At 31.6% G+C, this 57671-nt stretch carries 54 protein-coding genes (1 of these 54 running past the window's edge); 25 read left to right on the top strand and 29 right to left on the bottom strand.

Annotated elements, in window-relative coordinates:
* Positions 1-256 precede the first annotated feature (256 nt).
* The 3 genes from ACKGJY_RS00005 to rpsO form a co-directional block, all read right to left on the bottom strand.
* Positions 257-1375, bottom strand: a complete 1119-nt coding sequence (locus ACKGJY_RS00005) for a tyrosine-type recombinase/integrase (protein WP_413971789.1) — start codon at positions 1373-1375, stop codon at positions 257-259.
* 97 nt (positions 1376-1472) lie between these two features.
* Positions 1473-3734 (bottom strand): polyribonucleotide nucleotidyltransferase, encoded by a 2262-nt coding sequence (locus ACKGJY_RS00010; RefSeq protein WP_413971790.1) that lies wholly within the window; start codon positions 3732-3734, stop codon positions 1473-1475.
* Between the two features lie 394 nt (positions 3735-4128).
* The gene (gene rpsO, locus ACKGJY_RS00015) at positions 4129-4398 is read right to left on the bottom strand and encodes a 30S ribosomal protein S15 (RefSeq protein WP_413971791.1); all 270 of its coding nucleotides are present in this window, start codon (positions 4396-4398) and stop codon (positions 4129-4131) included.
* A gap of 126 nt (positions 4399-4524) precedes the next feature.
* Here rpsO and ACKGJY_RS00020 point away from each other — a divergent pair, with 126 nt between their 5' ends.
* Positions 4525-4857: an ATP-binding protein gene (locus ACKGJY_RS00020; RefSeq protein WP_413971792.1), complete on the top strand. Its 333-nt coding sequence runs from the start codon at positions 4525-4527 to the stop codon at positions 4855-4857.
* 44 nt (positions 4858-4901) lie between these two features.
* Here ACKGJY_RS00020 and accD read toward each other — a convergent pair whose 3' ends face one another.
* From accD to ACKGJY_RS00035, 3 genes are all read right to left on the bottom strand, one after another.
* Positions 4902-5759, bottom strand: coding sequence for an acetyl-CoA carboxylase, carboxyltransferase subunit beta (gene accD / locus ACKGJY_RS00025; protein WP_413971793.1), 858 nt, complete (start codon positions 5757-5759; stop codon positions 4902-4904).
* A 289-nt stretch (positions 5760-6048) separates the two neighbouring features.
* On the bottom strand, positions 6049-7116 hold the full coding sequence (fbaA, locus tag ACKGJY_RS00030) for a class II fructose-bisphosphate aldolase (RefSeq protein WP_413971794.1): 1068 nt from the start codon (positions 7114-7116) through the stop codon (positions 6049-6051).
* Between the two features lie 123 nt (positions 7117-7239).
* Entirely contained in the window at positions 7240-9759 is a 2520-nt protein-coding gene (locus ACKGJY_RS00035) for a BamA/TamA family outer membrane protein (RefSeq protein ID WP_413971795.1), read from the bottom strand.
* Between the two features lie 169 nt (positions 9760-9928).
* Here ACKGJY_RS00035 and ACKGJY_RS00040 point away from each other — a divergent pair, with 169 nt between their 5' ends.
* Positions 9929-10645, top strand: coding sequence for a TrmH family RNA methyltransferase (locus tag ACKGJY_RS00040; RefSeq protein ID WP_413971796.1), 717 nt, complete (start codon positions 9929-9931; stop codon positions 10643-10645).
* A 304-nt stretch (positions 10646-10949) separates the two neighbouring features.
* A complete protein-coding gene (locus tag ACKGJY_RS00045) occupies positions 10950-11486 on the top strand; it encodes a hypothetical protein (protein ID WP_413971797.1) in 537 nt (178 codons plus the stop codon).
* 14 nt (positions 11487-11500) lie between these two features.
* On the opposite strand, the gene ACKGJY_RS00050 is transcribed toward ACKGJY_RS00045, so the two are convergent.
* Together ACKGJY_RS00050 and ubiE are read right to left on the bottom strand one after the other, a co-directional pair.
* Entirely contained in the window at positions 11501-12229 is a 729-nt protein-coding gene (locus ACKGJY_RS00050; protein ID WP_413971798.1) for a porin family protein, read from the bottom strand.
* A gap of 2 nt (positions 12230-12231) precedes the next feature.
* Entirely contained in the window at positions 12232-12957 is a 726-nt protein-coding gene (gene ubiE, locus ACKGJY_RS00055) for a bifunctional demethylmenaquinone methyltransferase/2-methoxy-6-polyprenyl-1,4-benzoquinol methylase UbiE (RefSeq protein ID WP_413971799.1), read from the bottom strand.
* Between the two features lie 145 nt (positions 12958-13102).
* On the opposite strand from ubiE, the gene trkA reads away from it, so the two are divergent.
* Both trkA and ACKGJY_RS00065 read left to right on the top strand, forming a co-directional pair.
* Positions 13103-14449, top strand: a complete 1347-nt coding sequence (gene trkA / locus ACKGJY_RS00060) for a Trk system potassium transporter TrkA (protein WP_413971800.1) — start codon at positions 13103-13105, stop codon at positions 14447-14449.
* A gap of 18 nt (positions 14450-14467) precedes the next feature.
* Positions 14468-15961, top strand: coding sequence for a TrkH family potassium uptake protein (locus tag ACKGJY_RS00065; RefSeq protein ID WP_413971801.1), 1494 nt, complete (start codon positions 14468-14470; stop codon positions 15959-15961).
* 64 nt (positions 15962-16025) lie between these two features.
* Here the strand turns inward: ACKGJY_RS00065 and ACKGJY_RS00070 are convergent, their stop codons facing one another.
* Positions 16026-16667 carry a response regulator gene (locus ACKGJY_RS00070; RefSeq protein ID WP_413971802.1) on the bottom strand — a complete coding sequence of 214 codons (642 nt, stop codon included), beginning with the start codon at positions 16665-16667 and terminating at the stop codon, positions 16026-16028.
* Positions 16668-16883: 216 nt separating this feature from the next.
* On the opposite strand from ACKGJY_RS00070, the gene ACKGJY_RS00075 reads away from it, so the two are divergent.
* From ACKGJY_RS00075 to ACKGJY_RS00095, 5 genes are all read left to right on the top strand, one after another.
* On the top strand, positions 16884-17060 hold the full coding sequence (locus tag ACKGJY_RS00075; protein WP_413971803.1) for a hypothetical protein: 177 nt from the start codon (positions 16884-16886) through the stop codon (positions 17058-17060).
* A 134-nt stretch (positions 17061-17194) separates the two neighbouring features.
* The gene (locus tag ACKGJY_RS00080; protein WP_413971804.1) at positions 17195-18646 is read left to right on the top strand and encodes a DUF5687 family protein; all 1452 of its coding nucleotides are present in this window, start codon (positions 17195-17197) and stop codon (positions 18644-18646) included.
* 86 nt (positions 18647-18732) lie between these two features.
* A complete protein-coding gene (locus ACKGJY_RS00085; RefSeq protein ID WP_413971805.1) occupies positions 18733-19362 on the top strand; it encodes a hypothetical protein in 630 nt (209 codons plus the stop codon).
* 16 nt (positions 19363-19378) lie between these two features.
* Positions 19379-19894 carry a peroxiredoxin family protein gene (locus tag ACKGJY_RS00090; RefSeq protein WP_413971806.1) on the top strand — a complete coding sequence of 172 codons (516 nt, stop codon included), beginning with the start codon at positions 19379-19381 and terminating at the stop codon, positions 19892-19894.
* Between the two features lie 43 nt (positions 19895-19937).
* Positions 19938-22127: a peptidase domain-containing ABC transporter gene (locus tag ACKGJY_RS00095; protein WP_413971807.1), complete on the top strand. Its 2190-nt coding sequence runs from the start codon at positions 19938-19940 to the stop codon at positions 22125-22127.
* 566 nt (positions 22128-22693) lie between these two features.
* Here the strand turns inward: ACKGJY_RS00095 and ACKGJY_RS00100 are convergent.
* Complete coding sequence (locus ACKGJY_RS00100) at positions 22694-23878, bottom strand: pyridoxal phosphate-dependent aminotransferase (protein WP_413971808.1); 1185 nt, start codon at positions 23876-23878, stop codon at positions 22694-22696.
* 37 nt (positions 23879-23915) lie between these two features.
* A complete protein-coding gene (locus tag ACKGJY_RS00105) occupies positions 23916-25016 on the bottom strand; it encodes a fatty acid desaturase family protein (protein ID WP_413971809.1) in 1101 nt (366 codons plus the stop codon).
* A gap of 140 nt (positions 25017-25156) precedes the next feature.
* Here ACKGJY_RS00105 and rsmG point away from each other — a divergent pair, with 140 nt between their 5' ends.
* Positions 25157-25786 carry a 16S rRNA (guanine(527)-N(7))-methyltransferase RsmG gene (gene rsmG, locus ACKGJY_RS00110; RefSeq protein WP_413971810.1) on the top strand — a complete coding sequence of 210 codons (630 nt, stop codon included), beginning with the start codon at positions 25157-25159 and terminating at the stop codon, positions 25784-25786.
* Here the strand turns inward: rsmG and ACKGJY_RS00115 are convergent.
* Entirely contained in the window at positions 25781-26761 is a 981-nt protein-coding gene (locus tag ACKGJY_RS00115; protein ID WP_413971811.1) for a tetratricopeptide repeat protein, read from the bottom strand. The two genes, rsmG and ACKGJY_RS00115, sit on opposite strands and share 6 nt — an antisense overlap.
* Positions 26762-26895: 134 nt before the next feature.
* Positions 26896-27849: a tetratricopeptide repeat protein gene (locus ACKGJY_RS00120; protein ID WP_413971812.1), complete on the bottom strand. Its 954-nt coding sequence runs from the start codon at positions 27847-27849 to the stop codon at positions 26896-26898.
* A 300-nt stretch (positions 27850-28149) separates the two neighbouring features.
* On the opposite strand from ACKGJY_RS00120, the gene ACKGJY_RS00125 reads away from it, so the two are divergent.
* Positions 28150-28770, top strand: a complete 621-nt coding sequence (locus ACKGJY_RS00125) for a lysine transporter LysE (protein WP_413971813.1) — start codon at positions 28150-28152, stop codon at positions 28768-28770.
* Positions 28771-28963: 193 nt separating this feature from the next.
* Here ACKGJY_RS00125 and dnaN read toward each other — a convergent pair whose 3' ends face one another.
* The 4 genes from dnaN to ACKGJY_RS00145 all read right to left on the bottom strand — a co-directional run bounded on the left by dnaN (position 28964) and on the right by ACKGJY_RS00145 (position 33897).
* Positions 28964-30082, bottom strand: coding sequence for a DNA polymerase III subunit beta (dnaN, locus tag ACKGJY_RS00130; RefSeq protein WP_413971814.1), 1119 nt, complete (start codon positions 30080-30082; stop codon positions 28964-28966).
* A 162-nt stretch (positions 30083-30244) separates the two neighbouring features.
* Entirely contained in the window at positions 30245-32629 is a 2385-nt protein-coding gene (gene gldG, locus ACKGJY_RS00135; protein ID WP_413971815.1) for a gliding motility-associated ABC transporter substrate-binding protein GldG, read from the bottom strand.
* Between the two features lie 87 nt (positions 32630-32716).
* Positions 32717-33013, bottom strand: a complete 297-nt coding sequence (locus ACKGJY_RS00140) for a putative quinol monooxygenase (RefSeq protein ID WP_413971816.1) — start codon at positions 33011-33013, stop codon at positions 32717-32719.
* Positions 33014-33024: 11 nt separating this feature from the next.
* A complete protein-coding gene (locus ACKGJY_RS00145; RefSeq protein ID WP_413971817.1) occupies positions 33025-33897 on the bottom strand; it encodes an S-adenosyl-l-methionine hydroxide adenosyltransferase family protein in 873 nt (290 codons plus the stop codon).
* Between the two features lie 150 nt (positions 33898-34047).
* Between ACKGJY_RS00145 and ACKGJY_RS00150 the strand changes: the two genes are divergently transcribed.
* Together ACKGJY_RS00150 and ACKGJY_RS00155 are read left to right on the top strand one after the other, a co-directional pair.
* A complete protein-coding gene (locus ACKGJY_RS00150) occupies positions 34048-35001 on the top strand; it encodes a PhoH family protein (RefSeq protein WP_413971818.1) in 954 nt (317 codons plus the stop codon).
* A 169-nt stretch (positions 35002-35170) separates the two neighbouring features.
* On the top strand, positions 35171-36118 hold the full coding sequence (locus ACKGJY_RS00155; RefSeq protein WP_413971819.1) for a phosphoribosylaminoimidazolesuccinocarboxamide synthase: 948 nt from the start codon (positions 35171-35173) through the stop codon (positions 36116-36118).
* 83 nt (positions 36119-36201) lie between these two features.
* Here the strand turns inward: ACKGJY_RS00155 and ACKGJY_RS00160 are convergent, their stop codons facing one another.
* From ACKGJY_RS00160 to ACKGJY_RS00175, 4 genes are all read right to left on the bottom strand, one after another.
* The gene (locus tag ACKGJY_RS00160) at positions 36202-36603 is read right to left on the bottom strand and encodes a DUF2452 domain-containing protein (RefSeq protein ID WP_413971820.1); all 402 of its coding nucleotides are present in this window, start codon (positions 36601-36603) and stop codon (positions 36202-36204) included.
* Positions 36604-36617: 14 nt separating this feature from the next.
* Positions 36618-36782 carry a Lacal_2735 family protein gene (locus tag ACKGJY_RS00165; RefSeq protein WP_413971821.1) on the bottom strand — a complete coding sequence of 55 codons (165 nt, stop codon included), beginning with the start codon at positions 36780-36782 and terminating at the stop codon, positions 36618-36620.
* A 157-nt stretch (positions 36783-36939) separates the two neighbouring features.
* The gene (locus tag ACKGJY_RS00170; protein WP_413971822.1) at positions 36940-37587 is read right to left on the bottom strand and encodes an HAD family hydrolase; all 648 of its coding nucleotides are present in this window, start codon (positions 37585-37587) and stop codon (positions 36940-36942) included.
* Positions 37588-37602: 15 nt separating this feature from the next.
* Positions 37603-38376, bottom strand: a complete 774-nt coding sequence (locus tag ACKGJY_RS00175; RefSeq protein ID WP_413971823.1) for a carbonic anhydrase — start codon at positions 38374-38376, stop codon at positions 37603-37605.
* Between the two features lie 247 nt (positions 38377-38623).
* On the opposite strand from ACKGJY_RS00175, the gene ACKGJY_RS00180 reads away from it, so the two are divergent.
* From ACKGJY_RS00180 to ACKGJY_RS00195, 4 genes are all read left to right on the top strand, one after another.
* Positions 38624-38881, top strand: a complete 258-nt coding sequence (locus tag ACKGJY_RS00180) for a DUF4212 domain-containing protein (RefSeq protein WP_413971824.1) — start codon at positions 38624-38626, stop codon at positions 38879-38881.
* A gap of 16 nt (positions 38882-38897) precedes the next feature.
* Positions 38898-40649, top strand: a complete 1752-nt coding sequence (locus tag ACKGJY_RS00185) for a sodium:solute symporter family protein (protein WP_413972454.1) — start codon at positions 38898-38900, stop codon at positions 40647-40649.
* Positions 40650-40892: 243 nt separating this feature from the next.
* Positions 40893-42800: an acetate--CoA ligase gene (gene acs, locus ACKGJY_RS00190; protein WP_413971825.1), complete on the top strand. Its 1908-nt coding sequence runs from the start codon at positions 40893-40895 to the stop codon at positions 42798-42800.
* Between the two features lie 10 nt (positions 42801-42810).
* Positions 42811-43422, top strand: a complete 612-nt coding sequence (locus tag ACKGJY_RS00195) for a DUF2306 domain-containing protein (protein ID WP_413971826.1) — start codon at positions 42811-42813, stop codon at positions 43420-43422.
* Here ACKGJY_RS00195 and ACKGJY_RS00200 read toward each other — a convergent pair.
* The gene (locus ACKGJY_RS00200; RefSeq protein ID WP_413971827.1) at positions 43419-44033 is read right to left on the bottom strand and encodes a fumarylacetoacetate hydrolase family protein; all 615 of its coding nucleotides are present in this window, start codon (positions 44031-44033) and stop codon (positions 43419-43421) included. The two genes, ACKGJY_RS00195 and ACKGJY_RS00200, sit on opposite strands and share 4 nt — an antisense overlap.
* A 117-nt stretch (positions 44034-44150) precedes the next feature.
* On the opposite strand from ACKGJY_RS00200, the gene ACKGJY_RS00205 reads away from it, so the two are divergent.
* Together ACKGJY_RS00205 and ACKGJY_RS00210 are read left to right on the top strand one after the other, a co-directional pair.
* Positions 44151-45923, top strand: a complete 1773-nt coding sequence (locus ACKGJY_RS00205) for an ABC transporter ATP-binding protein (protein WP_413971828.1) — start codon at positions 44151-44153, stop codon at positions 45921-45923.
* 3 nt (positions 45924-45926) lie between these two features.
* A complete protein-coding gene (locus ACKGJY_RS00210) occupies positions 45927-46445 on the top strand; it encodes a DinB family protein (protein WP_413971829.1) in 519 nt (172 codons plus the stop codon).
* Between the two features lies 1 nt (position 46446).
* On the opposite strand, the gene ACKGJY_RS00215 is transcribed toward ACKGJY_RS00210, so the two are convergent.
* Entirely contained in the window at positions 46447-47652 is a 1206-nt protein-coding gene (locus ACKGJY_RS00215; RefSeq protein ID WP_413971830.1) for a multidrug effflux MFS transporter, read from the bottom strand.
* 452 nt (positions 47653-48104) lie between these two features.
* Between ACKGJY_RS00215 and ACKGJY_RS00220 the strand changes: the two genes are divergently transcribed.
* Positions 48105-49691 (top strand): helix-turn-helix transcriptional regulator, encoded by a 1587-nt coding sequence (locus ACKGJY_RS00220; protein ID WP_413971831.1) that lies wholly within the window; start codon positions 48105-48107, stop codon positions 49689-49691.
* Positions 49692-50004: 313 nt separating this feature from the next.
* Here the strand turns inward: ACKGJY_RS00220 and ACKGJY_RS00225 are convergent, their stop codons facing one another.
* Genes ACKGJY_RS00225 through ACKGJY_RS00240 form a run of 4 tightly spaced genes read right to left on the bottom strand, consistent with a single transcriptional unit; the run spans position 50005 to position 54100 of the window.
* A complete protein-coding gene (locus tag ACKGJY_RS00225) occupies positions 50005-51555 on the bottom strand; it encodes an acyl-CoA carboxylase subunit beta (protein WP_413971832.1) in 1551 nt (516 codons plus the stop codon).
* Positions 51556-51560: 5 nt separating this feature from the next.
* Positions 51561-53003: an acetyl-CoA carboxylase biotin carboxylase subunit gene (gene accC / locus ACKGJY_RS00230; RefSeq protein ID WP_413971833.1), complete on the bottom strand. Its 1443-nt coding sequence runs from the start codon at positions 53001-53003 to the stop codon at positions 51561-51563.
* Between the two features lie 2 nt (positions 53004-53005).
* Positions 53006-53491 (bottom strand): acetyl-CoA carboxylase biotin carboxyl carrier protein subunit, encoded by a 486-nt coding sequence (locus tag ACKGJY_RS00235; RefSeq protein WP_413971834.1) that lies wholly within the window; start codon positions 53489-53491, stop codon positions 53006-53008.
* Between the two features lie 45 nt (positions 53492-53536).
* Positions 53537-54100: an NUDIX hydrolase gene (locus tag ACKGJY_RS00240; RefSeq protein ID WP_413971835.1), complete on the bottom strand. Its 564-nt coding sequence runs from the start codon at positions 54098-54100 to the stop codon at positions 53537-53539.
* A 151-nt stretch (positions 54101-54251) separates the two neighbouring features.
* Here ACKGJY_RS00240 and pyrR point away from each other — a divergent pair, with 151 nt between their 5' ends.
* Genes pyrR through ACKGJY_RS00260 form a run of 4 tightly spaced genes read left to right on the top strand, consistent with a single transcriptional unit; the run spans position 54252 to position 56979 of the window.
* Entirely contained in the window at positions 54252-54791 is a 540-nt protein-coding gene (gene pyrR / locus ACKGJY_RS00245) for a bifunctional pyr operon transcriptional regulator/uracil phosphoribosyltransferase PyrR (protein WP_413971836.1), read from the top strand.
* A 6-nt stretch (positions 54792-54797) separates the two neighbouring features.
* Positions 54798-55727 carry an aspartate carbamoyltransferase catalytic subunit gene (locus tag ACKGJY_RS00250; RefSeq protein WP_413971837.1) on the top strand — a complete coding sequence of 310 codons (930 nt, stop codon included), beginning with the start codon at positions 54798-54800 and terminating at the stop codon, positions 55725-55727.
* 2 nt (positions 55728-55729) lie between these two features.
* Positions 55730-56059, top strand: coding sequence for a ribonuclease Z (locus tag ACKGJY_RS00255; protein ID WP_413971838.1), 330 nt, complete (start codon positions 55730-55732; stop codon positions 56057-56059).
* Positions 56060-56070: 11 nt separating this feature from the next.
* Entirely contained in the window at positions 56071-56979 is a 909-nt protein-coding gene (locus ACKGJY_RS00260; RefSeq protein ID WP_413971839.1) for a ribonuclease Z, read from the top strand.
* On the opposite strand, the gene ACKGJY_RS00265 is transcribed toward ACKGJY_RS00260, so the two are convergent.
* Together ACKGJY_RS00265 and ACKGJY_RS00270 are read right to left on the bottom strand one after the other, a co-directional pair.
* Positions 56966-57421, bottom strand: a complete 456-nt coding sequence (locus ACKGJY_RS00265; protein ID WP_413971840.1) for a hypothetical protein — start codon at positions 57419-57421, stop codon at positions 56966-56968. The genes ACKGJY_RS00260 and ACKGJY_RS00265 overlap by 14 nt on opposite strands.
* A 35-nt stretch (positions 57422-57456) precedes the next feature.
* On the bottom strand, positions 57457-57671 hold the 3' portion of the coding sequence (locus tag ACKGJY_RS00270; RefSeq protein WP_413971841.1) for a hypothetical protein. It continues 199 nt past the right edge of the window; the window shows 215 of its 414 coding nt (coding positions 200-414); the start codon falls outside the window, past its right edge — the gene reads right to left on this strand; its stop codon occupies positions 57457-57459.

A 57671-nucleotide genomic window follows, 5' to 3' on the forward strand; every position in this document is an offset into this window, starting at 1 on the left:
TGAGAGAAAATAGATTGAAACGATAAGATTGATAATGCAATTAGTAAATGTTTTTTCATAAATTCAAATTATTAGTTTTTAATGTTCTTTTAGTCGAGTAAGTTTTTCGCTATTACTGGCAACTTGTTTATATACTCATGTTTATTCAGTATATTATACTTGATAATCAGGATATGCTGAAGTTTTTAATATTTTCATTCAGTTTATTTATTTTAAAAATTGTAAATAAAATCATATGATTCAATATAATAGTATTTTATAAATTATCAAAAGGATTTTTTATATTTCTAATACTTGTTTGACTTACATGTGTATAAATCATGGTAGTATTTGGACTGCTGTGTCCTAATAACGTTTGTATATATCTAATATCTGTACCATTTTCTAATAAGTGTGTAGCAAAACTATGGCGCAGGGTATGCAATGTAATTGGTTTTGTAATTTTGGCCTTATATGTTGCCTTTTTTAATATATTTTGTGCGCTAGAGCTTGTATATAAACCTCCTGATTGTCCTTCAAATAAATAGGTTTTAGGTTGGTAGGTTTTGTAGTACTCGCGTAATAATTCTAAAAATTTTGGCGATAGCAGTGTATATCTATCCTTTTTGCCTTTTGCAGATTTTATGTGAATTACCATTCTATTGCTATCTATATCTTTTACTCTAAGTTTAAGCGCTTCTCCAATACGTAGGCCAGCAGAATAAATTAATGCAATTAGTGTTTTGTGTTTTAGGTTGGTTATGTGTTGCAATACATGCTTTATCTCATCCTCACTTAAAACTTCAGGTAGTTTTTTTGGTTTTTTTGGGCGCTCTAAATCAATATCCAAAACCTCCATATTTTTATAATCTAAATATTTTTTTATGCCACTAATACATTGATTTTGGTAAGAGATGGATTTATTAGGCCTAACTATAAAATCATAATTAAATTGCTCTATTAACTTAGTGCTTATAGTTTTTTGTTTAAGCTGTGCGTATCTTAAAAAGAAAGCAGTAACCTCAAAATAGGTATTAACGGTGTTAGTACTTAGCCGTTTTTGTTGCATCCATCGTTTAAATTTTTCTAATTCTTTTTGCGAGCTCTCAATTAATACAGGAAGCTTTATAATAACATCAATGTTTTTAACCTTTGGTATAGTATTAGTTTTTTTAGGAAAAGCACTATAATCTACATACCATTTTTTTAGCCTAAAGGCTTTGTAAATCTTTCGTTTATTTATAGATGAATTTACTATGTAAAAGGAGTTGTGTGTTTTACTCCAATATACACCTTCTATAGCATTAATATAGTTTTTAACTTCAGTGTTATATTTAAAATCAATTTTTATAATAGCTTGATTTCTGTGAAGTGAAGGTGCGAGAGTTATAGTCATAATCCTAACATATTGGTAATAAACAATTACAAATATAAATAAAAAAGCCTGTTTCAAAATTAGAAACAGGCTTTAGTATATTTACAAATAAAGAAAATTAATCTTCTTTCTTGTCTTCTCTAGGTCTTCTATCGTCTCTTCGATCTCTACCTCGATTGTCGCGTCCACGATTATCTCTACCTCCTCGGTTATCACGCCCACGATTATTATCTCTTGGTGGTCTTTCTACATAACCTTCTGGTTTTGGTAAAATAGCCTTACGAGATACTTTTTCTTTTCGTGTACGTTTATCAATACCAAAGTATTTTACATCAAACACATCGCCCATATTTACAACATCGCTTACGTTTTCAGTACGTTCCCAAGCCAATTCACTTACGTGTAATAATACTTCGTTTCCTGGTGCATCCATATACTCTACAACAGCACCAAAATCTAACATTTTAATCACTTTTACTTCGTAAACGCTACCAACTTCAGGCTTAAATAAAATAGAATCTATTTTTGCCATAACAGCATCAATACCTTTACTACCAACACCTAAAATTTCAACAATACCCTCTTCAGTAACAGGGTCTTCGTTTATAACAATAGTTGTTTCGGTTTCTTTTTGCATTTCCTGAATCACTTTTCCTCCAGGACCAATTAACGCACCAATAAACTCATTAGGGATACGTCTAGAAACCATTGTAGGTGCATGATCTTTAACATCAGCATTTGGCGTATCAATAGTTTCAGTAATTTTACCTAAAATATGTAAACGGCCTTCGCGTGCTTGCTTTAAAGCGTTTACAAGAATTTCGTATGATAATCCTTTTACTTTAATATCCATTTGGCAAGCCGTAATACCATCTGCAGTACCTGTAACTTTAAAGTCCATATCTCCTAAGTGATCTTCATCACCTAAAATATCAGATAATACCGCATACTTACCAGAATCTGCATCAGAAATTAAACCCATGGCAATACCAGAAACAGGTTTCTTTAATTGCACACCAGCATCCATCATTGCCATTGTTCCCGCACAAACGGTTGCCATAGAAGACGATCCGTTAGACTCTAAAATTTCAGAAACTACACGAACTGTATAAGGACAATCTTCAGGAACCATACCTTTTAATGCACGTTGTGCTAAGTTACCATGCCCAACCTCACGACGCGAGGTGCCACGAATTGGTCTAGCTTCACCCGTAGAAAAAGGAGGGAAGTTGTAGTGTAAATAAAAACGCTCTTCACCCTCATAAGATGGCATATCTATTTGGTTAGCCTCACGAGATGTTCCTAAAGTTACCGTAGCTAAAGCTTGAGTTTCCCCACGTGTAAATACAGATGAGCCGTGTGTAGATGGTAAATAATCTACCTCACACCAAATTGGTCTAATCTCATCAGTTTTACGTCCGTCTAAACGTAAACCTTCATTTAATGTTAAATCTCTAACCGCTGCTTTTTCAGCTTTAGAGTAATATTTAGAAATTAATCCGCCAAAATCTTCTTGTTCTTCTTCAGAGAAAGAAGCTTTAATGTCTTCTTTAATTTCAGCAAATGCAGCACTACGTTCGTGTTTTGCAGAACCTGCTTTTGCAATGGCGTATACTTTATCGTATGCCATATCATGAATTTTTTGTGCTAAATCAGCTTCTTCTCGCTCACCGTCATATTCACGTACTGCCTTTTTGCCAAAAGCTTCAGCTAATGCAACTTGAGCAGCACATTGTACTTTAATAGCCTCGTGTGCAAACTTAATAGCTTCAGTCATTTCTTCTTCAGAAATTTCATCCATTTCACCTTCAACCATCATTACAGAATCGGCAGAAGCACCAATCATCATATCTATATCAGACTCTAATAACTGCGCACGTGTTGGGTTAATAATAAATTCACCATTAATACGACCAACTCTCGCTTCAGAAATTGGGCATTCAAACGGGAAATCAGATAATTGAATAGCTGCAGAAGCTGCTAAACCTGCCATAGCATCTGGCATAACATCATCATCATGAGACATTAATTGTATCATAACCTGAGTTTCAGAATGGTAATCTTTTGGAAATAACGGACGTAAAACTCGGTCTACCAAACGCATAGTTAATACCTCGCCATCACTAGGTCTCGCTTCTCTTTTAAAGAAACCGCCTGGGTATCTACCCGCTGCAGCAAATTTTTCTCTGTAATCTACCGTTAATGGTAAAAAGTCTACATCTGCTTGTCTGTAGTTGGAAACAACTGTACACAAAAGCATACATTTTCCAGATTGTACAACAACAGAACCGTGTGCCTGTTTTGCTAATTTTCCGGTTTCAATAGAAATTTCTCTACCGTCACCAAGGTCTATAACCTCTTTAAAAACTTGTGGAATCATAAATTTTTTCTTGTAATTTAAGTATAAACATACCTAAATTATGTTAAACAATGGTCGTTGTGTTGTGTGTAGTTGTTGTGTGTGCGACAAATAAATGTCTATGACCAATGAAAACCTTTTGTCTCGAATCCGTTTCAAGATCTAGCTTCTTCTAATACGATGTTTAAACTCCGTCGCTCGAGTAATTTTTATTTGGGCGCTACCACAAGGGTCGGGCTTTCCGCTATATCTTTTCGCGAAGCGTCTCGAACTTTTTTCGAGATCTCATCCAGTTAAGATAAACTAGTTGCATATTTACCAATTTGTCTTAAAAAGTTCGCAAAAAGGATGCCGCTGCAATCCCTAGCGCAAAAGAAAAAAGAGGCTTGTTGTGATACAAACCTCTTTATCTTATTTATTTTCTTAATCCTAATTCTTTAACTATGGCACGATATCTCAATACATCTTTCTTAGTTAAATAGTCTAGTAAAGCACGACGCTTACCTACTAGTTTTACTAAAGAACGCTCTGTATTATAATCTTTACGATTTTGTTTTAAGTGTTCAGTTAAATGGTTAATGCGTTGCGTAAATAATGCAATTTGTCCTTCTGCAGAACCTGTGTCATTTGCATTACTACCGTGTTTTGCAAACAACTTTTGTTTTTCTTCTTTTGTTAAATACATGCTAATATTATTGTAAATGATTTTTATGTATGCGAAAGCCTTTCTTTCGTGCGGCGAATATACAATTTTTTATAAAACTTTTATATCGTTTTTTAATTACTTTATAATAGATAGCCTGTTGTTTAAATGTTTATACCTAATGATAGTATTTTATTGAATTTTTTAACAAATGCTATCAAATACAGATCTTTAAAGCGATTACCCAAAATTAGACTAACATCAGAAATACACGAAGATTACGTGGTTTTAAATATTGAGGATAATGGATTGGGTATAGATTTAAAGAAATACGGTGATAAAATGTTTCAAATGTATAAAACCTTTCATTATAATGAAGATGCTATTGGAGTAGGTTTATTTATTACAAAAAACCATATAGAATCTCTTGGTGGTAAAGTTATCGTAAAAAGTGAAGTTGGTGTAAGAAGCGAATTCTCTGTTTACTTAAAGCGCGCTTAATTATAAGTAGAATCGCTACTAGTTTCTATACATCTCCGTAATATCTAATCTCTTAAAGGTTGATTTAAAATTAAATCTATATACTGGTTTACTTTGTGTTTTAACTCTTGTCTTACAGTGATAAAATCAAGAAATCCATGTTCTAATAAAAACTCAGATGTTTGGAAACCTTCAGGAAGTTCTTTACCTGTAGTGTCTCTAACAATTCGTGGTCCCGCAAAACCTATTAAAGCACCAGGTTCGCTAATATTTATATCGCCTAACATCGCAAAAGAGGCTGTTGTACCTCCTGTAGTAGGGTCTGTACATAATGATATGTACGGAATTTTAGCATCTGCTAATTGTGCTAATTTTACAGAGGTTTTTGCTAATTGCATTAATGATAATGCAGCCTCCATCATTCTCGCGCCTCCAGATTTAGAAATTACCATTAATGGTATATTGTTTTTTAACGAATAATCTGCTGCACGTGCAATTTTTTCACCTACAACACTTCCCATAGATCCTCCTATAAACGCAAAGTCCATACATGCTATAACTAAATCTTTACCTTTAGATTTGCCCACGCCTGTACGAACGGCATCCTTAAGTTTTGTTTTTTCTTGAGCAGCTTTTAAACGGTCTGGATATTTTTTAGTGTCTTCAAATTTTAAAGGATCTTTAGATTCTAACTTTGCATCTAATTCTTTATACTTATTGTCATCAAACAATATTTCAAAATACTCGTTACTACCAATTCTAACGTGGTAACCATCTTCTGGACTCACATAAAAGTTTTGTTCTAACTCTTTTGTGTCTACAATTTTACCAGTAGGCGATTTATACCATAAGCCTTTTGGTGTATCTTTTTTTTGTTCTGTAGATGTTTGTATTCCTTTATTTGTTCTTTTAAACCAAGACATGCTATTACGTTTTTTAGTTGGTATACAGATGCACGCATCTGTATTGGCGATAACTCGTGTTAAGGGTTGAAAATTAAAGCTTTAATATTTATTAGTAAATTTATTTAAACAAAAAAACTATTAAAGACTAACGACAAAATTAAGCCTTTTTTTAATTTTGGGGCAATACCCTAATGATTTTATTAAGGGTATATATGTAATTGCCTGTTTAATAATTGTTTAAAAGTAAAAAGGCTTTGCTATAAGCAAAACCTTTTTAATCTATTATGTAGTAATTAATTTACCTTATCTATAAAGTGTTAACATTGTTTAAATCCTCAAAAGCTTTTTTAAGTCTTACTACAAAGCTTTTTTCACCTTCACGTAACCACACTCTTGGATCATAGTATTTTTTATTTGGCACATCGTCGCCATCAGGATTCCCTATTTGTGCTTTTAAATACTCAGATTTTGCACCCATATAATCTCTAATACCACTCATAAATGCATATTGCAAATCTGTGTCAATATTCATTTTAATAACACCGTAGCTAATGCCTTCACGAATTTCATCAACCGTAGAACCAGAACCACCGTGGAATACAAAATCAATATGGTTATGCTCTACACCATATTTTTTAGTAATATGTTCTTGAGAATTTTTTAAAATTTTTGGCGTTAATTTTACATTTCCTGGTTTATAAACACCATGTACATTGCCAAAAGCTGCTGCAATAGTAAATCTTGGACTTACTTTGCTTAACTCTTCATAAGCATACGCTACTTCTTCAGGTTGTGTGTATAATTTAGAGTCATCAACATCCGTATTATCTACACCGTCTTCTTCTCCACCAGTAATACCTAGTTCTATTTCTAAGGTCATGTCCATTTTAGACATGCGCTCTAAATATGTTTTACAAATTTCTATATTTTCTTCTATAGGCTCTTCCGATAGGTCAATCATATGAGAACTAAATAAAGACTTACCTGTTTCTTTATAATGAATTTCACTAGCATCTAGCATACCATCAATCCAAGGTAATAACTTTTTTGCACAATGGTCTGTATGTAAAATAACAGTAACACCGTAGGCTTCTGCTAAAGTGTGTACATGTTTTGCACCAGCAACAGCACCAGCTATGGCAGCTTTTTGTCCGTCGTTATTCAATCCTTTTCCAGCGTTAAATTGTGCACCGCCGTTAGAAAATTGAATAATAACTGGAGAGTTTAAGTCTCTTGCAGTTTCTAAAACACCGTTTATCGTGTCTGATCCTATTACATTTACAGCAGGTAGAGCGTATCCGTTTGCTTTTGCATGGTTAAATATAGCTTGTACTTCATCTCCTGTAGCTACTCCTGGTTTTATGTTGTGCGCCATCGTGTTTTATTTAATTTTAATTAATTATTAATACTCAAAAATAATGATTTTTATAGTTTCTATATCAATGATTTGTATTGAAAATAGTATTTAAATGCTAAAACGTTGTAGTAGGTTAATAACTTAGAAGGGATAGTTAATACCGATATTATATACGGCATTTTTAAAGTTATAATTATTAAACCAACGATTTTCGTCTCTAAAAGATGGATCGTACGTTTTAAAGCCTACATCGAAACGAAATAAAAAGAAACTAAAATCGTAGCGTAAACCAAAACCAGAACCTACAGCAATATCTTTTAAAGAGTTTACACCAGAGAAGGTTGCCCTAGGATCTTCCACATCGTCTAGTACGTTCCAAATATTACCTGCATCTACAAATAATGCTCCATTTAAATCGCCAAATAAATTAAAACGTTGTTCTGCACTTAATGCAATTTTAAGATTTGCTTCATTAAATTCGTCTGTGGTTTCAGAGCTTCCGGGACCAAGCGCATAAGCTGTCCATGCTCTATTATCATTTGCACCACCACCAAAAAAACTTTTTGCAAACGGTATGTTGGTAGAGTTACCGTAAGGAATGGCAATACCAAAAAAACTACGTATAGCAAATATGTTTTGTTTGCCTAAATCCCAACGTTTAATATAATCTAATTCGGTTTTGATGTATTGGGAGAATGCTACATTAAACAATTCATAACGATCTTCGCTATCTTTTTGTAAACCTAGTAAATTAGAAACATTGGCTAGTAGTGTACCAGCAGATTCTATTTTTAATCTAAAAATTGAAAAATTTTCATCTATTAAGCTTCTACGGTTATCCTTTGTAAAACTAAAACTTGTGGATAATATAAGGTTATCTTCCGTTAATCTGTCTTTACGCTCATCTATAGCAGAAACACGTCTAAAATCTTCATCATTTGGTAATAAACTAGTGTTATTACTCAATACATCTGCTATAAAAATATCTGTTTCTCCTGTGTCAATATTTAAATCATTACCATTATTATAGTTGATAGATTGCGCTATGGCATTTAACCTTCTAAAGGAAGATGTGTAAATATCAAAATAATTATCAATATTTAAATTTCTAACATATTGTACATTAAGTAAATCGAGTTTATTGTTAAACCTAGTGTTTGGTCTCCAGTTATAACTTAAAATTCCGCTTAATGCTTGTTTATCTAAGCCAATATTGGTTTGACCAGAACCCGACAACGATATTCTAGTAGATGGAAACATGTATTTAGGAATAATTTTTTCAGTATTAAAAGGTGAAAAAATTCTTGGTATGGTAAGTTTTAAATCTAATGCTAGCTCATTAATATCAAAAAACGGATCGCCATCTTGTCTATTAGCTTCTGTAGAAGACCCTATGGCAGCAGTACCCGAAATCTGTAAGGTTTCTGCGCCATTAAAAATATTTCGAATGGACAAACTTGGGTTTAAAGCAAACCCAATTCTTTGAATATTGCTGGTTGATGTTTCTGTACTAAAACCTAAACTAAACTTTTTAAGCGGTGTTAAATAAATATTTGCTGTAAGTGTGGTGTCGTTTTCTTCAACATAATCAATATCAGGATATTTAAAGGTGCGTAACTCATTTAAATGTCTATAGGTATAAGTTCTATCTATATCTTTAAATAAAGAGTTTGGTGCTATAAAAATAGCATCAGTTATAGCTTTAGGTTTGTAGCGCATTGCATCATAACTATATAGTTTGTAGTTATTAAACGTAATAGAGTCTTTAATGTTTGTGCCATCTTTAGCAAAAGAATGATCGGTATAGATATTTACATCTTTTACTTTAAAAATTTTAAAAGGTTTCCGTACAACAGAATCTTGTGTTCTTATAGCTCTATCTTGGATGCTAAAATTTACATTTACTTTACTATTAGTACCAATTGTATCTATTTCTACAGTAATATAATCTTGTTTAAAGTGAAACAAGCCATGGTTGCGTAATAAACCCGAAATACGTTCTCGTTCTAATTCAAAATTTATAGTTTTATACTGTTCTCCTTGTTTTACAAGTGCATTTTTTTTAAATCTTGGATACAACGTTTCTACCGCTGGAGATGCTATGTTTTCGTAAATTGAATCTATTATAAATGCAGGCCCTCTATTAATAGCATAGGTTATTTCGCCGCGTTTGTTCTTATTCTTTTTTATAGTATAATCACTTTTTACGTTAAACCAACCGTTATTGATGTAATAATCTTGTATACGTTTTACTGATTTTTTGGTTTTTTCTTCGTTTATAATTACAGGCGCCTCACCAGTTTTTTTAAGCCATTGGTTAAAATGCAATTTAGATTCTTGCATTTTATAAAATTGTTTTTTCGATAAAAACTGTTTTGCAGTTTGCTTGTTACTATCTGCAAGTTTAATATTAAGAATAGAATCTATATTTGTACGGGCCAAGTTGTAAATAAAAGGGCGTAATGGTATTTTACTATTGGGTTTTTGATATAGTAAACCATTGATAGTCTCAGGATTCTCCTTTTTCTCATCAATAATTATAGTGTTTTTAGTTAACAGATGTTTATCTGCAGGTACTCTTTTTACGGCGTTACAAGATGTAAAACAGCCCAAAAGCATAACTAATAATACTATTCCAATAAAAAATTGTTTTAAATACACTTGCAATTAAACCTTTAAAGATTTATGTTGAAATTTAGTAATCTTAAAATTGATGTAACCAATTGTTATTGCCTTCAAAAATACATTATTTCTAATTAAAGTTGCCATGTGCTTTACAAGTAAAATAGTTTAGTATTTTCTTTATGTTTGCATAATCATATACATGTAAATGCTTTCAAAAAACCAAATAAAATATATAAAGCGATTGGGTCAGAAAAAATTCAGACTACAAGAGCGTAGTTTTGTAGTTGAAGGTGTTAAAACTATAAACGAGCTTTTACAATCACATTTAAAACTTCACCAATTATATACCACAAAATCCATCAATAGTGATGCCAAAACCGAAAATTTAATTACAGAAAGCGATTTAAAACGTATTAGTTTTTTAAAAACACCAAATACGGCTTTAGCAGTTTTTAAAATGCCGGAGTTTAAACCAGTACATAATAATGCTTTAATTGTAGCATTAGATAATGTGAGAGACCCAGGAAATTTAGGTACCATAATACGATTATGTGATTGGTTTGGAGTAAAAGATTTGGTATGTAGTAAACAAACTGTAGATTGCTATAACCCAAAAGTGTTGCAAGCCACAATGGGGTCTATTACTAGAGTTAATGTTAGTTATTTGGATTTGGATATGTTTTTAAATGATACAGAAGCCCCTGTTTTTGGTGCGTATATGGATGGTGATATTGTTTATAAAAACGCATTACCGAAACAAGGTGTTTTGGTTATGGGCAATGAAGCTAATGGCATTTCTAAAACCATAGAACAACACATAACTAAACGTATTACTATACCTAGATTTGGGGAAATACAAGCCACCGAAAGCTTAAATGTTGCCACTGCTACAGCTATATTGTTGAGTGAATTTAGACGATAACTGTAATACACATAATAATTTTGCAATTTAATATAAAATTAAACGTTTTAGTTTGAAATGATTTAGTAAATTTTAGACACTATATTTATATAAATTAAACATCCGTTGTGCATTTTGAGTTGAAATAAACAGTGTAATGTCAGTGCGAGTGATTTTTTTGATAAAAAAATCGTTTGGAGAACCAATTCATATTAAAAATTCTTGTTCTCGATACAAATTTCACTCATTTCAATCGTTAAATTCACTAGAGTTGACAGAATTTTTTCAAAACGTATAACGGCTTAAATTAAACTTAAAAAATAATATGAAAAAGTTACTTTTATTAGCATTAGGCTTAAGCATTTTTGCATCATGTAGTAGTGATGATGATACCACAGAGCCGCAATTACAAAGTTTTGATTACAACGAGAATTTAAGTGGCGATTTGGCTAACACAAATAATACACCAACTGTACTTGCTTTTGTGACTGGACAAAATACAGTAACAGCCACACAGTCTTCTACAGATGCTGATTATTTTACATTTACAGTGGCTAATGGGTTTCAATTATCTCAAATAGTAGTAGATGGTTACGAATCCTCAGACGCTGCTGGTTTTATAGGTATTGTAAACGGTAGTGTTTTTCCAACCGATGCTGCAAGCACTAATGCTAGCGATTTATTAGGCGGTTTGGTGTATGGTATAGCAAATAGGGGTAATGATATTTTAGCTAATATGGGTACGCTAAACGGTGCTCAGGGTTTTACAGGCGCATTACCTTCTGGTAGTTATAGTATTTGGCTAAACCAAACGGGTGTAGCCTCAGAGGCAACACTAAATTTTATAATTACAGCAAATTAAAAAGTAAGTACGTTTTATTGAAACGTAAAGTTAATAAATACGCCTCTGGTTTGCATTTTAGTAATATTGCTCGTCCATGGGCTATTAGGCTCGTTATCTCTTACTAACTCATCACCAATACCAAATAACCCTCTAATAGAAGGTGTAAACTTAAAGTTGTAAAGGTAAAAATCAATACCAAACCCTAATTCATAAAATAGGGGGCTGCTTGTTGTTCTAAATTGTCCCTTACTATTGTCATCAGGATTGTTTTCGTTACTGGAAAGGTTTAAGGCTGTAGAAAATCCACCAACGATAAAAGGTTTAAAATTATTAACGCGTTTAGTAGAAATTTTTAATAATATAGGTAAATGTATGTATGTAGATTTTACTTCTCTGGTTAAATCAGATTCTCTAAAATCTACACCTTGAAAATAAGACTCACTATAAAATAAATTTCTTGTAGTGATAAATAAACCAGGCTCAAAACGTAAATCTATAAAGCTATTTACCCTCATGTTTCCAATAAGTCCAACACTAAATCCAGGATTTTTTTCTACATAAATATCTCGTAAATCTTCTTCGTAATCAAAATTAAAATCATAGCTATTAATTCCTAAAAAATAACCCCAACGTAAAAATTTATAATCGGTTGTACCTCGTCCTTGATTTGCATCATAGGTAATTTTTTCCTTCTTAAACAATTGTGCATGTGTTGTTTGAAAGCCAAATAAAAATATAAAACCAATTAAAAAATGCTTCATAATTACTTTGATGATTTATAAATTGTTGCTACCCCAAACGTTTGAGGGAAATCTTCAACATTAATAAACCCAGTTTTGCGTAAAATATTGTTTAATGCTTCGCCATAAGGAAAAATAGAGGCAGATTCGCAGAGATACTTGTAAGCAATTCTGTCTTTAGAAAATGCACGACCAATTAAGGGTAATATATTTTTAGTGTATAAACCATAACCTTGCTTATACGGTGTTTTAGTGGGTACAGAGGTTTCTAAAATAACAAAAATACCACCAGGTTTTAAAACACGTAATATATCTTTTAAACCCCGTTCTAGGTGTTCAAAATTTCTAACGCCAAAGGCAACAGTAATAGCATCAAACGTGTTATCTTCAAAAGGCATATTTTCAGAATCCCCCAAAACCATTTCAATTTTAGAAGACAAGCCCTTCTTATCTATTTTTTGCTTACCAATCTCTAGCATACCACTACTAATGTCTAGACCAATAATTTTTTCGGCATTGGTATTGGCCATAGCTATAGCTAAATCTCCTGTTCCTGTAGCAATATCTAAAACCATTTTAGGGTGTTGTGCTGTAATTAATTCTACTACTTTTTTACGCCATTTTATGTCTATTCCAAAAGATATTACACGGTTTAAGCCATCATAATCTCCAGAAATAGTGTCAAACATTTTAGTTACCTGCTCCTTTTTACTCAGGTCACTATCTTTATAAGGTTTAATTTTAGACAAATCGCTATTTTTTGACAAATTTACATATTTATATTATGTCTACCTAAGAAGAGCTTTGTAACTCTATACGTATCATATTCACAATAATTCATGTTATCATGTTGATTTTATAGTATCTTTGTATCTGTTTTTATAGATAATATAAATGAAAATAATAATTGCTGGAGCTGGTGAAGTTGGATTTCATTTAGCAAAATTATTGTCCTACGAATCTCAGGAAATTACTTTAATAGACATAGATAAAGAGGGGTTAACCTATGCCGATACTCATTTGGATATTAAAGTTATTCGTGGCGATGCCACGTCTATTGCTATTTTAAGAGATGCAAAAGTAGATACCTGCGATTTACTCATCGCTGTTACAGCATCAGAAACTACAAATATTACGGTGTGTGTTTTGGCTAAACAATTAGGCGCCAAACGTACCATAGCTAGAATATCAAATACCGAATTTATAGCCAATAAAGAAGAGGTTGGGTTTACCAGATTTGGCATAGACGAATTGATTTCTCCAGAAGCTTTAGCAGCCTCAGAGATAGAATTATCCTTAAGGCAATCCTCGTTTAGTGATACTTATGAATTTGAAGAAGGTGCACTAACTATGGCAGGATTAACGCTATCTAAAGAAGCATCATTTGTTGGTAAAAACGTAAAAGAAGCGGCTAAAATATTTCCTGAAATTCATTTTATTCCTATCGCAATACAACGTCAAGGCACACAATATACACTTATACCAAGAGGTGATACTACATTTAAAGAAGGCGATAATGTAGTTTTTATTACATCAGAAGGTGGGGCAGAAGAGTTATGCAGATTAACAGGAAAAAGCAATACCGAGATTAAAAGTGTAATGATTTTAGGTGGTTCTCAAATAGGGTTTAAAGCAGCACGGGATTTAAGTGAAAAAGGATTTAATGTTAAACTTTTAGAAGGGGATAAAGAGCGCGCTTTTGATATTGCCGATAAACTACCTAATGTACTTGTAATTAAAAGTGATGGTCGTAAAGTAGATGTTTTAGATGAGGAAAATATAAGTGATATGGATGCCTTTATTGCAGTAGGTAATAATTCTGAAACCAACATTATGTCCTGTTTAGTAGCCAAATCTAAAGGTGTAAAAAAATCTATAGCCTTGGTAGAAAATATGGATTATTTTGAATTATCACATTCCATAGGTATAGACACCTTAATAAATAAAAAACTGTTAGCAGCAAACAGCATTTTTAGATATATAAGAAAAGGTGAAGTGGTAGCCATGACCAAATTGAGCAATATGAATGCAGAGTTGTTAGAGTTTGAGGTAAAATCAACGTCGGCTATTTGTAATAAATTAATAAAAAATGTTGATTTTCCACGATCTGCAATTATTGGAGGGGTTATCCGTGAAAACATCGGGTATATTGCGCTAGGGAGTTTTAAAATTCAAGAAGGTGATAAAGTTGTAGTATGCAGTTTATTACGTTCAATTAAAGGTGTTGAGAAACTATTTTAGTATCACGAATTCCACGCTATGAAGCTCAACTACAAAATCATTTTTCATTTTTTAGGCCTGTTAATTCTATTTAACGGGGGCTTTATGTTACTTTCTGCTTTAGTTAGTCTTTTATATAAAGATGGTGTAACGCTTAATTTGTGTGTGGCTGCTTTAATAGCATTAGTTATTGGAGGGCTTTCCATGGTGTTTACACGAAAGCATAATAAGGAAATGAATAAGCGCGAAGGCTATATTGTTGTAGCATTCGGTTGGGTTATAATGGCTTTAACAGGTACTTTGCCTTATGTGGTTACGGGTAGTATTCCTAATTTTACAAATGCATTTTTTGAAACCATGTCTGGTTACACCACCACCGGCGCTTCTATTTTAAACGATATTGAAGCTATGCCAAAAGGGATACTCTTCTGGAGAAGTTTAACCCACTGGATTGGGGGTATGGGTATCATCGTTTTAGCTATTGCCATTTTACCATTATTAGGTATTGGTGGTATGCAAATGTTTGCAGCCGAAGCACCAGGACCAAGTGCCGATAAATTACACCCAAGAATTACAGATACCGCAAAGCGTTTATGGCTTATTTATTTTGGCTATACCGCAGCAGAAACCTTATTACTTAGCGTAGCGGGTATGTCGTTTTTTGATGCTATAAATCATGCTCTATGTACAGTGTCTACTGGTGGTTTTTCTACTAAAAATGCAAGCGTAGCCTATTGGAATGGGCAGCCAATAATACAATACATTATAATACTTTTTATGTTTTTAGCAGGTACAAATTTTGTACTCAGCTATTTTGCATTTAAAGGTAAAGTACAAAAGGTATTGCAAGACGAAGAGTTTAAACTCTACTTTAAATTTATAGTAATTTTCACGGCAATTGCAGCTACTTTAATTTATTTTCGGGCAGATGTCTCAATATCATCAATAGATCACCAAATGGTGTGGGGCGAAGGCGAAAGTGCTTTTAGACATGCATTGTTTCAAGTGTTAGCTATCATAACCACTACAGGTTTTGTAAGTGCAGATTATACAATGTGGACTCCATTTTTAGTCGTATTCTTTTTCGGGTTAATGTTTCTTGGTGGGTCAGCTGGTAGTACCTCAGGAGGTGTAAAAGTAGTACGCCATATGTTGTTGATAAAAAATGGTTTTTTAGAGTTTAAACGCGCATTACACCCCAGTGCAATTTTACCTGTTCGCTATAACAAAAAGGCTATCTCAGGCGATATCGTTTTCAATATATTAGGCTTCTTTATCCTTTACATGCTCTCGTTTATTATTGGCGCATTGGTGTTTTCTATGTTTCAGTTAGATTTTGACTCTGCAATAGGTTTAGCAGCATCAAGCTTAGGAAACGTGGGGCCAGCCTTAGGAGACTTTGGTCCTGTAAATAATTATGCAGCATTGCCACCTTTAGCACAATGGTGGGCATCATTTTTAATGCTTATCGGGCGTTTAGAGTTATTTACAGTTTTGGTATTATTTACGCCGTTTTTCTGGCGGAATAGGTAGATTAATTCTCGCGAAAGCGGGAATCTTGTTAGTAAAAGTTTCCAATATTTTTTGGGTAAAATATTTAAATATACCCAATCCTTTTGGCTTCTTTTATTAAATTGAAACTATTATCAATATCCAAAAGTGCTGTTAGTTTTCTTTTTCTATCCTCGATAGCACGATGGGATAAAGGGATTAGTTTACACAAATCTTTAGTTTTTTCACCCATAGAAAGATGATGTAAAATCTGCCTGTCAAGATCATCTATCATAGTATGCATGTTAGTAGAAGCAATATACTTTTTTATGGCTTTACAATAATAGATTTTATTGTTTAAAATATGGTTTATAGCGTCAATCAAATCTTTTGGGTCACTTTTAGCTTTAATGATAAAACCTTCCGGTTTTAATTCATTTATAATTGAAGTAATTCTTAAGGCATCAGAAATATTGGTAATTACAATTATTTTGGTATTGGGTTGCGTATTGCGTATTAAAAGCCCTAGATCTTCGCCACATAAGTACTTCTCATTTTTAGAAACGGGCAGTTGTATGTCTAAAATTACAATATCGTAATTACCGTTTTTAATTTGTTTTATGGCTGTATCACAGTCGTTAGCAAACGTAAGTTGAAACTTTGTTTTAAATACCTGTTCTTGTTTTAAAAGGTTTTTATAGCCTTCGCAGGCAAATGGGCAATCTTCGATAATTAGTAGGTGGTTCACTTTGTTTGTTTGTTTGTTTGTTTGTTTGTCATGGGGTAAAGTTTTGTTTTCAAGTATAAAAGTAATAATAAAAAGGTTTCTTTTTTCTACAAAAAATAAAAAATGTGGGAAAACCACATTATAGTATGTAATTTATCTATTTATTTTGTTGTCGAGCTCAGGAGTTTGTCGAAAATCCTATAAAATAGAGTAGGCGAAAATTGAAATATAATAATAATGAAAAAATTAGAATTTAATCAAATGGAAAAAGTTCAAGGAGGTCAAGAAGTAAATACTTGTGCTTTTGCAACAAGCTTAGCTGTTATCGTTTTGGTCGCAGGGGCGTTTACAGGAGGACTTGGATGGTTAATCGGTGGAGCAGGTGCCTACGCTATGGTCGAAGAAGGTTGTTAATCAAACTAAAAGCCAAATAAAAATTTAATTATTTGGCTTCTTTCAAATAAATAATTTAAATTCTAAATTTTGTATATTAAATACTCTTGATCTATTAGATGAAGTGCAAAATTGTTATAAAAAATTTAATCTTGATGGAGGTGCTGAAATTACGAAGAGCATCTCATTTTAAGGAGGGAATAATAAGTAAAATCTTTCTTGTCTTATTAGCTATATCTCTAGCTATGATTCTATTTGGCTTAAGTTTCAGATTATACCATGTGATTGAGAAGTTATCACCTCAATTATCCCCAATTAATACTGTCAATAGATTATTGATATATTGGTTTTTTTTAGATTTATTATTACGCTATTTTGTGCAAAAGTCGCCTACGGTAAATAATGTGCTAGCTTTGATGGTCTTCCCGATAAAGCGATCAGTAATTATACATTACTTTTTAGTTAAATCGTTACTTTCAATATTTAATTTTTTGCCGCTTTTAATTTTTACCCCATTTTCCTTGGTGTTATTTATAAAAGGCTATGATTTTCTTAATGTATTTTGCTGGTTTTTATCTATTATTTTCATAGTTCTCTTTATGAGTTATGTTAACTCACTAATTAAAAAGAGCAAACTTGCCCTATTGGTAGTAGTTTTTATTCTATTCATAACAATAATCTTAAAGTACTTTTCATTAATTAACATTAATGAACTATCAGTATGTATATTTAATACACTATTTATATTTCCATATTTATTTATAGTACCCATTTCGTTAACTTTATTTTTGTATTATCTAAATTTCAAATTAATTAGAAACCAATTTTATTTAGATAGGTTTGATTCAAAAATAATTAGGAGTATTAATACAACCTTTTTTTTCTTGTCTGATTTTTTTGAGAAAACTTCTCCATTCTTGAGAAATGACATTAAATTAATATGGAGAAATTCTAAACCTAAACATTATATACTGATTTCATTTGTATGTCTTTTTTATGGCTTAATAGTTTTTAAATCAGAAATGATTAAAATTAACTTTCCAGTTATGCTAGTCTTTATCTCTATATTTGTTTCTGGTGGATTTTTGCTTGCCTTTGCTCAATTAGTTCCTTCCTGGGATAGTAGTTATTATAAATTACTTATGTGTCAGAACATTTTATATAAAGACTATCTAAAATCTAAATGGTATTTAATGGTTATAGGAACAACTATTTTTTTAATCTTAAGTATTCCCTACATCTATTTTGGTTGGAATGTATTTCAAATAATTTTGACCTGTGCTTTATTTAATATAGGTGTAAATTCTTTTTTAACTCTTTTAATTGGAGCATTTAATAGAAAACACATTGAGCTTAATAAAAGTATTGGGATATTTGAAACTAATGAATTTAATTCTATTCAAATTATATTCGGGTTACTGAAATTTATAATTCCCACGTTTTTATTTTATATTCCTTATAAGTTTATAAATTTTAATACTGGTCTTGTTTTTTTGGTTGTTTTAAGTTTTTTGGGAATAATTCTAAGAGAATACATACTTGATAAAATTGTAAAAGTTTATAGAAAACAAAAATATAGGGCTTTAGCTGCTTTTTCAGAAAAATAAAAGAAGTATTATAAGATGTAAAGAGTTGATAAACTACATAGTCAAAAAAATATTTGAAAAACCAATACAATAATTAAGCTTTATAAATGAAAAATAAATATATAGTCTTCTTAGTTTTAGCAATTTTAAGCTTGGGATTAAACTTCTTATCTAAAGGGCTTTTAAATACAGATGAATTAATTATTAATTCATTAGCTGATAATTTTACAAATGAACAAATACAAGAAGCCTTAAACATAAAAAATAAATGGCAATTGGTAATTTACATATCTATACCATTAGTTTTATTGCTTAAAGTATTAATAGTTGCTACAATTATAAGTACTGGATGTTTTTTTTTCGATAAAGAAATAAAATATAAAACTATATTCCGCATTGTTGTGGAAGCGGAATTTATATTCTTATTGGTCATTGTTTGCAAAACCCTCTGGTTTTATCTGTTTCAAACAAATTATACCTTAGAGGACTTGCAATACTTCTATCCTTTATCCTCCATAAATCTTACAGGGTATGATAACTTAAAACCTTGGTTTGTATATCCGTTGCAGGTGCTTAATTTATTTGAGGTGGCCTATTGGTTTATATTGGCTTATTTATTGGGTAAGGAATTTAAAGAAGGCATTTTTAAAGGCTTAACCGTTGTAGCCAGTAGCTACGGTGTGGGCTTGGTAATCTGGGTGGTAGCGGTTATGTTTTTTACCTTAAATATGAGTTAACTAACTTTCCCTACGCATGAAAAAGTCTTTTAAGTTTCTTGTTTTTATAGCTGTGTTCGTTCTTTTCGGGTACTTAGGTTATGGTGTGATCTCCAAAATTCAGCATAAAGATAACGTTGAAAAAACATTACAATCCATTCAAGAGTTTAGCTTTAAAACATTAAACGGGCAAGATTTTACTAAATCCAATCTAAAACCTAATACGCCAACTGTATTTATCTATTTTAATACAGAGTGTGACTATTGCCAACACGAAGCCAAAAGTATTAGTAAAACAATTGCACAATTTGGCAACACGCAACTACTTTTTGTCTCAACAGAAGCAGCCGAAACTATCAAAACTTTTGCTGAACATTATAATTTATTAAACAAACCAAACATTACATTTTTAAATGATACAGCTTATACATTTTCTAATCGATTTGATGCTACATCTATTCCTTATGTATTGATATACGATGGCAACCAAAATCTAATAAAAAAGCACAAAGGACAATTAAAAGCTGAAATTATATTACAGCTTCTTAACTAGATACGTATTATTCCTGAGAAAGCAGGAATCTATTTTTAACCTTATGAAACCCTCACAAGAGCACAACCTTTCGTCAAAGTATTTAAAAAAAACATTGGTGCTACAACACGACCAAAGCGATTGTGGGGTAGCGTGTTTGTTATCCTTAATACAATACTATCAAGGTGCAAATACTTTAGAAAAATTACGGGAGTTAAGCGGTACAACTAAGCAAGGCACTACATTATTGGGCTTACACCAAGCAGCAAACGCATTAGGTTTTGACGCACAAGGAAACGAAGCCGATATACAAGCCCTAATAGACCATAATGCGCCACTAATTCTTCATGTAGTGATAGAAGAACGTTTACAGCATTATGTGGTTTGCTATGGTTTTAAAAGCAACACATTTATCATTGGAGACCCTGCAAAAGGTATCGTGCATTATACTAAAGATGAATTGGAAGTTATATGGCAGTCTAAAACTTGTTTAACACTTGCCTCAAACAATAATTTTACAACTATAACCAATATAAAAACCAGCAAGAAACAATGGTTTATTAGCTTAATAAAGGATGATTATAAACTGCTTGTATTTAGTGCATTATTAGGTTTGGGTATTGCAGCTTTGGGTATGGCAATGGCAATTTTCTCTCAAAAATTAATTGATGATATTTTACCATCAAAAGATTTTAATAAATTAATAACAGGTATTGCCTTAGTTGCTTTTTTATTATTAGTACGTGTTTTATTTACCGCATTGCGCGATTATTTTTTAATACGCCAAACTAAGGATTTTAACAATAGAATTATCGATAGTTTTTATTCTGCCTTGTTACATCTGCCAAAACCATTTTTTGATACACGTAAAATAGGCGAGTTGGTAGCGCGACTTAACGACACCCAACGTGTACAGCGGGTTATAAGTATGGTAGCGAGTAGTGCTGTTATAAATGCTTTAGTTGTTTTAGTATCTTTAGGGTTTCTGTTTTATTATTCTTGGCAAACAGGAGTAATTGCCTCTATTAGTTTGCCTTTTTATTTTGTGCTAATTTATAGTTTTAACAAACGCATCATATTTGCACAAAAGGGTGTTATGCAGGGATATGCGTTTAGCGAAAGTAACTACATTACGTCTATGCAGGGTATTTCTACTATTAAGAATAATAATAGGCAAGATGTCTTTAAAAAAATTAACCAACTTATTTATGGCAATTATCAAGACAAAACATTTAATCTTGGTAAAATTAATATAAGGCTATCCGTTTTCTCGGGAGTGTTTAGTATGTTGTTTTTAATGGGTATTTTAATTTTTACAACGCTTAGAGTGTATAACGAAACCATGCAATTAGGCGAACTTATGGCTATTTTAGGTATTGCGGGCAGTTTATTACCATCGGTAGCAGGTTTAGCTTTGGTAACCATACCTATAAACGAAGCAAAAGTGGCTTTTAATAGGATGTTTGAATTTGCTGCGATGGAAAAAGAAAAAACAGGAAACGTAGAAATTAAGACTTTTAAATCTTTAAAGATTGAAAATTTGTCTTTTCGGTTTGCAGGAAGAAGTCAGTTGCTAAAATCAATACATTTGGAAGTTCATAAAAACGAATGTATTACAATAGTTGGTGAAAGTGGTTGTGGAAAAAGCACACTAGGACAAATTATCCAAAAGTTTTATGCTTTTGAAAACGGAACTATTAAGATAAATGGTGATCTTGATTTAAAGGCTATAAAAACTAGCGGTTGGCGCAATATAATTGGAGTAATACCTCAAGAAATCACCGTATTTAATGGCAATGTAATAGATAATATTTTACTAGGGCAAGAGGATAAACCAGAACATATTTTACAGTTCTGCCAAAATTATGGTTTTGAAAAATTTATTAATGAATTGCCACAAGGCTACGCCACAATTTTAGGTGAGGAAGGGATTAACTTATCTGGCGGACAAAAACAATTATTGGCACTTATGCGGGTGTTGTATAAAAAACCAAAATTATTGTTGCTTGATGAGTTTACATCTGCAATGGACAGGAAAACGGAACAATTTGTAATACAGCTTTTAAATCAACTTAAAAATGAAATGAGTATCATTTTTATTTCCCATAGATTACATGTTTTGAAACATATTGCAGATCGGATTTATGTGATTAAAGATGGGGAAATTGCAAACTTTGGAAGTCATGCTCAGCTTTTAAAAAGTAAAAACTTTTATAGTGCATTTTGGGAGCAACTTTATACAGAGATTTATTAGAAATTTGTTTTTTAATGCTTGTTGGGCGTTTGGAATTGTTTACGGTGCTGGTATTATTTACACCTTTCTTTTGGATAAATAGATAATATTCCCTCTTTTTTTTTAAATTTTTGATGATTAGTAACCATAGATAAAATCTAAGGTTTTTTAAATTTTGCACTGGTTTTTAAGGTGTTAGCATGAATATTTTTGTAACAAACTTAAAAATTGAACGTCGATATAGTATAACCAATTAAAAATCATCAATCATGGAATTAGTATTAACACTAAAGTATTAGAAAGTTTTCCTAAACAGAACATAGCACATACAAAACCTACAGGGTTTCTAAATTCAGCGTATAAGAGAGTGGTTAAGCAAAATAGAAATAATCTATCTTCAAAATCAATTTTTGGGATAAGAAGACGTATTGAAAGCACAAGATTTCAATGTGTTTCCTCTGTAGAAGTTCTGCTTAAGATATCTACTTTTTTTGCTATGATTTTAGTGATATTTTCATAAACACATATTAAAATAAAAAAGCCACTGTTGTAGTGGCTTTCATTATAATATCTAAAGTGCAAAAGGTTTAGCTTACGGCTGTCTTAATACGCTTTACAGCCTCAATAATTTGTTCTTGAGATGCTGCGTAAGAAATTCTAATACAATTAGGGTTTCCAAAAGCGTCACCAGTCACGGTAGCAACTAAAGCTTCTTCTAATAAAAATAAAGAGAAATCGGTAGCATTGTTAATTTTATGACCTTTCAATGTTTTTCCAAAGAAGTGAGTAACATCTGGGAATACATAAAATGCACCATCAGGTGTGTTAGATTTAAACCCTTCAATACCTCCAAGTAATTCTAAAATTAAATCGCGGCGTACTTTAAACTCGTCTATCATATATTTTACACACGATGGGTCTTCATTTAAAGCGGTAATCACAGAGCGTTGCGCGATACAATTAGCACCACTTGTCATTTGGCCTTGTAATTTATTACATGCTCTAGCAATATTTTCTGGAGCACCAATAAATCCAATACGCCACCCCGTCATTGCAAAAGCTTTTGATACTCCATTTACAGTAATAGTTCTATCATACATTTCATCAAACTCTGCAATACTTGTATAATCTTTACCGTAGTTTATATGTTCGTAAATCTCATCAGAAACCACATATATATTTGGGTGTTTTGCTAAAACAGTTACAAGGGCTTGTAATTCTTCTTTGCTATATACAGAGCCACTTGGGTTACAAGGAGAGCTAAACCACATCATTTTAGTTTTTGGCGTAATAGCAGCCTCTAACTGTTCTGCAGTCATTTTAAAATCTGTATCTATAGATGTTTTTACTTCAACAGGTACACCATCATAAAGTTTTACAATATCAGAGTAGCTTACCCAATATGGGCAAGGTAAAATTACCTCATCACCTTCATTTAATATTACACCAGCAACGTTTGCTAAACACTGTTTAGCTCCTGTAGATACCACAATTTGTGAGGGTGTATATGTTAAGTTATTATCACGTTTAAATTTTTTAATTACTGCCTCTTTTAACTCAGCATAACCATCAACAGGCGTATAAGAGTTATAGCCGTCATTAATGGCTTGTATTGCAGCGTTTCTAATAAAATCAGGAACCTTAAAATCAGGTTCTCCTAGGCTTAATCCTATGATGTCTTTACCTTCACCTCTAAGTTCTCTTGCTTTTGCTGCCATTGCTAATGTAGCAGATGTAGACATATTTAAAATTCTATCTGATAATACTTGCATTTTTGGTTTAATTTAAATTTTTTAAAATCAGTAACTATTATGATGCTAAACTAGGTTTTTGACCTAATTCTTTTAGTTGATTGTAATGTTCTGCAACAGCTTGCCAAAATGTGTGATATTCATTGTAAGGCAAACTAAATTCTTGAGCAGTATCTTTAACTATTTTTGCTAATTTACTGTAATGAATATGACTAATATGAGCAAATAAATGATGTTCAACTTGCCTGTTTAAACCACCTGTGTAAAACTCAACAAACCAATTTTTTGGAGAAAAGTTTGATGTAGTGAACAGCTGATGAATAGCCCAAGTATTTTTCATGTTACCTTGTTCGTCAGGTACTGGTGTTTCAGTATTTGGCATTACATGTGCAAGTTGGAAAATAACGCTTAAAATAATTCCAGCGGTATAGTGCATAATTAAAAAGCCAAGTAAAACTTCCCACCATTTAAACCCAAGTGCTAATGGTAAAACTACCCAAATTGAATAATATACTATTTTTCCAATAATAAGTTTGGTCCATTGCGTAGCAGGGTTTGGCATTTTTCCATAAGCCAGTTTTCTTTTTAAATATCTGTAAGTTTGTGTAAAATCAGTAGTTATTGCCCAATTTGCAGTTAATAATCCGTATAAGAAAAAGGCATAAAATCTTTGGTATTTATGAAAACTATACCATTTAGCATGTTTAGAAAACCTGATAACTCTACCAGCATCTATATCTTCATCATGTCCTTGAATGTTAGTATAGGTGTGATGCAATACATTATGTTGTACCTTCCAATTATAATCATTTCCAGCTAAAATATAAATACTACTCCCCATTAATTTATTTACCCATTTTTTGCTTGAAAATGAGCCATGGTTAGCATCATGCATTACATTCATACCAACACCAGCCATACCAACGCCAACTATTACCATACCTAATATTTGTGCCCAACCAGGTAAACCATCAATAGTAAGTATTAATACAGCAGGAACTATTAATAGGGAAAACATAACGATAGCTTTGGTGTATAATTTCCAATTGCCTGTTCGCTTAATTTCGTTTTCCTTAAAATAATCGTTAACACGTTTATTTAAGGTTTTAAAAAATTTTGCAGGGTCTTTTCTTGAAAATGAAAGTGCTTGCTTACTCATAATAAAATAGTTTAATCGGTTCGTATAAAAATATATTAATATACGTTGTGCAAAGATATATATTAATCAACGCAACAAAGAACGTTTTAATGTAAAAATATATATGTGAATCCTTTATTTTTGTTGAAAATTTAACATAAATGGAGTTAATTCTTAAATATTTTCCAAACCTAACAGAGGATCAAATCTCTAAATTTCAGTTACTTGAAAGATTATATAAGGACTGGAATTTAAAGATAAATGTGGTGTCTAGAAAGGATATTGATGAGTTGTATTTAAGACACGTATTACATTCTTTAGCCATAGCTAAAATAATAGACTTTAAAAATGGTTCTGAAATCATGGATGTTGGTACAGGTGGTGGGTTTCCTGGTATTCCTTTAGCTATTATGTTTCCCAATTGTAACTTTCACTTGGTAGATAGTATAGCAAAAAAATTAAAGGTAGTAAATGAGGTTGCTGAAGGGTTAGGCTTAACTAATGTTAGAATTACACATACTAGAGTTGAGGAAATTAAAGAAACATACGATTTTATTGTAAGTAGAGCCGTTGCTGCAATGCCTACGTTTGTTCATTGGACTAAAGGCAAAATTGCTAAAAAACAAAAGAACGATTTAAAGAACGGTATACTATATTTAAAAGGTGGCGATTTAAGTGAAGAACTTAAAGACTACACAACTACAAGACTATACAACATAAGTGATTATTATGATGAAGAATTTTTTGAAACTAAAAAAATTGTGCACCTACCAAAAAAATTTAAACTATAAATTATTGAGTTTATTATAATATGCCTCAAATAGGATACCTTCATTTAAGTTCCAAGTGGTATTATCAAATAATGAAATGTCGTTTGTATTATAAGCAGTGTCATAAGATGTTAAAATATTTTTCGCTTTTTTAAAATACGACCTTGCTTTATTAAAGTTGTTGTTATGATAATTTGCAATTGCTAGTCCAACTAATGCTTCATGATCTAAAGAATTGTAGGATAATGTATGTTCAAATCTTTTAGCTGCTTTTTCAAAATTTCTCTTATATAGCAAGCTCACCCCAAGATAAAAATGGGCCGCATCATTTTTTTTATCAATACTTATAGCTTTATTAAAATCTCTTATAGCCTTATTAAAATCTTTAAGGTCTAAGTAAGCCATACCTCTATTGTAATAAGCATCACTACTATTTTTAAGTGTAATACATTTATTAAAATACATTAACGCTAGTTTATCAAAATCAAGTGCTAAAAGTGTTTCACCTATTTGTGTGTGTAAGTGTACATCATCAGGGTGGTGTTCTAGTAAAAAAAGAAAAGAGTGTAGTGCTTTGTTAAATTTTTTGAGATGTAGTTGTGTCATTCCTAAATTGTAATGCGCTTGAAAAAAACTACGATCTAGTGCTACAGCCTTACTATAATCCTCATAAGCACTTTTATAATCTTCTAAGGCATATTTAGAGTTGCCACGATTAAAATAAGAGTCTGCATCTGGTTTATTAAAAATAACAGTCGAAAAATCTAATATTGCACCCCAATGGTCTTCAAGATTAGCTCTTGCTATTCCACGATAAAAATAAGCGTCTAAATTTTTGTTGTCTATATCGATAGCCTCCGTAAAATAAGCTATCTGTTGTTCTGTATCTGCAAGTTTTTTTCCTTTTCTAACTAATTTTTTTGCCTGCCCATTTAAGATTATAGGTGTAGATAATAACACAAAAAACAAAGTAAATCTAAATAGTGACTTATTCATAGCTGTAAGTATATTAAAAATTCACAATTTAAAGACTTAATGTTAAGTCATATAAATATACTAATAAATAGGTTTTTACTTATAAAATTTAAGATATTTTTTACATTTAAAACTGTTGTTTGATAGAAAAAAATTTAAAGTGCGTTTAGTATCGCATACATTTTAGTAAATAATTGTTTTTCGTTAACCTGCCAGTAGGTGTCTTTAAAAAGTGATATATTATTATTAGTTGCAGTAACACCTAAAATGTTTTTAGCGCGTTTAAATTGTGCTTTTGCTTTTTCAAAATTTCCTTTATTATGATACGCCATAGCTAGTCCAAAATGAGCATCATAATCCATTTGATCTCTACTAATAGCATAACTCAAGCTTTTTATAGACTGATCAAAATCACCCAATAAAAAGTGCGTTACACCCAGATAAAAATATGCAGGTGTGTTATTGGGGTTTCTTTCAATAGCTTTTAAAAAATCACCTTTAGCTTCTTTGTAGTAATTTATTTCTAACAAAGCGAATCCACGATTATAATAAGATTGACTATTGGGCCTAATCAAAATACAAGCACCAAAATCAGAGAATGCTTTCTTATATTCTTTAAGTTTCATATATGCTAGTGCGCGTTGACTATATGACTTATAATCATTTGGGAAAAATCTAATCATCTTAGAATAATTAGTTACTGCACCCTTGTAGTCTTCAATATTAAACTTTGTATTTCCTAAATTAAAATAGGCTCCAATTAAATCGGGATCAAGCTCTAATGCTTTTTTATAATCTAATAATGCACCTTGATAATCCTCTAAATTGAACTTACAATTACCTCGGTTATAATAACTGTCCGCATCAGGCTCGTAAAAAATTATTTTTGTAAAATCTAAAATAGCGGCATCATAGTCCTCTAAATTGTATTTGGCAATGCCTCTGTAAAATAAGGCGTCTAAGTGTTTATTATCTATTTCTAGCGCTTGATTTAATACCTCTATTTGCGCGCTAGGATCAGTAAGTCTTAACGCTTGTCTAACATATTTGGTAGCTTGACCTGTACTGAGTAATGGTACAAGTATAAAAATAAGTAATGTCTTTTTCATGCTCTTTTGTAACGTCAATTCTTTATAAGTATTGTTTTATATATTTTAATATCAAAAACTATTCCAGTGTAATACTAGTTTATAAAACTAATAAAAATTATAGAGTAAACTTGTAAATTAGTAGCAATACCTTATCATTATATAATTTAAAATCTCTTAGTACAACATTCACTTCCCAAAATAGATACTGTATAGGTATTAAAATTTGTCTAAATAAAAACACTTTTTTTGTTTTTGAACAACTTTAAAAACCATACGCATTAATTTATATAAGTATTAAGCAGTTTATTTGTGCTAATTATGATTAATGTATTATCGTGTATTGTTTTAGGTTTTATAATTGCAGCTACAGGTAGTTTAACACCCAGTTTTTTAAATATGACTGTTGTAAAGTTTAGTTTGAAAAGCGGAAAAAAGTCTGCATTATATTTAGTAGGTGGTTTTGCCACTGTACTCTTTTTTCAAGCTAATTTGGGGGCATATTTATCTAGTGTTTTAATGGGAAATTCTAAATATATTACGTTACTTCAAAAAGTAGGAACTGGAATTTTAATTGTATTGTCTGTCTATTTTTTTAGACTATATTTTACCCAAAAAAAACAAATAAAACATAAAGAGATAAACACATCAAAGGCTTATTTTCATGGTATAGTAATGGCTTTATTAAACACCTTTGCCATCCCATTTTATTTTACAACCATTTCTATTTTAATAGGTTTAGAATATTTTACATACACGCCACTTAATAGTTTGTATTTTTCTATAGGTTCTACCTCAGGCTCATTTTTCTTATATGCAACCTATGCTATTTTGGCAAGTAAAATTGAACATAAATTAACGTTTGTTGCTACTAAAATGGATTTTATTTTAGGATGTTTAACTGGTGTTGTAGGTTTGGGTAATCTTATTTATTTACTCTAGTTTTTGGTATTACTATTATTTAATATGCACTTTTTAAATATTAGATGATTAACTTTAAAAAAGATAAAGCTATAGTATAGTTAATATCCAGGATAGAGACGTTAATTATTTATATTTTTATACTAAAAGCGCAGCAACCTAAATTTAGATTACTGCGCTTATAGTATATTTAATATGGTATTTTATATAAATATTAGCTATTTAACATTACAGGCATTACTAACATGGTAACCAACTCTCCATCGTCTAAACCATCAACTGGTGTTAAAATACCTGCTCTATTAGGCATACTCATTTCTAATTGTACATCGTTAGAGCTTAAATTGTTTAACATCTCAGTTAAAAAACGAGAGTTAAAGCCTATTTGCATATCATCACCTTGGTAATCACAAGTTAAACGCTCTTCGGCTTTATTACTATAATCTACATCTTCTGCTGAAATATTTAATTCTGCACCTGCAATTTTTAAGCGTATTTGGTGCGTTGTTTTGTTAGAGAAAATACTAACACGACGTACAGAGTTTAAAAACTGATTTCTATCAATTGATAATTTATTAGGATTTTCCTTTGGAATTACTGCTTCATAATTTGGATACTTACCATCAATTAAACGACAAATCAATTCAGAATTATCAAAAGTAAATTTCGCGTTAGACTCGTTGTACTCAATAGTAACTTCGTCTTCACTTCCTGCCAATATCCCCTTCAATAAATTTAAAGGTTTTTTAGGCATAATAAATTCTGCAACTTGACTTGCATTTACATCGGCTCTAGTATATTTTACCAACTTGTGAGCGTCTGTAGCAACAAAGGTTAAACCCTCAGTAGAAAATTGAAAAAACACACCACTCATTACAGGGCGTAAATCGTCATTACCAGCAGCAAAAATAGTTTTACTAATTGCATTTGCTAAAATATCACCAAGAATAACAGTTTTACTTGGATCTTCTAAAGCAACAGCTTTCGGAAATTCTTCGCCACTTGCGTAAGCCAAGGCGTATTTACCATGGTTAGAGCTAATTTCTACTGTATTATTATCTTCAACAACAAAAGTTAAAGGTTGCTCAGGAAATGTTTTTAAAGTATCTAGTAATAAACGCGCAGGAATAGCAACACTACCTTCGCTATCACTTTCTACATCTAGTGTAGAAGACATGGTGGTTTCTAAGTCGCTAGCAGAAACAGTAAGCTTAGTGTGGTCTAATTCAAATAAAAAATTATCTAGAATTGGTAAGGTGTTAGAACTGTTAATAACACCACCTAAAACCTGTAATTGCTTTAATAAATATGTGCTTGATACTATAAATTTCATGCGTTGGTTTTTATTATTTTTAAAAGTTTTATGTAATTATTACTTGTATATCTAAACGATAAAAAGCAAAAGTTACCCTAAACTTTTTTTATTTAAGTTGTAATTATACTTCTTACAAATATATTCCAAACCTGTGTTTTATCGAAACAAACTTATTAACAGCTAGCTAGCATATTTTTTCTTTCTAAAGTAGTTAAATGCAAAACTAAAAACAGTTAGTAAAACTATTGGTAATGCAATGTTTAGCAGTTGCCACTTTGTTTTTTCTTTTACTATTTTTTCTTGATTTAAAAAGGCAACTTCAATTTCTTTGGTTCGAATGTTTATAAGTCCGTTGTCATCTAAAAGATAATTCACTGCATTTAGCAAAAATTCTTTATTGCCGTATAATTTTCCTGTCCATCTATCAAAACCTAATTCTTGTGGTTTATTTCGTATCACATCGTTTTTAATTACATCGCCATCAGCAATTATAATCATTTTGGTAGTAACACTTTTGTCACTTGTATTTGTAAGTCTAACTGGTTTTACACGATTTGCAAAAGCTGATGTAAACTCACCTTCTAACAATACCGCTAATACTTGTGTTTCATTTTTAAACGTTTTTGGGTCTATAGGTTTCGTTACTAAATCTAAGCTAATTTCTCGTGGTGTACCTTCTAAACGAGATATTGGCGCGGTTTCTAAAAGTATGGTTTTATTAATGTTATTTTTTAGTGTGTCTATAGCATTTGCAAAATCAAAACGCACCAAATTAAGATTATTAGTAATGGGGTGTTTTTTGTTTGAAGTCACCAAAGGTGAATAGGGCCAATTTAAATGTTGAAATTGAGAATTACTTCCATCTCCCATAGCCAAAGTAATAGGGGCAGAGTAGGGTGTTGCCACTAAAGCAGGAGGTATTCTTATCCCGTAGTTAAAAAATAAGTCAGTAAGATTTAAATCTCTACTTATTGCATAGTTTTTTCCAGCGTTATTGTATAAACTGTCTTTTTCCATCGCTACGGCATCAATAAGCCATAAGCTTTTACCACCTTGCATACTGTATTGGTCTAGCACAAATTTTTCTTTTTCAGAAAATGCTTCAGTAGGTTTTGCCGAAATTATCAAATCAAAATCAGATAAACCTTGTAATGTTTTTTGAGTATTATTAGCAACACTATCTAAAGTAAAAGGGGCTATTAAATAGTACTCTCCAAGTTGTTTTGCAACATCTGCAATATACTTGTCTTCTAATTGGCCATTGCCTTTTAAAACTGCTATTTTTTTTGCTTTAGGTGTTAATAGTTTTTTAAAACCATCAGCAAAGGCATATTCTAAGTGTTGTACAGAGTTACTCACCAATTCTTGTTGCGATGCACCTATCTTTGTTTTTACTAACGGAATACTAACGGTTTGCTCATTATAGCTTGCTAAAGCCCATGGGAATATAACTTCTTGGGTAGCTTTACCGTTTTCTTTAACCTCTAACTGCATTGGTGTTAAACCACGTTGCGTTAGTATTTGAATGGTTTGTTGCCGCGTAGATTCATCTTCTAGTGGATTGATAAAATTGAATACTAAATTATTATTTTCGTTTGAAAACTCTTCAAGTAATTGACGCGTTTCAGTTTGAAGTCTTCTAAATTCAGAAGGAAAATCTTCACCTTTTAAAAAGATATCAATTATTAAAGGAGAATTAGCAGTATTGACGATGTCTTTAGCAGATTTACTTAAGGTGTAACGCTGGTCTTTAGTTATATCTAAACGTTTATAACCGTAATTTGAAGCAATATTCAAAATAAATAAACCTACGACAATAGTTCCTAGTTTTATAATATTTTTTTGCTCGATTTCAGCTGTTTTAATACTTAATTTTGTTAGCAGTAAAAATAATGTAATAATGCTTAAAAAATATATAATATCTCGAGTATCAATAACTCCTCGGCTTATGCTTTTATAATGATAATTTATACCAAACTGCTCTACAATTGTGCTGGAGGTGAATTCTGTAATACCTTCAAAACCAATAAAAAATAGGAAGCAAATAAAAACAGCAATAATAAATCCTACAATTTGATTATTGGACAGCGTAGAACTAAATATACCAATAGCAGTATAGGTTGCAGCTAAGAAAATAAGTCCTAAATAGGCACCAAACGTACTGCCTAAATCTAAATTACCAACAGGATTACCTAATTGATATACTGAGTATATATACAAAAGAGTTGGCAGTAACGCCATTAAAATTAAAATTAAAGCACCAAAGTATTTACCTAAAACAATATTGAGATGAGAAATGGGTTTGGTGAGTAATAACTCTAATGTTCCTTGTTTTTTTTCATCAGAAAAACTGCGCATAGTAACAGCAGGAATTAAGAAAAGTAGTATCCAAGGTGCTAATAAAAAGAAGGCAGATACATCTGCAAACCCATAATCTAAAATATTAAATTCACCTTTAAATACCCACAGAAATAAGCCATTTAATACTAAAAATATAGCAATAACTAAATACCCAATAGGTGTAGCAAAAAATGTGTTAATTTCTTTTTTTAGAATGGCTAGCATTAATTTTGTTAGTTGTTAGTTGTTAGTTGTTAGTTGTTAGTTGTTAGTTGTTGTGTTTTTTAATAATTTTATATAAATGCGACTTTGTTATTTCAAACTCTCCAAAGTATCCACACTCCAAGCTTCGGGTTTTGCATTAAAAAGTACTTTAGTTTTACTCCAAATACTTTTAAAAAGTGTTGAATTTCTGTAATTTTCCAAATGGTTTTCTGATACCCAATAGCTGTATGTAAAAAACACATTAGTTTGGTGTTTGTCTCTATAAAGTTCTAAAAATTCGCAACCTTCAAATGCTCTTATTAATGTTTTACTGCTTTCAAAAATATCTAGAAAAACCTCAATGTCTTCAGGCTTAAAACTTAATTTTACAATCCGCGTTAGCATAAAACTATTATTTAAAATATATCCTCTTTTTGTGGTGTTACAGGTACGGTTATAAAATCTATACCAATTGTGTCTCTAACACTTAAGCCCATTAAGGTTGCAGCACTACCGTGTTTTTTAGAATCACTTTTATACATAGCAATCTCTAAAAACCCGCCAGAATTAAAAACCACCAAACCTTTACCTTCATCTTGACGTTGCTCTTTCGGAATATCAAAATTTACAAAATCGCTGTACTTTTTATGTATTTTTTTAAACCTGTATTGTCTGGCAGTAATTTCAAACTTGCGCCCTTTTTGTATGGCTTCAAAAAACTGTTTACGCACATTGGTTACTACGTTACCATAAGCATCAATGTAAATAACACGGCCAATAATTTTTGTATTCTCCTCATTTACATAGGGTTTTAAATTATTGATGGGTTTTATAGCATTAATAGGCTTTCCAATAACTTCTAAAGTACCACCACGTGCTATATGGCAAGCTACTTTAACAAAAACATCTAAAACAGGAAAACTCGTTTGTATTTTATCATGAATATTAATTTCTACCATTTTTTCTGGTGCAATTTCAGAACAAATCATACTCATTATACCATTGTTTGCACAAATAAAATAGTGGTCGTCTAGCTTCATAGCTATATGTTTGTTCTCCTCATTAAGTTCAGAATCTATACCTATAATATGTATAGTGCCATCAGGAAAACTACTGTAAGCATTTTGTATTATGTAAGCTGCCTCTGGGATATTAAAAGGTGATACTTTATGTGAGATATCAACAATATTTACATCAGGTAATTCACTATAAATAGCACCTTTTGTTGCGCCAGTAAAGTGATCTTTCTCACCAAAATCGGTAGTTAATGTAATGATTGCGTTAGGCAAAATTGTTGATATGTTTTTAATGTTAACTCCTCCAAATTTATGTATTTTTGGATTGAGAGATATGTATATACAAAACTAATAAATCATTTTATCTCAATGCACATTATTTTAATTAATGTTTTTAACACAATTTATATTAAATAAACGCTTTTGAACGAAATTATCATTGAACTAGAAGAAATAACTCCAAAAGAATTTTTTGGAGCCCAAAACGCTAATATAGAACTTCTTAAAAAATACTTCCCAAAACTAAAAATAGTAGCACGAGGTAATAAAATTAAAGCCTTTGGTGACGAAGAACTACTTGAAGAGTTTGATAGAAGAATTACCATGCTACTTAAACATTTTGGCAAGTATAATAAACTAGACGAGAATGTTATAGAACGTGTATTAACAAGCCAAAGTAGTGATGATTATACAACATCTAAAGCAAGTGGAGAAACTATAGTACACGGCGTTGGCGGAAAATTGATAAAAGCGCAAACCGCAAACCAACGTAAAATGGTAGAGCTTATGCGCAAAAACGATATGGTATTTGCCATAGGGCCAGCAGGTACAGGAAAAACCTATACAGGTGTTGCCTTGGCTGTACAAGCGCTAAAAAACAAAGAAGTAAAGCGTATTATTTTAACACGTCCTGCTGTAGAGGCTGGAGAAAATTTAGGTTTTTTACCAGGCGATTTAAAGGAAAAGCTAGATCCTTACATGCAACCACTATACGATGCGTTGCGCGATATGATTGCACCAGAAAAATTGGCGAGTTACATAGAAAAAGGTACCATTCAAATAGCACCATTAGCTTTTATGCGCGGGCGTACGCTAGATAATGCATTTGTAATTTTAGATGAAGGGCAAAATACAACACATGCCCAAATGAAGATGTTTTTAACACGTATGGGTAAACATGCTAAGTTTCTTTTAACTGGAGATCCAGGGCAAATAGATCTACCACGGCGTACTATTTCAGGACTAAAAGAAGCCTTACTAATCTTAAAAAATGTAGATGGTGTAGGTATTATTTTCTTAGACGATAAGGACGTTATTCGTCATAAATTAGTTAAAAAAGTTATAGAAGCCTACAAAAGTATAGAAAATAGAGAATAATTTTTTTTAGGAGCTATTTCCCGCTTTCGGCAGTCGCTTTTTTGTGTTGCATAGGTGCAACAACACAAAAAGAGCTTCAACAAAGCCTCATTCGGGGCTAAACATGTTTACCAAAAACAGTCCTTAAACGATAAACGAATAAACAAATCAACTCATAAACACTTTTAAAATGAGTAATACAATAATAGATACTAACTTTAATTTTCCAGGACAAAAAAGTTTTTACAAAGGAAAAGTAAGAGCCGTGTATAATATAAACGACGAAGCATTAGTCATGGTTGCCACCGATAGGTTATCTGCATTTGATGTAGTAATGCCAAAAGGGATTCCTTATAAGGGACAAATTTTAAACCAGATTGCTACAAAAATGATGGCAGCTACAGAAGATTTAGTACCCAATTGGCTAACTGCAACTCCAGATCCAAATGTAGCTGTTGGGCATTTATGTGAACCTTTTAAAGTAGAAATGGTGATACGAGGTTACATGAGTGGGCATGCCGCGCGAGAATATAAAGCGGGGAAACGTATGCTTTGTGGTGTACCAATGCCAGAAGGCATGAAAGAAAACGATGCCTTTCCAGAGCCAATTATTACACCAGCCACAAAAGCTGAAATGGGCGATCATGATGAGGATATTTCTAGAGAAGACATTTTAGCTAAAGGTATTGTTTCAGAAGAAGATTATATCATACTCGAGGATTACACCCGTAAATTATTTCAACGAGGATCAGAAATTGCAGCTTCTAGAGGTTTAATTTTGGTAGATACCAAATATGAATTTGGAAAAACTAAAGACGGTAAAATTGTATTAATTGATGAAATACACACCCCAGACTCTTCGCGCTATTTCTATGCAGATGGCTATCAAGAACGCCAAGATAAAGGAGAAGCTCAAAAACAACTAAGTAAAGAGTTTGTACGCCAATGGTTAATTAGTAATGGATTTCAGGGTCTAGAAGGACAAACGGTGCCGTTTATGAGTGATGCTTATGTTGAAACCGTAAGCGAACGTTATATTGAGCTTTACGAAAATATTACAGGAGAAGCTTTTGTTAAGGCAGACGTAACTAATATTCAAGAACGTATTGAAACGAATGTGTTAGCGTATCTAAAGTAACATTTAAAACAAATTTAAAACTATAAAGACCTTATACTACTTAAGGTCTTTTTTTTTAATTTATGTTTACTATAAAGATAGTATTATACTTTTTTCCAAGTTTGATCAGCATTTAAATAAAAACTGCCTAAAGCATTAAAGCTACATTCATCTGGTGCAATTAATGATAAAAACGTTTCACCATTATCTCTTTTGTATAAATGATATACTTCGCCAATTACAGGTTCAAACGTAAATTTCGCATTAAAAATGAGTTTGTTATATTCAAACTCCTCCATCATTTTTTTGTATTCTGCTTGTAACTCTAAATACCGTGATTCAATTTTATGATTTATTTTGGTAATACTCCTGTTTTTCCAAGGCGTATTATTTGTTGTAGTAATTGCAGGTGCACCAACAGAAGTAGCGTAAGGCTTTAGCGCAGCATCGTACGTTCTGGTATCTTCATTAAAAACCACATTATCTGGCTTTTTATCTTTTTTCATAAGTATGAAATAGTTTAAGCTAACTTTTCAATTTGCTTCATTACTTCTTCTGCTTCAAAAGCTTTTTGATCACTCCTTTTTCTATTTGAAGTAGATAGGCTATGCGCTTCTTTTAGTAGTTTTTTGTATTGTTCTTGCAGTTTCTCTTTTTCTGATTTTTTTTTGAATAATCCGAACATGCTATTTCTAATATTAAATGATTTCTAAACTAAATTTATATTTTATACTACAAAGATACAATTTGTTTAATATATTATATTTAATGTTAAACAAAATATTGTGTTAATATTTCGAGGATCAGTTATTATTTATAGAAATGAAATTTGAAACGTTCTTTTAGAGAAGTTTTAATAAATCAATAGGTGCATTTAATATATAATCTGCACCATTTTCAATTAGTTTTTCTTTGTTTCTAAATCCCCAAGATACGCCAACAGCTAACATTTTTGTGTTTTTTGCTACCAAAATATCTGGTTCAGAATCACCTACAAAAATCACCTCTTCTGGTTCTACATTTAAGGTTTCACAGATATTTAGTGCTATTTCGGGGTTTGGTTTTTTAAGTGCTTCTTCTTTTAAACCTAAAACCGGGTTGAGGTAATCTGGTAGTAATGCTTTAGATACTTTAACTGTTAAGCCATGTTCTTTATTAGACAATATAGCAAGTTTTAAGTTTTTAGCATGTAGCTCTTTTAAAAGTTCTAAAATACCAGGATACGTAGTTGTTTTATTTGTGCAATATTCACTATAAACCTGCATCATATCTTCAAGACAAGCATTTACCTCTATGTCGTTAGGGTTACTCTCTGGTAATGCTTTAATTACTAAGCTTTTTACACCGCTACCTACAAATGTTTTATAAGTATCGTAATCATAGGTTGGGTAATTGCGCTTTTTTAAAACATAATTCATAGCATCTGCAATATCCTTTATAGAATTTACTAAAGTGCCATCCAAATCAAATATAATTGCTTTGTAGATCATTGTTTTTATTCAAAATTAGTAATAATACTCAACAACTCTGTTATTTATTGCTTGCTCATTTCTATAATTATTTAAAGGCATATTATTTCTTAGTTTTATAACTTCTTCAACAGATAAAATTAGGGGTTCTTTAAATACAATCCAGTTTACACCTTCACTACATGGTGGTGTTGTTAATGAGCCACCATATGCATAGTAATGTTTATCTTCTAACAGTAAACCAGATAAGTCTATTGTTTGATGTATATCTTTTGCTGTACCGTTTTCTAATGGTAAAAAACTTTCAAAGAACTCAAATAACTGACTTTCCACACCTTCCTCACCCAAAAGCCCTAAAACTGTAATATTTCCAGATTTACTTATGTGTACTAAATGTATTTCAATAGGGTAAATTAATCCGTTTATTTTATGTTCTGAAGGTTCATGAAAATGAATTTGCTTTAAATAATAGGTTTCATTTTTATAATTAATAGAATCACCAGCTTCAAAATCAAATTGAATAGAATGTCCATTATTTTCTACCTTTTTTAAAAGTGTTAGTGGTGTGTATTGTATTTTTAAGTCTCCTTGGAGGGCTACAGAATCAACATTTTGATGTATAATATTAATTGGTGATTGATGCTTACCATTACAATCAGAATTTTTCTCAATTTCAATCCAGTGTTCTGGTGATGTTTCTCCAGAGTAGCTCCAATGCAAGTACTTTTTATAACTTGCTTTATCTTTATCGTATTGAACGCATGATGACACTAAAACTATAAATACTAATAAGATACATGTAAATTTCATAATATTTTTTTAATAACTATTGCTATCACAAAATTACTATGTAAAAGAATCATGAAACCTTACTTTTGTCAGGTTTTGCAGATTATATTAAAATGTATTTGTTCATTTTAAGTGAATTAAAATGAACAAATACACTCTTATATAAATTATAATAATTTAAATATTATCCATGTTTTCAATAATTTAATACATACAAACCACATCTATAAGCATTACATTTATTTTTTATATAACCAAACTAAAATATATGACAGATAAAAAAAACGCCACAGCCTATTGGAAGCAAAATATTAAATACTTATTTGTATTGTTAAGTATTTGGTTTTTAGTGTCTTTTGTGGCAGGAATTTTACTAAAAGATACATTAAACACTATTAAATTAGGAGGCTTTAAACTAGGATTTTGGTTCGCTCAACAAGGATCTATGTACGTATTTGTAATATTGATTTTCGTATATGTACGCTTAATGAATAAACTAGATAAAAAATATGGTTATGATGCATAGTTTATTAATGGAAAGTATGAGCGTACAAAACTGGACTTATATTTTAGTAGGTATAACATTTACACTTTATATAGGTATTGCTATTTGGTCTAGAGCTGGGTCTACAAAAGAATTTTACGTTGCTGGCGGCGGTGTTTCTCCATTAGCAAATGGTATGGCAACTGCAGCAGATTGGATGAGTGCAGCATCTTTTATATCTATGGCGGGTATTATATCTTTTGATGGTTATGATGGCGCGGTGTATTTAATGGGCTGGACAGGAGGCTATGTGCTTTTAGCCTTATTACTAGCACCTTATTTAAGAAAATTCGGGAAGTTTACCGTACCAGATTTTATAGGAGATAGATATTACTCTAAAACTGCCCGTTTTGTGGGAGTTATTTGTGCACTTTTAGTGTCGTTTACCTATGTAGCAGGACAAATGCGTGGTGTAGGTTTAGTGTTCTCTAGATTTTTAGAGGTTGATATTAATACAGGTGTAATTATTGGTATGCTCATCGTATTATTTTATGCCGTATTAGGTGGTATGAAGGGCATAACTTATACACAAGTAGCACAATATTGTGTACTTATTTTTGCATTTATGGTTCCAGCAATTTTTATTTCTATACAGATGACAGGAAACCCAATTCCTCAATTAGGTTTTGGTAGTACATTATCTGATGGCTCTGGAGTGTATTTATTAGATAAGTTAGACGGTTTAAGTACCGATTTAGGTTTTACAGAATATACTGAGGGTTCAAAATCTACAATAGATGTTTTTGCCATTACTTTAGCCTTAATGGTAGGTACCGCTGGTTTACCACACGTTATTGTTCGGTTTTTTACAGTTAAAAAGGTGAAAGATGCGCGTAAATCTGCTGGTTTAGCATTATTACTAATAGTTATTTTGTACACAGCAGCTCCTGCAGTGTCTGTATTTGCTAGAACTAATATGATTGATACAGTTTCAAACAAATCATATGCAGATATGCCAGAGTGGTTTAAAACATGGGAAACTACTGGATTAATAGGTTTTTATGATAAAAATGCTGACGGTAAAATTCAGTATGTTGCTGGTAGTGCTTTTTTAAGAGATGATGATGGAAAAGTAGATTTTAAGCAGCCAAATCCCAATACAAAAAACGAGTTGTATATAGATAAAGACATCATGGTTTTGGCTAATCCAGAGATTGCCCAATTACCAAATTGGGTAATTGCATTAGTTGCTGCTGGTGCTTTGGCAGCAGCGTTATCTACTGCGGCAGGTTTACTATTGGTTATTTCAGCATCTGTATCACATGATTTGATTAAAAAAATGATAAACCCAAAAATATCTGAAAAAGGCGAATTAATAGCTGCACGTTTATCTGCAGTTGTTGCGGTATGTGTTGCAGGATATTTTGGTATTAATCCGCCAGGGTTTGTGGCAGCAACGGTTGCACTGGCTTTCGGACTAGCTGCAGCATCTTTTTTTCCTGCTATTATTTTAGGTATTTTTTACAAACGTATGAATAAAGAAGGCGCCATTGCGGGTATGATAGTTGGTATTACTGCCATGTTACTTTACATGATAAAATACAAATTAGGGTGGTTTGATGAGGTGATACCAGCGAAAAGCGAATGGTGGTTTGGCATATCGCCAGAAGGTTTTGGAACAGTGGCGATGATTTTAAACTTTGTTGTATCTATAGTTATTATGAAATTTACACCAGCACCGCCAGAAGATGTACAAGACATTGTTGAAAATATTAGAATACCAAGTGGCGCAGGAGAAGCTACACATTAATTTTTATTTTGGGTGACTGCCTACCAACAGTATTTTAGATAGGTTACAACAATGTTTCAGCTTTACAATGCAATCCCTAATTCGGGTTAGTCTGCCAATGTAAAAGTTTAAAACCTTCTTTTTAATCAGCTAAAAAAACATCTGTCGATAATTTCTAGTTATCCGCAGAAAAAAAAGAAACATTGTATATTTATTTATTAATTTAGAACACACATATTTTTCAGAATATTCAAAAGAAAACCAATGAGTAATTACCATATAAAACACTTAGAAGAATACTACCAAGTTTACAGAAAATCAGTAAGAGAACCAGAGCATTTTTGGGAAGAAATTGCAGAAGAACATTTTATGTGGCAGCGAAAATGGGATAATGTGTTAAGCTGGGATTTCTCAAAGCCAGAAGTTAAATGGTTTGAAGGTGCACAGTTAAATATTACAGAAAACTGTATTGATAGACATTTAGCAACACGAGGTGATAAAACCGCAATTTTATTTGAACCTAACAATCCTTCTGAGGACGCAGAACATATTACATATAACCAATTACACAAACGTGTCAATAAATTTGCCAATGTTTTAAAAGATCAGGGCGTTAAAAAAGGGGATAGGGTGTGTATTTATCTTCCTATGATTCCAGAACTAGCTATTTCAGTTTTAGCATGTGCTAGAATAGGTGCAATTCATTCCGTGGTATTTGCAGGATTTTCAGCCACTGCTTTATCAACTAGAATTAATGACTCCGATTGTAAAATGGTGATTACTAGCGATGGCTCATACAGAGGTGCAAAAACTATCGATTTAAAAGGTATTGTTGATGACGCTTTAGAAGACTGTACTTGTGTAGAAACTGTTTTAGTAGCAAAACGAATTAACACAGATATCCAAATGAAATCCGGTCGTGATCAATGGTTACAGCCTCTTTTAGATAACGCTTCTGAACGTTGTACTGCTGAAGTGATGAATGCTGAAGATCCGTTATTTATTTTATACACATCTGGCTCTACAGGTATGCCAAAAGGTATGGTGCATACTACAGCGGGTTATATGGTGTATACAGCCTACACGTTTAAAAATGTATTTCAATATAAGGAAGATGATGTATACTGGTGTACTGCTGATATTGGATGGATTACAGGGCATAGTTACATTGTTTACGGGCCATTAGCAAACGGCGCAACTACAGTTATGTTTGAAGGCGTACCGAGTTATCCAGATTTTGGACGTTTTTGGGAAATTGTAGAAAAACATAAAGTGAATCAGTTTTACACAGCGCCAACTGCCATTAGAGCTTTAGCAAAAGAAGGCTTAGAATTGGTTGAAAAGCACGATTTATCGTCTTTAAAAGTACTAGGCTCTGTGGGCGAACCTATAAATGAAGAAGCGTGGCATTGGTATAATGACAATGTTGGTAAAAAACAAAACCCTATTGTTGATACCTGGTGGCAAACCGAAACAGGAGGAATTATGATTACGCCAATTCCGTTTGTAACACCAACAAAACCAACCTATGCAACCTTACCTTTTATTGGTATACAACCAGCTTTAATGGATGAAAACGGAAAAGAACTAAAAGGTAATCAAGTAGAAGGGAGATTGTGTGTAAAGTTTCCGTGGCCTAGTATGGCACGAACTATTTGGGGAAATCATGGGCGTTATAAAGACACCTATTTTTCAGCTTTCGAAAATAAATATTTTACTGGAGATGGTGCACTACGCGACGAGGTGGGTTACTACAGAATAACAGGTAGGGTAGATGATGTAATTATTGTTTCTGGACACAATTTAGGAACCGCACCTATTGAAGATGCTGTAAATGAGCATCCTGCGGTTGCAGAATCTGCTATTGTAGGCTTTCCACATGATGTTAAAGGGAACGCACTTTATGGTTACGTTATTTTAAAAGATACAGGAGAAAGCAGAAACCATGATAATTTGAGGAAAGAAATTAATCAAATTATTACTGAACATATTGGCCCTATTGCAAAGTTGAATAAAATTCAATTTACTGCTGGCTTACCAAAAACACGTTCTGGAAAAATCATGAGACGTATTTTACGAAAAATTGCGCATAAAGACACGAGTAATTTGGGGGATACGAGTACATTATTAAATCCAGAAGTGGTACAGGATATTATGGATAATGTATTGTAATAATTAGTATATGAAGAAAATCATCTTTGTGCTTTTTGCAATCCTGTGTATTTGCATAGGAGTATATCCGTTAATTTATTTTTTGATTGACCGTACTTTTGGGCTACTAAGTTCAAAGAGTGATGAACTGCTAAATGATATGTTTTGGAATATTGGATTCTATTCGCATGTTTTATTGGGTGGTTTAGCTTTATTAGTTGGTTGGATACAGTTTAGTAAAAAACTTAGATTAAAAAACATAAAACTTCATAGGATTATAGGTAAAATATATGTTATTTCTGTTTTAATTAGTGGTTTAGGAAGTATCTATATCGCATTTTTTGCAACAGGAGGCTTAATTTCTGTCGTTGGTTTTTTGTGCTTAGGCTTGATATGGATTTACACAACACTACTAGCATACACTTCAATTAGAAAGGGTAATTTAAACCAGCATCAAAAATTTATGATTTTAAGTTATGCAGCTTGTTTCGCGGCTGTTACATTGCGTATTTGGTTACCTATGTTAACTATTTTGCTTCAGGATTTTATTTCTGCTTACAGAATTGTAGCATGGCTATGTTGGGTACCAAATATTCTTGTAGGTACTTTTATTATACGGAAATTAGGGTTGAATAATTCTTAAATAAGTTTAAAATCTAAAAGTAATTCGTCTTCAATAGAGGCTTGTAAATGATCGCCTTTTACATTCTCTCCTGCACCAGTAGCAGGTGTGCCAGTAAAAATTAAATCACCAGGTTCTAGAGTCATGTATTTTGAAACATAAGCAATAATTTCAGCAAAGTTGTAAATCATATGGCTAGTATTACCAGTTTGCACTTCAGTATCGTTAATTTTTAAACTGAAATTAATAGTGTTAATATCAGCAAAATCAGAAATAGATTTAAACCCATTAACAGGAGACGCGCCATCGAAACCTTTGGCTAATGCCCACGGGCCTTTATTGGCTCTACTTGCTCCTAAAACATCCTTTGCAGTATAATCAATTCCTACACCAATCTCACTAATATAAGATGCTGCTTCACTTTCAGAAATATCTTTACCGGTTTTACCAATTTTTACTACCAATTCTACCTCATAAATCAACTGATTTGTAATTTTAGGAAAAACAACATCTTTATTATCAGTTACTAAAGTGCTTTCGGCTTTAATAAAAATAAGCTGCTCGCCAGTTTTTAAGGCGTTAATTTCAGATGGATCATTAACGTAGTTTTTACCTATACCTATTATTTTCATGAGTTTTATTTAAAGAATTTATTAGTTATCAAAAGTAATAAATATTCTAATTTTGATAAATGATTAGCAGTATAGTTTTTAATTAAAAACTTACCTTTCAACTTTGAAAAAGAACTTATGCAGCACTTCAAAGAGAAATCAAAATCTAAATACAAATCTAAGCCAAAAGTAACCATGGCTCAGGCCTTTAAAACCATTATTTGGCCACGACGAAATTTGGTGTTTATTGGCTTAATTTTAATTGTTATTCGCAGTTTAGCAGGATTGATATTGCCATGGCAAAGTAAAGTGTTATTAGATGAGGTAATACCAAGTAAGGATGTGTCTCAAATTTATACCTTAATAGCTATTGTTATTTCTGCAATTACCATACAAGCCATAACATCATTTGCGTTAACCAGAATTTTAAGTGTACAAGCACAATATTTAATAAGCGAATTACGGGCTCAGGTTCAGAAAAAAGTATTGTCGTTACCTATTCGTTTTTTCGATAACACAAAATCTGGTGCTTTGGTATCTAGAATAATGAGTGATGTGGAAGGTGTTCGAAATTTAATAGGAACAGGTTTAGTACAACTTGTAGGTGGTACGTTTACCGCTATAGTATCATTGGTTATTTTAATAAAACTTAATCCGTGGATGACACTTTTCGTGTTTGTACCACTTTCAATATTTGGTTACATAGCGCTTAAAGCCTTCAAATATATTCGTCCTATTTTTAGAATACGAGGTAAAATAAATGCTGAGGTTAAAGGGCGGTTAACTGAGACATTAGCAGGTGTTAGAGTGATAAAAGCCTTTAATGCAGAAGCACAAGAACATAAGATTTTTGAAAAGGGCGTGGATGAATTGTTTCAAAATGTAAAAAAGAGTTTAACTGCAACCGCTTTTATGACGAGTTCGTCAACATTTTTAATAGGTATGGCAACAACAGGTATTATGGGAATTGGTGGTTATTATATGATTTTAGGGGAAATGACGACAGGAGATTTTCTGTTCTTTACATTAATTCTTGGTTTTATGATAGCGCCAATCGTTCAAATGAGTAATATAGGAAGCCAATTAACCGAGGCCTTAGCGGGTTTAGATAGAACAGAAGAGTTAATGAATATGGCTGCTGAGGAGGACGATGCACATCGAAATATTCAGCTTAATAGTTTAAAAGGAGATATTGCATTTCATGATGTGTCTTTTGCTTATGAAGCTGATAAAGAGGTACTTCATAATATTAGTTTTAAAGCTCCGGCAGGTTCGGTTTTAGCTCTTGTTGGAAGTTCTGGTTCGGGTAAATCTACTATTGCAGGATTATCGGCTACATTTTTAAATCCAAAATCGGGAAAGGTGACTATTGATAATCAAGATTTATCAAAAGTAAAATTGAATAGTTATCGCCAATATTTAGGAGTAGTGTTGCAAGATGAATTTCTATTTGAAGGTACGATTAAAGAAAACATTATGTTTCCTAGACCTGATGCCACAGAAGACGAATTGCAAAATGCGGTTAAAGCAGCCTACGTAAATGAATTTACAGATAGATTTGATGATGGTTTAGAAACCTTAATTGGCGAACGTGGGGTTAAGCTTTCTGGCGGACAGCGCCAACGTTTGGCTATTGCGCGTGCTATTTTAGCAAATCCTAAAATTATAATTTTAGATGAAGCCACTTCAAACTTAGATACTGAAAGTGAAGCATTAATTCAAAAAAGTTTGAATGTATTGGTTAAAAATAGAACAACCATTGTTATTGCGCACAGATTAAGTACTATTAGAAAAGCAGATCAAATCTTGGTTATTGAGGCGGGACGAATAGTTGAACGCGGCACGCATGATGAGTTGATAGCTCTTAACGGCAGGTATTTTGATTTATATACCTATCAAGCAAAAATTTAATGTATGACAGTTTTAGATTTAGATTCAAAAGAATACAATGCGTATTATAAGATTTATTTGGAGCAATTATCAAGTGATTTAGAATTATTAGAAGGGTTTGAAAATGAAAAGCAAAACGTTGTTAATTTTTTTAATACTATTCCTAAAGAAAAATATGATTATGCGTATGCTGAAGGGAAATGGACTGTTAAAGAGGTGTTTCAACATTTAATAGACACCGAGCGTGTCTTTATGTATCGGTGTTTTAGAATTGCTAGAAGAGATGTAACACCTTTAGCAGGGTTTGATCAAGATGATTTTATGAGTACCTGCAATGCAAATTCAAAACCAATAGCATTACTTCTTGAAGAATTTACAACCGTAAGAGCTAGTTTTATAGTGTTATTAAAAACACTTAGTGATGATGATTTAAAATGTATGGGAATAGCAAGTGGTTTTCCATCCTCAGCACGAGCAATCGCCTTTATAAACCTTGGGCATTACCTTTGGCATATTGATATTATTAAAAACCGATACTTGTAAGTTACGCGGTAATTTTAGGTGTTGTTTTTCGCATAATGACAAAAACAGATACTGACAATACACCAAAAATTGAGAATCCTATAAATAATGGTAAAACAGATGTAGACACAAATTTGCCAATATAATTGGCAACAGGAACCGCTATAACCGTACTTATAAACCCATTAATTGCAGCACCAATACCAGCAATATGCCCTAAAGGTTGCATAGCTATAGCACGAAGATTACCAAACAAGAACCCTACTGCAAAAAACTGTAACCCGAAAAAGCCTAATAGTACAAAAATACTTGGATTATTGCCAGAATAAAATAGTATAACATAAAGAATAGAAACTACAGAATATGCTATACTTGCAGTGAATGCCATACGGTACATGCCATATTTTTCAACAAGTCTACTATTTAGATAGGTTGCCAAACCTATTGACAACGCTAAACTTGCAAAAATATAAGGGAATAATTCTGCTAAACTATATTGTACTTGAAACACTTGTTGAGATGTGCTAAGATATACCATAAATGAGCCTGTTATAAACCCAGAAACAAATGTAAATGCAACAGCTTCTTTATGTTTAATAAACTCTTTTGTACCATTAATAAAAAGTAAAGGGGAGAATTTGATACGTTTTTCTCTAGGTAATGTTTCAGGCTGTCGTATCCAAAACCAAAGCATAATAACAATACCAAAAATTAGATTAAAATAAAAAACAAATTGCCAATTAAAAAGAGTTATAATCCATTGGCCTATAGTAGGTGCTACAACTGGAACTAGAATAAAAAACATTACAATCATTGACATTACTTTAGCCATTTGATCACCACTAAACATATCTCTAATCATAGATAAAGCAATACTTCGGGGAGACGACAAGCCAACACCTTGTAAAATTCTACCAACAAGCATTACTTCAAAATTTTTGGTAGTAACACAAATGATACTGGCAATAATAAACAACGTAAAACCAATATAAACGATGGGTTTTCTACCAAAACTATCTGATAATGGACCAAATATTAATTGCCCAAAACCAATACCTAAAAAAATCATTGTGATTAGTAATTGATTATCACTTTTGTTAACGACATTTAAATGATTACCAATTTCTGGAAGGGCAGGTAATAAAGCATCAATTGATATTGCTACAATAGACATCAATGAAGCCATTAAACCTATAAATTCCCGCTTTATATAAGTTTTTTTTTGCATTGCACAAATGTAAATTAATTAATATATAACTGTAGCATTATAATGTAATCTTCGTGTATATATTATGTGCATTACATAAAACTAAATAAACCTGTTGTGCATTTTGAAAAAATTCTGTCAATTCGTATAAATTTCACGATTAAAATGAGTGAAATTTGTATCGAGAATAAGAATTTTTAATATGAATTGGTTCTCGCTACGATTTTTTTATAAAAAAAATCACTAGAACTGACATTACACTGTTTATTTCAACTCAAAATGCACAACGGGTTAAATAAATTATTTTATACAACTCAATACTACTTTAACAATTTAAGTTTCAAATAAAATCATTTAAGTTGAAGTAGTATTTTTATAATTTTTTATTATTTTTAAAACTAAAGCATTAATATTGAAAGATATATTAAATTAAAATTTTACCAATTTTATTGATCTGATCTTTTATGATTTCTGTGAAGAAAAAAATAGAAATACTTTTTATACTTTTTTTTATAACTCAACTATCTACAGCACAAAAGGATACGCCTTATATTGATTATATTAAAAAGGCTAATAATAGTTTGCACTTAATTTCAAATGAATCTCAATCTTTTTTAGATTCGATACCTCGTCCTTTAGAAAACTATATTGAGGGACATGTAGACGATTATTACATTATGCAAGGTCATATTTACGGAAGTCTAAATAATGATATCAATGCTGTTCAAAGTTTTAATAAAGCACTCGCTTATGCTGAAAATGAAAATGATTATTTAAATGCTGGTGATGCCTGCATACAGCTTTACAGATTGTTAATCAGTGTTTCTAAAGATAGTTTAGCAATAGATTATTTAAATAAAGCAAAAATAAATTTTAAAAAATGTAATGATATATTTGGTCTTTATGAAATAGAGTTAATAGAAGCCTACGCTAAATATATAGATGGCGAGTTTACTGAAAGCATAAATTTTTTATTACCCAAGTTAGATAAATATGAGGCAGTTAAAAGTGAAGATGCTTATTTGTTTATGGATGCAGTATCTCAGGTTACTTTAAATTATATTGGTTTAGATAGTATAAATTTAGCTCATAAATACTTTAAGATATTTAATACATCTATAGAGGTTCCTACGGTCAACATAAGTAATTATAAAGCATTTAAAGCAGCTATAAATTTAGAACTGGCAAACTACTTTTCAAAACAAAAAAAAATAGATTCTTGCACATTTTATCTTAATAAAGGTAGAGATGGTTTGCCTTATTTAGACCAAACGTATATTAATTTATATTATAATTTAAATATTGATTTAAACAATACTATTAAAAATTTTAAATTATCCAACCTATATCTAGATTCGTTAAGAAGTTTTGAAAATGAAATTTCGAATAGCAACTTAAAAGCTACTAATGATATTAGTAATTCCATAAGAGTTTTAGATAATAAATTTAAGGCACAACGTATTAAAGGAAAACGCAGTTTAGTAATATTACTTTTAATACTTCTAGTCTTTTTTGTTTTAAGTTTATTATATTTTTATTTTTATAAAAAACAAAAATATAAACTAAATAAAGTTTCAAGAAAAATAGAAACGCTATCATATGTGAAGTCTAATAATGAACAACTCGCAATAAAAATTCACGGATTAGAAGAATACATAAAAAATATTAAGTTAGAAATTAAAGATATTGCATCAATAAAATGTTTAGAAAATCAAAAATCACATATAAGAGATTTTTATACGAGTTTACATATAAATTCTTCGACTATTTTAGATAAGAGTGATAACCATCTAGAATTAATTAATGATTTAAATATTGATTTTTTTAAGAAAGTGGAAGTATTATATCCACAACTAAATAAGTCAGAAATTATTATTTGTTATTATTTACTTCTTGGTTTTATAAATAAAGAGATTGCAGTATTTTTAAACACTTCAATCAGATCTGTGGAAAGCAAACGTTATAGGATTTCCAAAAAGATAAATTTCGATAAAAACAAGTTTAATCTTTTGCAATATCTTCAACTTACTTTTAAAGATGAATTACATTATAATTCATAGATAATACACCATTATTTTCAATTTGAGTACTTATTGCGTAGTGAAAAAACTTGCAAATATGTAAGTGTTTTTGATATTTGCAACGTGCTATTATCAATTTAATTAATTGTTTGCTACAGTATACAGGTTTTATAATAAAACTTAAATTTAATATACCAAGGGTTGGTTGGTTATTAATTTTAATTAAATGTTTAAAACATATATAGCAATAAAAATAATACTGTTTTTCTCAAAACAGTGTATTAATTAATTCTGATATATCTGAAGAAAAAGGAGTCTTTTTTAGGCTCCTTTTTTTAGTATCTAAACAATTTTAAAGTGGCATATTTCCATGTTTTCGTTTCGGAACATTTACTTCCTTGTTTTCTAAACTAGAAAATGCTTTTAAAAGCTTACGACGTGTATTTTTGGGTAAAATAACTTCATCTATAAATCCTCGTTTAGCTGCGCGATATGGATTTGCGAATTTTGATGCATATTCTGCTTCTTTTTCGGCAAGTTTTATATCAGGGTTTTCTGCGGATGCAATTTCCCGTTTAAAGATTATTTCACTAGCTCCTTTTGCACCCATTACAGCAATTTCTGCTCCTGGCCACGCAAAATTAAAGTCAGCACCTATATGTTTAGAATTCATCACATCATACGCGCCTCCATAAGCTTTTCTTGTAATTACGGTTACTCTAGGTACAGTAGCTTCACTTAGTGCATATAATAATTTGGCACCATGAACTATAATACCATTCCATTCTTGGTCGGTTCCTGGTAAAAACCCAGGGACATCTACTAAAACTAACAATGGGATATTAAAACAATCGCAAAAGCGAACAAAACGTGCAGCTTTCTTAGAGCTATTTACATCTAAAACCCCAGCAAATGCCATAGGTTGATTTGCGACTATACCTATACTTCTTCCTCCTAAACGTGCAAAACCAACAATAATACTTTCCGCATAATCCTTATGAACTTCGTAAAATGAATCTTCATCAATAATACCAGAGATAATCTTATGCATATCATAAGGTTTGTTAGGGGTGTCTGGAACTATATCTGACAAGACATCTCTAACTTCATCATGAAGCACATAATCTAATTTTCCAGAGGTTTCTGAATTATTTTGAGGTAAATACTCTATTAGTTTTTTTATATCCTCTAAACACGCAACGTCATTAGTTGCTGTTTTATGAGCCACACCAGATTTTGAAGCATGTGTTAACGCACCACCAAGTTCTTCACTAGTAACTTCTTCATTAGTTACCGTTTTTACAACATTAGGTCCTGTAACAAACATATAGCTAGTTTGTTCTACCATAATTATAAAATCTGTTATGGCAGGAGAATACACAGCACCACCAGCACATGGCCCCATAACCGCAGATATTTGAGGAATTACACCAGATGCTTGTACATTTCTGTAAAAAATATCGGCATAACCACCAAGAGAGCGAACACCTTCTTGTATTCTAGCACCACCAGAATCATTAAGTCCTATTATTGGTGCACCAACTTTAATAGCCATATCCATTATTTTACAAATTTTTTCGGCGTGTGTTTCAGATAAAGAGCCTCCAAAAACAGTAAAATCCTGTGCATACACATACATAAGTCTGCCACCAATAGTGCCATAGCCAGTAATTACACCATCTCCATAAATAATTTGATTTTCCATACCAAAATCGGTAGTTCTATGTGTCACCAAAGCACCTATTTCCTCAAAAGAACTTTCGTCTAATAAGTAATTTATACGTTCTCTAGCTGTTAGCTTTTTATTGGCATGTTGCTTATCAATACGTTTTTGTCCGCCTCCCAATTTAGAAAGCTTCGTTAATTCGTTAAGCTTATTTATTTTTTCTTGTTTTGAATCCATACTATTTAATTGGTGGGTAAACGAAGTTTTTTTTGATCTTTTAAGTATTGCTTCAATGCTACTAAAGCTGCAATTTTTGCTTCAACTTTAGTGTTTTTTTGTAAAATTTCTGGCGCATAGTAATTTTTTACGAAATGTGTGTCAAAGTCTCCTGATGTAAATGCCTCATGTTCACAAACATATTTACCAAAAGATAAAGTGGTTGCAACACCTTTAACTTTATAATTATCAATGGCTGTTTTCATAAGCATAATAGCTTCTTCTCGAGTTTGTCCGTGCGTTATGAGTTTAGAGAGCATGGGGTCGTAGTAAATAGGAATATCCATACCTTCTTCATACCCATTATCTATTCGTATACCTTTACCAGAAGGGAGTTTGTAGATATTTAAACGCCCAACACTTGGTAAAAAATCATTTAAAGGGTCTTCTGCATAAACTCTTAATTCTAAGGCATGTCCATTAATTTTTAAATCGTTTTGTTTAATATGTAATGCTTCCCCGCGTGCTACTTTAATTTGAAGTTCTACTAAGTCTATTCCAGATATTATTTCTGTAACAGGATGCTCCACTTGTAAACGCGTATTCATTTCTAAAAAGTAAAAATTATGATTAGCATCTAGTAAAAATTCTACTGTTCCAGCGCCTAGATAATCACATGATTTGGCAACTTTTATAGCTGCTTGCCCCATTTTTTCGCGTAATTCTGGAGTTAATACTGAAGATGGCGCTTCTTCTACTACTTTTTGGTGGCGACGTTGAATACTACACTCTCTTTCAAAAAAATGCAAAATAGTACCATGGCTATCTGCCATAATTTGAATTTCTATATGCCTTGGAGAGCTCACATATTTTTCAATAAAAACCGAGCCATCACCAAAGGCAGAGGTTGCCTCACTAATAGCCCGCTTCATTTGAGATTGCAAATCTTGCTCTTTTTCTACAACGCGCATGCCTTTACCGCCACCACCTGCAGAGGCTTTTATTAAAATTGGAAAACCTATTTCTTTAGCAATGATTTTTGCTTTTTCAATATCTTTTACAGCTTCATCTATACCAGGAACCATAGGAATGTTATAAGCTTTTACAGCATCTTTTGCGGCAAGCTTACTACCCATAACTTTTATAGCTTTTGAGCGTGGACCAATAAAAATAATATTATTTTTTTCACACAACTCAGCAAAATCAGCATTTTCACTTAAAAACCCATATCCAGGATGTATACCATCAACATTTAAATTTTTAGCAACTTCAATAATTTTTGCTCCTTTTAAATAGGATTGATTTGAAGGTGCCTCACCAATGCAAATAGCTTCATCTGCAAATTTTACATGGGGTGCATTTCTGTCTATTGTCGAATATACTGCAACAGTTTTAATTCCCATTTTACGAGCCGTTTTCATAACTCTAATGGCAATTTCTCCTCTGTTAGCTACAAGAATTTTTTTCATAGTTACTCAAATTCTATGATTAATTGATTTTTTTCTACCGCATCACCTTTTTTGGAATGAATGGCTTTTATAACACCATCTATTGGAGAATTAATACTATTTTCCATTTTCATAGCTTCAAGAATTAATAAGGGCGTATTCTCTGTTATGTCTTGCCCTACTTCAACACTAATTTCAAGTATAAGTCCTGGCATTGGTGCTAAAATAGACGTAATGTTTTTTTTAGCACTTATGGCAAACCCCATTTTATCGATAAGAATATCTAATTCATTTGAAATGTCTACGTTGTAAATCGTGTTATTTATAGAAACATGATATGTTTTTTTATCAAATTTAGATGAAGTTACTTTAGCCCTAAATGATTTGTTGTTATGTAGTAAGTGGTAATTTGTTTCTGAAACTTCTATGATATCAAGTTTAGATACATCCTCTAAATTAATGTCAAACTTAAAATCAGTATTAACCTTAACTTTAAAATGGTCGTTCATAATAATCTTGCTTTCTGTAAATATAAGCAAGATTTGGGTTTTAAACTAGAGTAGTGTGGTGTGTGTTTTGCTAACTATATTTTTATAAACAGTTTGATAATACGCTTTATTGGATGCTATAAAATGATTGTTTTGACCAATATTTGTAATTAGATTTTCAAAGTTTTTAAAAGAAATCAATTTTACAGCTTCAACTTCGGTGTTCTGCAGTTTTAAAAGTGATGTTTCCACTTTAAGTTCGGCTATAAATGTATTGTGAAACTCGTTATCTATTAATCCATTATCATAAGTTTGAAAGCATTTGTAAATCCCAATTAAATCTAAGTCTTCTTCTAAAATATGCAACCCAATTTCTTCTGCTGTTTCTCTTACTGCTGCTTGTTTAGGTGTTTCGCCAGCATCTATATGTCCCGCTACTGAAACATCCCAAAGTAAAGGGCAAATATTTTTTTTTGCAGAACGTTGCGCTAATAAAATTTGTTTATCTCTAGTATATAACCAAACATGAGCTGTATGATGGTATAATCCCTTTTTGTGAATTACCGATTTTAACTCACGTTTGCCAGTTAATTTGCCATCTTGTGTGGCTACATCAATATATTCGTCCATTGTAAACATTTAATTTTTCATCTAAAAACAAAGCTAAAACTAATTGTATCTAAATCTTCAGTAATTATATAGATTTTATAAAATTATTTAAAACTAATACATTTTAATTTTTTGCATTACCTTTGTTTTCCAAATATGTTTGGGCAGTAATATGAGTCAAAAAGTTTTACTTAACGCAAAAGAGGTAAACATCATTCTTCATCGATTGGCTTGTCAACTCATTGAGAAACATAACGATTTTTCTAACACGGTACTTATTGGTTTACAACCTCGTGGTATATTTTTAGCTAATAGAATTGCAAAAATATTAAGGGAGGATTATAGTATTAATAATGTAAAGTTAGGCTATTTAGATATTACGTTTTATCGTGATGATTTTAGAAGAAGTGATAAGCCTTTAGAAGCCAACACTACAAAAATTGACTTTTTAGTTGAAGATAAAAATATTGTTTTTATAGATGATGTACTTTACACGGGTAGAAGTATAAGGGCTGCATTAACGGCAGTACAATCTTTTGGTAGACCCAATGAGATAGAATTATTAACGCTAATTGATAGGCGTTTTAGCAGGCATTTACCAATACAACCCAATTACAGAGGAAGACAAGTAGATGTTATAAATAGTGAAAAAGTAAAAGTAAACTGGAAGGAGCACGATAAAGAAGATGCCGTTTACTTAATTGATAAATAAAAATTAATGAGCGAATTAAGTGTAAATCACTTACTGGGAATAAAATATCTTAACCAAAAAGATATTAAACTTATTTTCGAAACTGCCGACCATTTTAAGGAGGTTATAAACCGCCCTATTAAAAAGGTGCCTTCGTTAAGAGACATTACTATTGCTAATTTGTTTTTTGAAAATTCTACAAGAACTAAATTATCTTTTGAATTGGCTGAAAAAAGATTATCTGCTGATGTTATTAATTTTTCTTCTGGACAATCTTCTGTAAAAAAAGGCGAAACCTTGATAGACACAGTAAATAACATACTATCTATGAAGGTTGATATGGTAGTAATGCGACATCCTAATCCAGGAGCTGGCGTATTTTTATCAAAGCATGTAGATGCAAGTATTATAAATGCAGGAGACGGTGCACATGAACATCCAACACAGGCCTTACTAGATTCTTATTCTATTAGAGAAAAACTAGGTGAGGTTAAAGGGAAAAAAGTAGTTATTGTTGGTGATATACTGCATAGTAGGGTAGCACTATCCAATATTTTTGCACTACAATTACAAGGCGCTCAGGTTATGGTTTGTGGCCCTAAAACCTTAATACCTAAGTATATTGATAAATTAGGCGTAAAAGTAGAAACTAATTTGCGAAACGCACTTAATTGGTGTGATGTGGCAAACATGTTGCGTGTACAGAACGAGCGTATGGATATTACCTATTTTCCATCTACTAGAGAATATACGCAGCAATTTGGTGTAAATAAAGAATTACTAGATTCATTACATAAAGAAATTACCATAATGCACCCTGGCCCAATTAATCGAGGTGTTGAGATAACTAGTTATGTTGCAGATTCTAAACAAGCTATTATTTTAGATCAAGTACAAAATGGGGTAGCAGTAAGAATGGCGGTAATTTATTTATTAGCATCTAAAATAAAACAATAATTATGATTCTTGACAAGACTGGAAACACGACTACAATAACCCAAGAAAAGTTTACAGTTATTGAGCTTATTAAAAAATTAGAAGCACTATACCCAAAATTTAAAAACGATAATATAATTGTAGTTTTAACAGCCTTAGAAATAAAAACTACTGATATTGTAGAATTTCTTCAAATCTCTAATATTCACAAAAATATTAATCATTCTTTTGTTATAGTTTCAGATAAAGTGAATTTAGATGAGATTCCAGATGAACTTATTGTAGCGCCAACGCAACAAGAAGCTTTTGATATTATAGAGATGGAAGAAATGGAACGAGATTTGGGGCTATAATCATTAAATATATGAATTTAACTATTTTGGGCTGTTATAGCGCTACACCAAGAACTTTAGGTAATACTACGTCTCAAGTTTTAGAAATTGGTAACCACATGTTTCTTATAGATTGTGGAGAAGGTACACAAGTGCAGTTAAGACGACACAAAGTTAAATTCAATCAAATTAAACATATTTTTATTTCTCATCTTCATGGAGATCATTTTTTTGGATTAGTTGGTTTAATCTCTACTTTTAGATTATTAACTCGCGAAACAGATTTACATGTATATGGACCAAAGGGGATTAAAGAGGTAATAACCTTGCAGTTGAAATTAGCAGACTCGTGGACAAATTATAATTTGTATTTTCATGAGCTTACCTCCAACACATCAGAATTAATTTTTGAAGATGAAGCTGTAGAAGTTTATACTATTCCTTTAGAACATCGCATATACACAAATGGATATTTGTTTAAAGAGAAAGAAGGAGATCGTAAATTAAATATTGATGCCGCAAAAGAAGCAAATATTGACGTAGCTTATTTTCGTAAACTAAAACAAGGCTTTGATGTTGAAAACGAAGATGGTATTCTCATAGATAACAATACTGTAACATTTCCACCAGAACAGCCCAAAAGTTACGCGTTTTGTAGTGATACCGTTTATAAAGAAGATATAATACCAATTATTGATAATGTAGATGTGTTATATCACGAATCTACGTTTTTAGAATCGCACGCACATCTTGCTCCAAAAACAAAACATGCTACAGCAAAACAAGCTGCTACAATAGCAAAACTTGCAAATATTGGTACTTTAATATTAGGACATTATTCTTCAAGATATCCAGATTTAGAGCTTTTTAGAAAAGAAGCAAAAACTGTATTTGATACTGTTGAATTAGCCCAAGATGGTAAGGTATTTAATTTTGGTTAGCAAAAAGTTTATCGTTAATCCAACTTAAAGCATCATCTAACGTTTTAAAGCTTTTCATTTCTTTTTTACAGATGTTTTTTTCTACTTCAAAGTTCATATAACCAGATAAATTGAGGTAAACAATAGCTCCTGATGAAAAAACATCATATTTTTTTAAGACTTTTGCCCATAATACAGGGTTTGAAGAGTATGAATTAATCCTATTTGAGATATAACATATTTTTACGTTTTTTCCGTAATATTTAAGGATAGTTTCTACTATTTTTAGCATTTTATCTTCATCAATATGAGTCTCAGATAAAATTTCAGAAACGAAAAAATTATCACATAAAAATAATTCTCCAAAAGGTAGTTTAACTTTAAAATAGTCTATTTGTTTTCGATCTGCATATTCTTCAAATTTTACACCTAAAAAGTCCATATTCATTGAAATTTCGCGCAAATGTAATTACTAATTATGTTTTAAAAACCAAAATATTAGTTAAATTCTTTAAAATTACCTACCCAATTTATTGCTTCGACTAGAGAAAAACATCGTTTAATACTCTTTTTGGTAAAATGCTTTTCTAAAGATGCATTAATATACGAAGAGTTGCTATACACAACAATAGCACTAGCTTTTAGAATATCATGTTCTTTTTCAATTTTTAACCAGTTTTGAGGATCAATAGAATAAGAATTTATTCTATTTG

It is taken from the genome of Hyunsoonleella sp. 2307UL5-6, from assembly GCF_047345485.1.
Taxonomy (GTDB): domain Bacteria; phylum Bacteroidota; class Bacteroidia; order Flavobacteriales; family Flavobacteriaceae; genus Jejuia.

What these genes read in the sequence shown, in the direction of transcription:
- ACKGJY_RS00005 (WP_413971789.1), bottom strand. Translation starts at nt 1,375, where the DNA reads ATGACTATAACTCTCGCACCTTCACTTCACAGAAATCAAGCTATTATA.
- ACKGJY_RS00010 (WP_413971790.1), bottom strand. Translation starts at nt 3,734, where the DNA reads ATGATTCCACAAGTTTTTAAAGAGGTTATAGACCTTGGTGACGGTAGA.
- rpsO (WP_413971791.1), bottom strand. Translation starts at nt 4,398, where the DNA reads ATGTATTTAACAAAAGAAGAAAAACAAAAGTTGTTTGCAAAACACGGT.
- ACKGJY_RS00020 (WP_413971792.1), top strand. Translation starts at nt 4,525, where the DNA reads ATGTTTATACCTAATGATAGTATTTTATTGAATTTTTTAACAAATGCT.
- accD (WP_413971793.1), bottom strand. Translation starts at nt 5,759, where the DNA reads ATGTCTTGGTTTAAAAGAACAAATAAAGGAATACAAACATCTACAGAA.
- fbaA (WP_413971794.1), bottom strand. Translation starts at nt 7,116, where the DNA reads ATGGCGCACAACATAAAACCAGGAGTAGCTACAGGAGATGAAGTACAA.
- ACKGJY_RS00040 (WP_413971796.1), top strand. Translation starts at nt 9,929, where the DNA reads ATGCTTTCAAAAAACCAAATAAAATATATAAAGCGATTGGGTCAGAAA.
- ACKGJY_RS00045 (WP_413971797.1), top strand. Translation starts at nt 10,950, where the DNA reads ATGAAAAAGTTACTTTTATTAGCATTAGGCTTAAGCATTTTTGCATCA.
- ACKGJY_RS00050 (WP_413971798.1), bottom strand. Translation starts at nt 12,229, where the DNA reads ATGAAGCATTTTTTAATTGGTTTTATATTTTTATTTGGCTTTCAAACA.
- trkA (WP_413971800.1), top strand. Translation starts at nt 13,103, where the DNA reads ATGAAAATAATAATTGCTGGAGCTGGTGAAGTTGGATTTCATTTAGCA.
- ACKGJY_RS00065 (WP_413971801.1), top strand. Translation starts at nt 14,468, where the DNA reads ATGAAGCTCAACTACAAAATCATTTTTCATTTTTTAGGCCTGTTAATT.
- ACKGJY_RS00075 (WP_413971803.1), top strand. Translation starts at nt 16,884, where the DNA reads ATGAAAAAATTAGAATTTAATCAAATGGAAAAAGTTCAAGGAGGTCAA.
- ACKGJY_RS00080 (WP_413971804.1), top strand. Translation starts at nt 17,195, where the DNA reads ATGGAGGTGCTGAAATTACGAAGAGCATCTCATTTTAAGGAGGGAATA.
- ACKGJY_RS00085 (WP_413971805.1), top strand. Translation starts at nt 18,733, where the DNA reads ATGAAAAATAAATATATAGTCTTCTTAGTTTTAGCAATTTTAAGCTTG.
- ACKGJY_RS00090 (WP_413971806.1), top strand. Translation starts at nt 19,379, where the DNA reads ATGAAAAAGTCTTTTAAGTTTCTTGTTTTTATAGCTGTGTTCGTTCTT.
- ACKGJY_RS00095 (WP_413971807.1), top strand. Translation starts at nt 19,938, where the DNA reads ATGAAACCCTCACAAGAGCACAACCTTTCGTCAAAGTATTTAAAAAAA.
- ACKGJY_RS00100 (WP_413971808.1), bottom strand. Translation starts at nt 23,878, where the DNA reads ATGCAAGTATTATCAGATAGAATTTTAAATATGTCTACATCTGCTACA.
- ACKGJY_RS00105 (WP_413971809.1), bottom strand. Translation starts at nt 25,016, where the DNA reads ATGAGTAAGCAAGCACTTTCATTTTCAAGAAAAGACCCTGCAAAATTT.
- rsmG (WP_413971810.1), top strand. Translation starts at nt 25,157, where the DNA reads ATGGAGTTAATTCTTAAATATTTTCCAAACCTAACAGAGGATCAAATC.
- ACKGJY_RS00115 (WP_413971811.1), bottom strand. Translation starts at nt 26,761, where the DNA reads ATGAATAAGTCACTATTTAGATTTACTTTGTTTTTTGTGTTATTATCT.
- ACKGJY_RS00120 (WP_413971812.1), bottom strand. Translation starts at nt 27,849, where the DNA reads ATGAAAAAGACATTACTTATTTTTATACTTGTACCATTACTCAGTACA.
- ACKGJY_RS00125 (WP_413971813.1), top strand. Translation starts at nt 28,150, where the DNA reads ATGATTAATGTATTATCGTGTATTGTTTTAGGTTTTATAATTGCAGCT.
- dnaN (WP_413971814.1), bottom strand. Translation starts at nt 30,082, where the DNA reads ATGAAATTTATAGTATCAAGCACATATTTATTAAAGCAATTACAGGTT.
- gldG (WP_413971815.1), bottom strand. Translation starts at nt 32,629, where the DNA reads ATGCTAGCCATTCTAAAAAAAGAAATTAACACATTTTTTGCTACACCT.
- ACKGJY_RS00140 (WP_413971816.1), bottom strand. Translation starts at nt 33,013, where the DNA reads ATGCTAACGCGGATTGTAAAATTAAGTTTTAAGCCTGAAGACATTGAG.
- ACKGJY_RS00155 (WP_413971819.1), top strand. Translation starts at nt 35,171, where the DNA reads ATGAGTAATACAATAATAGATACTAACTTTAATTTTCCAGGACAAAAA.
- ACKGJY_RS00160 (WP_413971820.1), bottom strand. Translation starts at nt 36,603, where the DNA reads ATGAAAAAAGATAAAAAGCCAGATAATGTGGTTTTTAATGAAGATACC.
- ACKGJY_RS00165 (WP_413971821.1), bottom strand. Translation starts at nt 36,782, where the DNA reads ATGTTCGGATTATTCAAAAAAAAATCAGAAAAAGAGAAACTGCAAGAA.
- ACKGJY_RS00170 (WP_413971822.1), bottom strand. Translation starts at nt 37,587, where the DNA reads ATGATCTACAAAGCAATTATATTTGATTTGGATGGCACTTTAGTAAAT.
- ACKGJY_RS00175 (WP_413971823.1), bottom strand. Translation starts at nt 38,376, where the DNA reads ATGAAATTTACATGTATCTTATTAGTATTTATAGTTTTAGTGTCATCA.
- ACKGJY_RS00180 (WP_413971824.1), top strand. Translation starts at nt 38,624, where the DNA reads ATGACAGATAAAAAAAACGCCACAGCCTATTGGAAGCAAAATATTAAA.
- ACKGJY_RS00185 (WP_413972454.1), top strand. Translation starts at nt 38,898, where the DNA reads ATGAGCGTACAAAACTGGACTTATATTTTAGTAGGTATAACATTTACA.
- acs (WP_413971825.1), top strand. Translation starts at nt 40,893, where the DNA reads ATGAGTAATTACCATATAAAACACTTAGAAGAATACTACCAAGTTTAC.
- ACKGJY_RS00195 (WP_413971826.1), top strand. Translation starts at nt 42,811, where the DNA reads ATGAAGAAAATCATCTTTGTGCTTTTTGCAATCCTGTGTATTTGCATA.
- ACKGJY_RS00200 (WP_413971827.1), bottom strand. Translation starts at nt 44,033, where the DNA reads ATGAAAATAATAGGTATAGGTAAAAACTACGTTAATGATCCATCTGAA.
- ACKGJY_RS00205 (WP_413971828.1), top strand. Translation starts at nt 44,151, where the DNA reads ATGCAGCACTTCAAAGAGAAATCAAAATCTAAATACAAATCTAAGCCA.
- ACKGJY_RS00210 (WP_413971829.1), top strand. Translation starts at nt 45,927, where the DNA reads ATGACAGTTTTAGATTTAGATTCAAAAGAATACAATGCGTATTATAAG.
- ACKGJY_RS00215 (WP_413971830.1), bottom strand. Translation starts at nt 47,652, where the DNA reads ATGCAAAAAAAAACTTATATAAAGCGGGAATTTATAGGTTTAATGGCT.
- ACKGJY_RS00225 (WP_413971832.1), bottom strand. Translation starts at nt 51,555, where the DNA reads ATGGATTCAAAACAAGAAAAAATAAATAAGCTTAACGAATTAACGAAG.
- accC (WP_413971833.1), bottom strand. Translation starts at nt 53,003, where the DNA reads ATGAAAAAAATTCTTGTAGCTAACAGAGGAGAAATTGCCATTAGAGTT.
- ACKGJY_RS00235 (WP_413971834.1), bottom strand. Translation starts at nt 53,491, where the DNA reads ATGAACGACCATTTTAAAGTTAAGGTTAATACTGATTTTAAGTTTGAC.
- ACKGJY_RS00240 (WP_413971835.1), bottom strand. Translation starts at nt 54,100, where the DNA reads ATGGACGAATATATTGATGTAGCCACACAAGATGGCAAATTAACTGGC.
- pyrR (WP_413971836.1), top strand. Translation starts at nt 54,252, where the DNA reads ATGAGTCAAAAAGTTTTACTTAACGCAAAAGAGGTAAACATCATTCTT.
- ACKGJY_RS00250 (WP_413971837.1), top strand. Translation starts at nt 54,798, where the DNA reads ATGAGCGAATTAAGTGTAAATCACTTACTGGGAATAAAATATCTTAAC.
- ACKGJY_RS00255 (WP_413971838.1), top strand. Translation starts at nt 55,730, where the DNA reads ATGATTCTTGACAAGACTGGAAACACGACTACAATAACCCAAGAAAAG.
- ACKGJY_RS00260 (WP_413971839.1), top strand. Translation starts at nt 56,071, where the DNA reads ATGAATTTAACTATTTTGGGCTGTTATAGCGCTACACCAAGAACTTTA.